Here is a 55,906-nt window from a genome sequence, read left to right as displayed (position 1 = left end):
TCCCATCGCACCGCCGATCACGGCGATCAACAGGCCGATCAGCAGCGGCGCCAGCGGGCCGCTGGGCAGGCCGTTACCGTCATCGGTGATAGCCATGATCATCGCCAGCAGGATTGCAGTGATCACCACTTCCACCAGGAACGCCTGGCCGAACGACAGCGACGCGTGCGGGTAGGTGGAGAACACCGAGGCCAGCTGCAGGCTTTCGACGCTGCCACGGACCATGTGGTTCGCCTGCTCGAAATCGATGAACAGGCTGCTGTACAGCCCATACACCAGCGCGGCGGCACAGAAGGCGCCGGCGACCTGGGCAAGGATGTACGCCGGTACGCGATGCCGCTCGAAGGTGCCGAACAGCCACAGCGCGATGGTGACGGCCGGGTTCAGGTGCGCACCGGATACGCCGGCGGCCAGATAGACCGCCATCGACACACCGATGCCCCAGATGATGCTGATTTCCCATAACCCGAGATTGGCGCCGCCCAGCTTGAGCGCGGCGACGCAGCCGGTGCCGAAGAAGATCAGAAGGGCGGTGCCGAGGAACTCGGCGATGCATTGTCCCTTGAGCGTCGGGACGGTTGGAGTACTCATGCGCGGGAGCCTCATGCGGATTGTTATTGTTCGAGCCGACTGCGGAATGGTTCGTAAATGTTCGGAATCGAAAGCTATGAGCAAAAAGTCACGCTGTCAAAGTAAATAATTGAACATTCGGACGAAGGGTAGGCGAACGTTTTTAACGCCGAATTGTCGCGTGGCAGCGGCGCACGAACCTGCGCAGCATGTAAAGGCGAAGGCGTAGATGCAGGACGCGCGAGGACGCGCGCAAGAAAGGCGGGGGTGACGGAAGCGCGCTCAGCGTTTGCGTCGCCAGAGCGTCCAGCTCAGATGCAGGTCGTCCCACATCGGCACCAGCGCGAAGAACAGCAGCGCGCCGGCCAGCGGTACGGTGGCGAGAAAGCCGAAATACTTGAAGCCGAAGGCGCCACTCACGCCGCCGATGAAGAAGCAGCAGACCAGCAGGCTGTTGATCAGCAGACGCTCGCGATTGGCGCGCACCGGCTTCTCTCCCGGCCGTTGCAGGCGGTTGATGTAGATCAGCTTGCCCAGCTCGATACCGATATCGGTCACCGTTCCGGTGACGTGCGTGGTGCGCACCTCGGAGTTCGAGAGCTTGGTCACCATGGCGTTCTGCAGGCCCATGATGAAGCACAGCAGCATCACCGTGAGCGGCACGAATAGCCCGGGAACGGCCATCATCTGCGCGCCCAGCACGCCGAAGCACAGCAACAGCACAGCCTCCAGCGCCAGCGGCAGCGCGTACTGGCTGTGCATGTGCCGGCGCCGCGAGATGTTGATCATGATGGTCGAGCACATCGCCCCGAAGAGGAACGACAGCAGCGCGCCGAGCCCGCCGAGGGCGAGGTCGGTGGCGCCCAGTACCAGGTTGTCGGCCATCGAGGAGACGATGCCGGTCATGTGCGAGGTGTATTGCTGCACCGCGAGGAAGCCGCCGGCATTCGCCGCGCCGGCATTGAATGCAAGCCACAGGCCCAGTTGGCGATTGCCATGGCGGGTACGCCGGCGACCGGTCAGATTGCGTGCATATTCGAAAGGCATGACGCCGGCAAACTCCCGTGCGGGGCGCGTGACAGGGGGCGATTATAGGGCGCGGCGGGCAGCCTGCGGGCGATCACCACGCAATCGTGACGACAGATTGCCGTCATGCCCTGCGCGTCGGCTCCGGTGCGGCGGTCATCGACGTATCGGCGTCAGCTGCGTTCGCGCGCTCGTCGAGCCGGCCTCGTTGCAGTTCGGCGCGCAGGCTCTGCACCTCCTGGCTGAGGCTGTCCACCTGCGCCAGCAGCCGGTGCATCAGCTCGCGGTCGTCGGCGTCGCGCTTTTCTTCTTCCTCGTTCTGGTCGGCGACGAACAGCGAGCCGATATAGGCCGCGAAGCTACCGAACAGGCCCACGCCCGACACCATCAGCAACACCGCGACGACGCGCCCGGCGGTGGTCACCGGATAGAAATCGCCATAACCGACCGTGGTGACAGTGACGAAGGCCCACCACAGCGCCTCTTCCGGCGTGTTGATCGAACTCTGCGGATTCGGCGCCTCCACCAGCAACATGGTGATCGCGCCGAAGGCCACCAGCAGCAGGGTTGCCGTTGCTGCCGAGACGACGATGCCTTCCGCGCGGTTGCGAAACAGCACGCGCCAGATCAGTTGCAGCGATTTCAGCGCGCGCAGGATGCGCAGGATCTGGAACGCACGCACCAGCTTGGCTGCCTGCAGGCCGCTGGCCGGCACGCTGGCGAGCAGATCGATCCAGCCCCAGCGCATGAAGCGCCACTTGTTCTCGGCCTGCTGAAAACGCATGCAGAAGTCGAGGAAGAAAAAGAAGCAGACGATGGTGTCCAGATAGCCCAGCAGGGTCGAGATATCGGGCGGCAGCTTGAAGAACAGATCGGCTACCAGCGCACCCAGCACGTAGAACGACAGCACGAGGATGAAGATCTGAAAGGGCGTTACGGCGCGTTGCTTCATGGAAAGTCCGGGCAGCGAGGGGATTCGCCGGGTAGTGCAGAAGAAGGGCGCAAGTTTAAAGCATGCGATGGCACAGGCGTTCGCCAATCCGCTTATCGCACTGAGCCTGATCCGGCAGAGCATCGGCGCCGGATAGCCTAAGCTCAGCGTCCGCTGCTTGACCGGTGTGTTTGTCGAATGGAGGAACAAGGTGAAGGTACTGACACGGCGACAGTTTTCCTTGCTGGGTGGTGCGCTACTGCTCGGCGGCGCGCTGGTGCGGGGCGACCGGGCGTGGGCCGGCGAGCGGCGCGGCGAAGGCCTGACGCAGCGCTTCGCCGAGCTGGAAAAACAGCTGGATGCGCGTCTGGGCGTGGCGATCATCGACAGCCAGTCCGGCCGGCAATGGCTGCACCGTGCCGATGAACGCTTTCCATTGTGCAGCACCTTCAAGCTGCTGGCGGGCGCGGCGGTATTGCGGCGGGTCGATGCCGGCGCGGATTCGCTGCAGACACGCATCCGCTATAGCGCGGATGATCTGGTGACCTACTCGCCCGTCACCGAGCGGCATGTGAACGATGGCATGACGCTCGCCGCGCTCTGCGAAGCGGCCATCACCCTCAGCGACAACACGGCGGGCAACCTGCTGCTGCGTCACCTCGGCGGCCCGGGCGCGATCGGCGATTTCACACGCACGCTCGGTGATCGTCATACCCGTTTGGATCGCTGGGAAACCGAGCTGAACGAGGCAAGTCCCGGCGATCCGCGCGATACCACCACGCCGGCGGCGATGGCGGCGAATCTGCAGCGTCTGGTGTTGGGGGACAGCCTGTCGGCGGCCTCGCGTGATCAACTCATCGGCTGGATGCTCGCCAGCCAGACCGGTGCGGCCAAGCTGCGTGCCGGTCTGCCACAAGGCTGGCGCATCGGCGACAAGACCGGCTCGGGCGAGCGCGGCACGACCAACGAGATCGCGGTGATCTGGCCGCCGCAGCGCAAACCGCTGATTGCCTGCGTCTACCTCACGCAGACGCAGGCCAGCGCCGACGCGCGCAACGCCGCGCTGGCGGCGATCGGTCGGGCGCTGGCCGAGGCGCTGACGGCCTGAGGTCGCGCGTCAGGCCTGCGGCTTGGCTTTGATGGTCTTGAGCAGGTCTTCCGGGCTGATCTGTCCGACGATGCTCGCCGCGCTGCCCGGCAACGGCAGGTCGAGGATGTGGCCCTTCATCTTGCCGATCACGTGCATTTCGCAAGGCTTGCAGTCGAACTTCAGCGTCAGCACCTCGTCGCCGTGCACCAGCTGCATCGGCGCGACCTTAGTGCGCACCCCGGTGACGCCCTTGGCCTGCTTCGGGCAGAGGTTGAAGGAGAAGCGCAGGCAGTGCTTGGTGATCATCACCGGCACTTCGCCGGTTTCCTCATGGGCCTCGTAGGCCGCATCGATCAGCTGCACGCCGTAGCGGTGGTAGAAGGCGCGCGCCTTCTCGTTGTAGACGTTGTAGAGGAACGACAGGTGCGACTCCGGATAGACCGGCGGCGGCACGCTGACCGGCTTGCGGCTGCCATGCGGACGGATCGCTTCGCGGGCTTCGCTCAGCGCTTCGATGGCTTCGCGGCGTAGCGCCTTGAGCTGCGAGTTGGGGATGAAGAACGCCTGCGGCGCAACCACGTCGACCTCTTCGGCGTGGTAAATCGTGGTGCCTAGCTGACTCAGCAGATCGGCAATCTGCCCGGGCACCTGCTCGGGCTTCTTCGCTTCGCCGAAGGGGCCGGGCAGGGTGGCCGTGGCATAGGCGCCTTCCTCGCTGGTGACGTGCAGCTCCAGCGAGTCGGCACGCAGCTTGGCCAGCCAGCGCACACCGACGCGGCGCTCGGCAGAGGTTTTCAGCAGCGCGTTCTGCCAGTTGTGGTCCAGATTGCGATTGAGCGGATGGTTCGGTCGTACTTGACGCAGCGCGGCGGGCATTTCGTTGGGTTCGACGCGGTATTCGTAGCGCGACTGACCGTCTTCGTCGAACTGCTTCAGCGGCTCGACCACGCTGGCGCGGAAGCCCACTACCTCGCGTTTGATCAGCACATTGAGGCCGTCGCCGTTGGACAGTGGCTCACGGGTCCGCACGGTCAGATCATGCTTGCCCACCTTGAGCACTTCGCCGACCGCAAGGCCGGTGAAGGTCGGCGAATCGAAGGCGCCGATGTCGATCTTGCGGTCGGTGACGAAGTAGTCGGTGCTGCCGCGGTGGAAGGTCTTGTCCGGGTCCGGCACGAAGAAGTGATCGGTGCGGCCGCTGGAGGCACGGGCCAGATCCGGGCGTTCGGCGAGGATGCCGTCGAGGCGCTGGCGGTAGTAAGCGGTGATGTTCTTCACGTAGCTCACATCCTTGTAGCGCCCCTCGATCTTGAACGAGCGCACGCCGGCGTCGACCAGCGCGCTCAGGTTCGCGCTCTGGTTGTTGTCCTTCATCGACAACAGGTGCTTCTCGAAGGCCACCACGCGGCCCTGATCGTCCTTCAGCGTGTAGGGCAGGCGGCAGGCCTGCGAGCAGTCGCCGCGGTTGGCGCTGCGTCCGGTCTGCGCGTGACTGATGTTGCACTGGCCGGAAAATGCCACGCACAGCGCACCGTGGATGAAGAATTCCAGGGTCGAATCCACTTCATCGTAAATCGCACGGATTTCCTGCAGGTTCAGCTCGCGCGCGAGGACCAGCTGCGAGAAACCGGCCTTGTCGAGGAACTTGGCCCGTTCCAGTGTGCGGATGTCGGTCTGGGTGCTGGCATGGATCTCGATGGGCGGAATATCCAGCTCCATGATGCCCATGTCCTGCACGATCAACGCATCGACGCCGATCTCGTAGAGCTGATGGATCAGCGTGCGCGCGGCTTCCAGCTCGTCGTCGTGCAGGATGGTGTTGAGGGTGACGAACACCCGCGCATGAAACAGGTGGGCGAATTTCACCAGCTCAGCAATGTCCGCCACGCTGTTCTCGGCATTGTGCCGCGCACCGAAACTGGGGCCGCCGATGTACACGGCGTCGGCGCCATGCAGGATGGCCTCGCGGGCGATGGTGACGTCGCGCGCGGGGGCGAGCAGTTCGAGGTGGTGTTTGGGAAGCGACATGAGCACGGACCGGCAATGAAACGAAGGCGCGCATTGTAATGGCTTGCCGGCAGTTTGGGTTTGGCCGCTGGGCGAGTGGGCGTCAATGGAATACTGGCGTACCCGCCGGCCGTTTCTACGCTGCGAGTTTAGAGGCCACCCAACAGATCGTGCGCATCGAGCAGGCGCCAGGCAATTTCCGGGCGCTGTTGCAGGGCGCGGCGAATGGCAGCGGCGATGGCCGGGCGGGTCTTGCGGCACAGGCCGGGTTGGTCGGCGAAGTCGATGGCGATGCCGCGCATGCTGCGCACCTCGTTGTGCCCGGGGGCGATATCCATGCGGATACCCAGCTGCTCGAACATGCGTTGCTGCAGATGCTCAAGGTCGTCCAGGCTCTGCACCTTCTCCAAGCGCTCGAGCAGGCGACGCTCCTCATGCAGGGTCAGGCGCAGGATGCGCGTATCGGCGCGCGGGGTTTGCAGCAACGCATCGCGGCTGCAGGTGCAGGTACCGGGCGGGCAGGGCTGGCGGAGTGGCGGCGGGCTGTTCATGGCTTTCGATCATAGCCAAGCCGGCGTAACCCGCACACCCGGCGAGCTGCGGGATGACAAGCGCGGCGACGTCGCGCACCATGACGTTCGCTTGCGCCATGGGCGTACCGTTTCGTCAGGGTTTTGCCGGAGAGCTGCCATGCGTGTCCTTTCAACTGTTCTGCTGTTCGCCACGCTGCTGTTCACCGGCTGGGCGGCTGCCGAGGAAGCGCAGCTGGTCGAGGCGATCAATGCCTACCGCAGCGAGGTGCAGCGCTGCGGCAGCAAGGCCAGCGAGGAACTGCCGCCACTCACCGCCGACGCGCGCCTGAATCTGCCAGCCATCGGCGCGGGCGATCTGCAGCAGGAACTGGCGCGTGCGGCCTACCCGATGATGACGGTGCAAGCCATCAGCCTGTCCGGACCGCGTGATGCGCCGGCGGCGATGCAGGCGCTGCACGAGAGCTTCTGCCAGGTGCTGCTCGATCCGCAGTTCGTCGATATCGGCGTCAGCCGCGAGGGCCGCGACTGGCGCATCGTGCTGGCGCGGCCGTTGCTCGACGGGCGTCTGGGCGACTGGCAGGCCGAAGGCCAGAAGCTGCTGGAACTGATCAATACCGCGCGTGCGCAGCCACGCCAGTGCGGCTCGCAGTCCTTTGCCGCGGCAGCCCCGCTTGGCTGGAACGCGACCCTCGGCGGTACGGCCGAGGCCCATAGCCGGGCGATGGCCAATCGCAATTTCTTCAGCCACCTGAGCGAGGACGGCCGCACGCCGGGCGACCGCGCCGAGCTGGCGGGTTATACCGGCGGCGTGGTGGGCGAGAACATCGCCGCCGCACTGCCGACTCCGCGCCGGGTGCTCGACGGCTGGCTGGCCAGCCCCGGTCATTGCGCAAATCTGATGAACCCGCAGTACAGCGAATTCGGCGCGGCCTATGCGGTCGATCCGCAGAGCGACGCGACGATCTACTGGACGGCGCTGTTCGGCGCGCCGTAAGCCCCGACACCTAGCTGCTTGGCGCGTAATTCGGCACGGACGCGGCGCGTGATCTGCACTACCGCGCAGATGGCCGGTATCGTCGCGACCGCCGGTGCCAGTTGGCTGCAGCGAATCGCCAGTCGAGAGGGCCGCATCATCGAAACTCTGACGGCACCGGGCGAATCGGGGTGGCTGACATGACGCTGCCGCAACCATCGTGCCGCTCGCTGGACAATTCGCGCCGTGCGGCTTAAAAGGGCGCGCGGCGGCGTTTGGCGTCAGCCGTATCTTTATTCAGAGTCAGGTGAACCGTGAGAAAGAAAAAGCCCGTGGACCCCGTGCGGCAAGCCGAAAAGAACCGTGCACACCGGATTGGCTGGCTGATCGCCCTTGCCGGCATCGTAGTGGGTTTCATTCTGGTGGCGCTGAAGCAGGCGTGATCGTGCGTCGTAGCCAGTAATTCTTCACCGCTCGGCCAAGTCCGGCGCGATAGCCGTACGACATTGAACTGGCCGTTTTGCGGAGTGCTCAGGGCAAGGGCCCGGCACTGCGTGGCCTTGGCTTACGTCCGCGCGGCCATCACACCGACTCGGCGATCTGCCGGCGCAGCCATTCATGGGCGGGATCCCGGTGGGAGCGTTCGTGCCAGAGCATGGACATCTCGAAGCCCGGCACCTCCACCGGCGCATCGACCACCTGCAGGGCGTCCTGATCGCGCACCAGTCGCTGCGGCAGCATCGCCACCAGATCAGTACTTTCCAGCACCGCACGCAGAAACAGAAAGTGCGGCACGGACAACACCACGCGACGCTGCGCGTCGTGCATTGCCAGCACCTCATCGGTGGCGCCGTGAAAGCCGCCGCCATCCGGCGAAACGATGACCTGATCGAGCGCGCAGAATTGCGCCAGTGTCGGGCGCTCCTTCAGCCGAGGATGACCCGCGCGGCCCGCCAGCACGTAACGTTCGGTGAACAGCGTCCGCCGTCGCAGGTTGACGGGCGAGCCTTCGCTGGTATGCAGGGCCAGATCGATAGCCCCCTGTTCCGCTTGCCTGGCAATACGCGACGGCGCCATCTCGACCACGGCCAGGCGGCTGGCGGGTGATGCGGCGCGCAGTGCCGGCAGTGCCGGGAGCACGATCGCGGACTCGCCATAGTCGGTCGCGGCGATGCGCCAGGTATGTGCAGCCGCTGCCGGATCGAACGGTGCGGCGGGCGCGACGGCACGTTCCAGCGCGGCCAGCGCCAGGCGCAGCGGTTCGCGCAGCTCCTCCGCTCGGGCGGTAGGACGCATGCCGCGCGGCCCCGGGAGCAGCAGCGGATCGGCGAATATCTCCCGCAACTTGGCCAGGTGAACGCTCACCGAGGGTTGAGAGAGGTTCAGACGCTCGGCGGTGCGGGTCACGTTGTGTTCGGCGAGCAGCGTATCGAGGGTGACCAGGAGGTTGAGATCCAGACGTCTGAGATTATTCATGCCTATACCTGGAATTCCGAACATTCATTTCAACTATACAGTCGAGCGCCGCATTCTGCGTCCGTGTTCAACGGAGGTGCCCAATATGAATGTCTTGCTCGTCTATGCCCATCCAGAACAACGCTCGCTGAACGGCGCGCTGCGTGATTTCGTCGTCCAGCGCCTGGACGAAGCCGGCCACCATGTCCGGGTTTCCGATCTGTATGCGATGGGGTGGAAGGCGACCGTCGATGCCGACGACAATCTCGATCACGAGCCTGGGGCGCGGTTCGATCCGTCGCAGGATTCGAAATGGGCTTTCGCCAATGGTCGGCAACTTGCCGATATCGCCCAGGAGCAGGAAAAACTGCTGTGGGCGGATGCCTTGATCATGCAGTTTCCCCTGTGGTGGTTCAGCATGCCGGCGATCCTCAAGGGTTGGGTCGACCGCGTCTACGCCTATGGTTTTGCCTACGGCGTGGGGGAGCACTCCGATGCACGGTGGGGCAATCGCTACGGCGAAGGTGCGATGGCGGGCAAGCGCGCCATGCTGATCGTCACGACCGGCGGCTGGGCCTCGCATTACAGCCCGCGGGGTATCAATGGCCCCATCGACGACCTGCTGTTCCCCATCCAGCACGGCATGCTGTTTTACCCGGGTTTCGACGTGTTGCCGCCGTATCTCGTGCATCGCACCAGCCGTGTCGATCAGGCTCGATTCGAGACGATTCGCGACGAGTTGGGACAGCGCCTCGACGACCTCTGGCAGACGACGCCGATTGCCTATCGCCGACAGAATGCCGGGGATTACGAGATACCGGCGCTGACGCTACGACCGGAGCTGGCGCCGGGGCAGGCAGGCCTGGGGGTTCATGTGGTGGACTGCGATGGCTGAGCTTGGAACCAGAGGCCGTTCGCCCTGTCTCGAAAACGACAGGCGTGACGGCCTGCGGTAGAAGGTGCCCCACGCCGATGCGTGGGGCAATCGGATCAGATCAGATCCTTCTTCGCCGCCGCTTCGAGATTGCTCTTGGCCAGCTCGGTGAGGATTACGTCACTTGAGCCGTTGAAGGGCAGGGCGAAGACGAGGAACAAGTGCATCCAAGTCGTCAGTGTTTCTTGCTTCTGTACCCGACCCAGCTTCTTGCCTTCGCCATCGCGGAACATCATGTCCATGATCAGCGTGTTGTCGAAGGTGCCGGGAACGAGGAAGAACGTCGCGCCAGTAATCACCGCCAGCCCGAGATTGCCGGTTTCCTGGTTGCGCAGCGTTACGGTGACGTAGAGGTCAGATGCTTCCTGCTCGGTGCTCACGCGGGCAAAGCGTCCGCTATCGACGAACTCTTTCTTGATCAGCTCTTCCAGCTTGGCAATGTTCGGGTTACTCGCCGTCGGTGTGCCGTTCACCGAATACTCGGTTTGCACCTTGATGTATGCGGTTGGTTTCGTCTGTGTCGACTCAACGAGCGGCCACTGCCCTATCTCTGGTAACGATTTGTGTGAGTAGGTCATGCATCCCGGCAGGCTCACCGACACCAGTACGGCGAATGCAGCGATCAGCTTTTTCATGGTTAACGTCCTTGTCAGTGAGCGAGTTGCTGAGTGCCATCGGTCAGCAGCTGTTCGACCAGTTGGGTGAGCTGCCTTGAGCCCAGTGAGGTGTTGAAATAATCCACATCCCATAAGCCGGTGTTCTGATCCAGCACCAGGGTTTTCCGGGTATGCGCCAGCTGCTTGCCGTCGGCGTCGGCTATGGTCAACTCGGCGCCGAGATCGTATTTGTCCACGTAGATCGGACCGTTTACCCAGATCCACATGGTCAGCGTCAGCAGCGCACCCGGGAAGTAGCCGGGGTGCGTTGTGCGTTTGCCCTTGAGCGAGGTGAAGTTGAAACGCAGCTCGACGTCCCGTTCGTCCAGCTTGGTAGGGAAACTGATCATGCGCTCGAAGTACTCGCCGCGATCGATGTGCTGCTCAATCTGCGTAGTCAGAACGTTGCTGATGTTGCGCCGTTGGGTGTCATTCAGCCGCGGATCGCTAACCTCGACGTCCTTGAGCATCGCCCCAGCCGGGACGGATTGCTCGACAACCTGGGAAGGCAGGCCAATGGGACCGGTGGGAGTGAACGAGACACAGCCGGTCAGCGCCAGGCTAAGCAAGCCGGCTGCCAGATACTTGAAGGGGCTCATGGATACTTCCTTGGTGTTCTATAGATAAGCGTGGCTGCCGTGGACAGCAGAGACGCTCTCACAGAGCACTGATTTCGCCGTCCTTGGGCGTCGCGGATATTAGCGGCAAATTGCCATTATTCGTACAGGCGTTGTATTTTTTTCGATACTGGTTCTCGTTGGCCAGCATGGATAGAAGAAGCACAGTACGTACTTGCTCGTACAATCGCGCCGTGCGCCGCTCGTTCAGCATGCGGGCGCTTACGACTCCGCCGTAGCGCAACCCAGGGAGGAATAACCATGCCGACTTATGACTATCGCTGCGAAGCCAATGGCCAGGTTTACGAGGTTCGCCATGCGATGGCGCTGCGCCCCAAGACCTAGGGTGAATTGCGAGAGGCCTGTGCGCTGGCCGAAGATGCGTCGATTCCGGACGATGCGCCGGTGACCAAGCTGATGAGTGCCGCCGGGGTGGTGAATAGCCAGGTGTTGAAGAACCCCGAGGCACCGGCCTGCGCACGCGGGGGCTGCGCCGGCAACTGCCGTTGAGGTCGGCGTTCAGAGCACGGCGTGCGTCGAGCGCGCTGTCGCGTGGAAAGCGGCGAGGCCTTTACATTTGCCGTCCGGCTGCCGAGCCGCGACTCGCCACCTCGTGAATCAGAACTGCGGTCCCGAGCGGGTATTGTTGCCTTTGGCCAGACGGTCGTAGAGCACCACATTGACCGTGGCCGCGAGGTTCATGCAGCCATTGGTCGGGATGTAGACCACGTCTTCGCACCAGTCGCGGATCTCCTTGCTCAGTGAACCGTCCTCGGCGCCGAAGATGTACAGCGCGCGATCCGGATGGGTGTATTGGGGGAGGGCACGGGCGCCGTCGACCAGCTCCACGGCCACTGGCACGCAGCCGAGCGGGAGGATCTTGCGCAGGTCGTCGATGTTGATCAGCGGAATGTCCTGATGGACTTTCTTGGTGTCGGTGACGAAGTCCTTGGCCCGGTCGTAACGGGTGCCGGTGTAGAACACCGAGGCCGCGCCATAGCAGCCCGCCGCACGCATGATTGCGCCCACGTTGGACGGTGATTTCGGGTTGCTCAGGCCGATGCAGGCATAGCGTTTGTTGCTCACAGAAGGGACTCGCGCGAAAAACCGCGAGTATACGGGGCGTCTGGCGTAGGCCGGTTGAAAAACGCCAGCTCGTTAGCGCGTGATTGCCGGGTGATTTCCCTGTCGCCGGGATATGATGCGCGCCCCTCACGCTCCCGCAAAACTCATCAGGTCACCATGCCCGGCGATGCTCTCTATACCGACTTGTCGGGTTACTACGATCTCATGTGCGCGGATATCGACTACGGCGCACAAAGCCACTGCGTCCATCGTCTGCAGCAGCTGTTCGGCAATGCCGGCAACCGGCATCTGGATCTGGCCTGCGGAACCGGGCCGCACGTGCGCCATTTCATCGATGCGGGCTATGAAAGCAGCGGCCTCGACATCAACCAGCCCATGCTCGACAGAGCGGCCATTCGCTGCCCGGAAGCCCGGTTTTCGTTGCAGGACATGTGCGGCTTTGCAGTCGAGAAGCCTGCCGACCTGATCACCTGCTTCCTGTATTCCATCCACTACAGCGGCACAATCGAGCGGCTGAAGAGCTGTATCGCCAGCGCGCATGGCGCCCTTGCGGCAGGCGGGCTGTTCTGCTTCAACGCGGTGGACAAGCGTCGGATCGACAACGCTTCATTCGTCTCCCACAGCGCTAGCCACGCGAACGGCCTGTTCAGCTTCAGCTCGGGCTGGAACTACCCGGGTGCCGGCGCGCACCAAGCGCTGCGGCTGCGCATCGAGAGAACCGTCGAAGGAAAAAGCCAGGTCTGGCACGACGAGCATGCGATGGTGGCCGTGAGCTTCGCCGAGCTGATCGAACTGCTGCAGCCGTACTTTGAAGTGCATGTGCTCGAGCATGACTACGAGAAGATCGTTCCCTGGGACCAGGCATCCGGGAACGCGATATTTGTCTGCGTGAAGATTTGAGTCAGGCTGGCGCCGCCGTCGATGTGCCGTGTTGCCGGGCAGCGATGGCGATCAGTGCAGACGCCGGGCTGAGGTGAACGTCTCGATCAGGTGGTTGGCCTGCTCGGCCAGCTGATCCAGCAGTCGATCCCGCTGCTTCTCCGCGTTACTCATGGCTTTTTCACCGTGCTGTTTCACCAGATAGCTGTGAATCTGCCGCACTTCCTTGGACTGAAAGATCGGTGCCAGGTCCTGCACCGCCACCACGCCGTGGGATGCCGGGCTGCGGGTGTTCATCACCACCTGCGGGCCACGCGCCGCCAACGGCAGGAAGCCCAGCGCCTCGAAGTACGGCACCTTGCCGGCCACGCAGGCCACCTCGGCGTGGGGATAGCGCGTCATCATCGCTGCGACCATGGCCTGGCCGATGCCCTGCCGACGATGCTCGGCCTGCACGGCCAGATAAACCAGCGCACAGGCCTCGGGATCGTCCATATACGGCAGGTACAGCGCGAAACCGAGCAGGGTTGCCGGGTCGTCGGCATCCAGCGCCATGATCAGCTCGGGCTTGCCCGCCTGGGCGCCGTCCATGCTGTCCAGATACCGATGCACCTCGAAACCCACCACGTATTGATACAGCTGATACAGCGGGTTGCTCGGCGTGAGCGAGACGGGGCTGATGTCGCCGAGGTAGTCCACCACCATCTGCAGCAGCTGGCTTTTCAGCGATTCCGGCGGCGGAGTGTCGAGATGGGCGAGGGTGAACATGGCGGTGCTCCGGGCGGTACGGAAAATGGCGGCATTGTACCGGGCGGTGTACCACGGGCGAGGGCAGGGGAGATGAAGAGCCTGCCCTGTTGGAAACTCATGTCGCCGCGTCTGACTTCTTCTTCCTCGGTTTGCGCGGCGCCGGCACCGGCATGAGCCGCGCCGTTTCGATCACCAGACGGCGTAGTTCGTCGGCATCGTCCAGCAGTTCGTCGGCCACCGGATAATTCTTGGCGCCGGGATACGGCGGGGCTTGCGGCAGATCCGGCGCAAGCGTCGCGGCCGCCGGCGAAGGCTTGATGAACAGGCTGTTGTCGCAGACGAAGGCAACGACCTTTTCATCCAGATAAAGGGCGTACTCGCCGAACATCTTCCGGTACGTCAGCCGGCTTCCCAGGCCTATCTGCTCCGCCACGTACAGCATGAAGTCTCTATCGGTGGCCATGCTCGCTCCGCTGTCTCGCCCGGGTATCAGGTCATGGAGGGTAGCGTGGAAAACCCGGCGTTTTCCACGCCAGGCCTGCATCACACCGGATCGGGCTCGGCCTGCCTCCGCTGCGTGCGGGGAGTGGGTGCCGCCACAGTCGCCTGCAGCCGCGCCACCAGCGCATCCACCTGACGCAGCGCTTCGGCCACCGAATTGGCCAGCAGCTCGCCACCGATTTCCTGGCCTTCGATGGCGATTTGATGGAGGCGGGTGATCCCAATAAAACCGAGCGCCGTGGCCAGGTTCGGCTCCAGGTGGTTCATGTGCGCCATCGCCTCGCCCGGGTTGAAACCGATGCCGCCACGGGCGGTAAGGATGACCGCGTGCCGCTCCCGATCCGCCAGCATGGGCACGTAGGGATCGAGCGGGTTGCTCTCGTCCATGCCGACCGTGCGGTTCAGGCGCACCACCTGATCGACCCAGGCCTTGAGCGCCGCCGGCATGCCGAAGTTGTAGAGCGGCGTGCCGATGACCAGCACATCGGCGGCCAGCAGTTCGTCCACCAGCCTGTCGCTTTCGGCCAGGGCACCCTTCATCCAGGGTTGTTGACGCTCCTCTGGCGTGAAGGCCGACGCGATCCAGTCGTGGCTGACGAAAGAGGGCGGATTCTGGCCGATGTCCCGGTAGGTCACGCCATCCTGCGGGCGACGCTCCAACCATTGACTGATGAAGCGCTGGCTGAGGTTGCGGCTGTGAGAACCGTGTTCGTCCTTGCCGGCAAGGCCGGGGCGGGCGCTGGCGTCGAGGTGCAGAAGGTGGGTCATGGCGAATCTCCTCTGTGAAAGAATTCATCTGTCATTCGCGGCAGAGTCAGCCTAGGGGCAGGCTCTACAGGCGACAAACGACGATTTCTTTCGAATACAGATGAGGAAAACTCAGCCATGGCGCACCGTTGGTTGCCCTCGCTCTCCGCCTTGCGTGCCTTCGAAGCGGCCGCCCGCCACGAAAGTGCCAAGCAGGCCGCGGAAGAGCTGTCCGTCACCGCCACGGCGATCAGCCACCAGATTCGTTCGCTGGAGGAATCCCTTGGCGTGGCTCTGTTTCTCCGCAAACCCCGCAAGCTGGAACTGACCGCGCAAGGGCGGGAGCTGCAACAGACGTTGGAAACGGCATTCGACAGCATCAGCGCTACGGTCGAACGCCTGAGCGCGAAGCCCTGCCGCCAGGCGATCACTCTCAGCACCACACCGGCCATCGCGGTGCGCTGGCTGGTGCCCTGGGTCTGCCTGCTACGCGATTCGCATCCAGATATTGATCTGCGCTTCCACACCTCCCACGAGCCGGTCGCGCTGGATGGTGTCACGGCAGATATCGCTATCCGCTACGGCGACGGACGCTGGCCGGGGCTGGTGGCGGAGAAGCTGTTCGACAACACCTTCGTCCCGGTCTGCAGTCCGCTGCTTGGTTTGCATTCTGCGGCGGACCTGCCCAAGCACTCGTTGATTCACTTTCGCGCGCAAGGCGCCGTTTCGTCTCCGCGCGATTGGGCGGCGTGGCAGAAGCTCGCCAACGTGCCGGGACTGGACGTCAGCGCCGGGCTGGTCTTCTCCGACGAGACCCACGCTATCTCCGCGGCCATCGGCGCGCAGGGTGTGGCGCTGATGAGCCGCCAGCTGATCGAGGACGAGCTGAGGGAAGGGCGGCTGGTACAGCCATTCGGGCCGGAGATGGAGGGCAAGCCGTTTCATCTCGTGTACCCGGAGAGCCGTCGGGATGACCCGACGGTTCGGGCGGTGAGGGAGTGGGTGATAGCTGTGCCGGGTGGGTTGTGTGAGTTGTAGCTTCGCGGATGCTTTTTGCGTCCGTGCCGCTGCTGTTTTACGGGCTGCTTGATGCATTGGTTCCGCCCTGCCGGGCGGGTCACTTTTGTCAGTCGCGACAAAAGTAACCAAAAACGCTTGCCCCTACATCCGGCCCTGCGCTTCGCTCCGGGTTCGTTTGCTCCATCGCCATTCCAGGGGCACGCCGCGAAGGGCCATCCCTGGCCCATCGCGGCTCTCGCGGCATCCATGCCGCTCAACCCCTTCCACGGCGATTCCGCTCACCCTCCTGAAAGGGGCGGTTGGTGTCGCCTGCCGGTTTATACAGAAGAAATAAATAATCCAAAGGACTCTCGGGCGACTCGGACTCCGTTCCCCGTCAGGAGGCCGAGTGGAGGTGTTGCGTAGGGGACGAGCCGCATGGATGCGGCGAGAGGCTTAAAGGGCCAAGGATGGCCCTTGTAAGCCGACCCCGGAGCAGCGCCGGAGCGAGGGAAGTCTGGCCACAGGCCAGACCCGGATGCCGGGGTGGCCTTCTCTTTGGTTACTTTCTCTTGGCCAGACAAGAGAAAGTGACTCGCCGTGCAAGGCGAAACCTGTCGGTGGGACCAAGGAACGCGTGGCGGGGGCGCGGAACGGCGAGCCAGCGGCAGAAAATAAATCTGTCCCCCTTTTTTCATGTCCCCTTTTTCATTTTTCCGGTTACTCGCTGCAGGTATTTCGGAAGATCAAGCCTTTGCTTTTATCAGGACAACGACAGAATTGGTGAAAGTTTCAGTATGTATTTGATCTCTGTCTAGGCCGCCTGGGGTAAGTTCGTCGATAGCTTTGCAAGCTTTGTTTAGGTTTTCTGTGAATATTTTATCGTCCCACAGGCTGTCAATGAACTTTTCTGTAACCTTAAGCATTTCCTTTGAGTTCATTTGAGAGGGGAAGCTGCCTACCATAAATAGTCTGGTTGCCATCAGAAGAAGAAATCTAGCTGGTTTGTACTTGGCATCAATTATTTGATTTCTAAAAGCGTAATCAATCTTGTAGTGCGCATATGCGCTTGCGTAGTAAGGTTCAAGTATATGATCCTTCCCGAAAATTTCTTTGCCTATGGATGATATTAATGTTGCATATCCTCTTTGGGTTCGGTGCGGCTTTTCTAGGTAAGTTGATGAGAATGCTCTAATAAGTGCTGTTTTGTTTATTATTCTGACTTTTTCGATGTCATCTACATGGTTGTATTGGCGAGTTCTTCTCTCGTAGAAGAGTTTTTTCTTTCCGTCGTAAGAAGAAAAAAGTGTCTCCAGTTTTTTCTGAAAGTCAGACACTGCGAGGAGTTCTTCTTCGGTAACTTGGGTTTGGCGATTTGTTGCCTTTGTTATAGCTGCGCTGATTTCATCATTTGTAGTTGAGACTAGTCGTAACGGGATGTAAGTTTTTTCTGTGATTTTATCTTTGAACAGATGGAGTACATGGCTTGTCTGGCAGCCGTTAACTATTTGATAGTCTTCGATGTGAAATTTATCACCTATGCGCTGAAGATATTTTGCAATTACGGTGACGCCGTTGTTCAAGATTGCAAATCTGGCATTTGGGTCAGGGTTTTCCAAGGTTTTACCAATTTCTTCATTGACAATATTAAGGTCTTGCCAGTCGCGTACATTATCGTTGAATACAGACTTTATTATCCCGCCGTTTTCATCTTCGATTAGCTTTAAGAATTCGTTTGCAGGAAGTGCCCCGATATATGCTTCGGTTACTCCAGGCATTTCAGGCATTGTAGCGTAGCGCTCGAATAAGATTTCCCTTTTTATAGTATTTTTTGTGCTGTTATAAAGGGAGTGGAGTTTGTCAGCATCTATGCACTCTATCTCAACTTTTCTAAATACGCCTAGCTTTGAGAGTTCTGTTTCAATTTTTTTTATTTTGATTTCGAAGGGTTTTTCGTTCTGATATTTTCCGGTGGTGGCGTAGTAGAGAAAACACTGCGGTTTTCCTCTTTTGAAAGATGAGCTTAGCTCAAATATTTTCTCAACAATTGCATGGGTCTTTTTTACGGATCCGCTATTCTCTTGGAATTCCGCATCGTTAAAGAAATCACGTGCACAGTCACCAAAGTGGCCTAATTTCTTTAAGTCGAATCCTTGAGATGTTTCCGATTGAACTAGTATGAAGGAGGCGTCAAGATACCCATTTATTTTCCTTAGCTCATCTATTTCTTCATGTGAGTTTACAAGTGATCCGTTAACTATTATGGCAATACCGTCTATGCCAATTTCACCTGATCCCCCTACTACGATATCTTGAGTGTCAATATTTTCATCGTAATGTTGTGATGTTAGGATGTAGGAGCAAAAATGCTCAAATGCTTTACTTTGATCAAGCTTTTGAAGGGAGTTGGCTTCTGTGAATTCTTTTAGTAGTGCCTTGGTGATTCTGTCCAATTGTGGTTCCTTGTTTTAAAAATAAAAGCCCCGCAATGCGGGGCTTTTTTAGTTTATTTGCTACCCCAACATCCATGTAAGGCACAGCTTTAAGTAGTAGCGTTCCCAGGATTCAATCCCAACTCAAAGCCCCACCCGTCTGATACTCAATAACCCGCGTCTCGAAGAAGTTCTTCTCCTTCTTCAGATCCATGATTTCGCTCATCCACGGGAACGGGTTAGTGGTGCCCGGATACTCTTCCTTCAACCCAATCTGCGTCAGACGACGGTTGGCGATGAACTTGAGGTAGTCCTCCATCATCGCGGCGTTCATACCGAGGACGCCACGGGGCATGGTGTCGCGGGCGTATTCGATTTCCAGTTGGGTGCCCTGGAGGATCATCTGGGTCGCTTCGTCCTTCATCTCGGCGTCCCACAGGTGCGGGTTCTCGATCTTGATCTGGTTGATCATGTCGATGCCGAAGTTCAGGTGCATGGACTCGTCACGCAGAATGTACTGGAACTGCTCGGCGGTGCCGGTCATCTTGTTGCGGCGGCCCATGGAGAGGATCTGGGTGAAGCCGCAGTAGAAGAAGATGCCTTCGAGTACGCAGTAGTAGGCGATGAGGTTGCGCAGGAACTGCTTGTCGGTCTCCGGGGTGCCGGTCTGGAAGGTCGGGTCGGAGATGGAACGGGTGTACTTGAGACCCCAGCTGGCCTTTTTCGCGACGCTCGGGATCTCGTGGTACATGTTGAAGATCTCGCCTTCATCCATGCCCAGCGATTCGATGCAGTACTGGTAGGCGTGGGTGTGGATCGCCTCTTCGAAGGCCTGGCGCAGGATGTATTGGCGGCACTCGGGGTTGGTGATCAGGCGGTAGGTGGCCAGCACGAGGTTGTTGGCGACCAGGCTGTCGGCGGTGGAGAAGAAGCCGAGGTTGCGCTTGACGATGCGGCGCTCGTCTTCGGAAAGGCCGTCCTTGCTCTTCCACAGGGCAATGTCGGCATTCATGTTCACTTCCTGCGGCATCCAGTGGTTGGCGCAACCATCCAGATACTTCTGCCAGGCCCAGTCGTACTTGAAGGGGACGAGCTGGTTGAGGTCGGCGCGGGCGTTGATCATGCGCTTTTCGTCGACGCGCACGCGGGCCGATTCGCCTTCCAGTTCGTTGAGGCCTTCGCGCACGTCCAGTTCGTCTAGCGCGCGCTTGGCGCGGGCCACGGCGTCGGAGTCATCAGCGGCAACGGCGCGGGCTTCTTCCACGGAACCGACGGCTTCGTTGTCCAGCTTGGCGGCGGTCTGGCTTGCAGGCTGCGCGGCAGCGGTGGCCGGCGCGGCGGTGGTGGTTTCTTCTTCGTCGAATTCGTCCCAGCTCAGCATGTGCGATTGCTCCTGATCGGGGACCGGGGCTTGGCCGGTCGGATGTATGGGTGGCTTTTGGTTTGCACGCAAAAGCGCGGAATCTGGTTTGGTGTTGCGCGCCATCGAGTGGGTAACGGTGGATGTGGAAAGCGACATCCACCCTACGAATCAGGCCACAACTCCCACTCGGTGTAAGGGCGGAGCTGGGCGAGTGAGCGCAAGGCGCCTGTCGAGTCGGAACCCCTGAGCGTACAGCTGTACGTGATGGGGTCCGGCTCGGCAGGCAACGCGGCGATCGCCGTCCAGATGCGTCCGCCTCCCTTTTGTTACTGGCAGGCTTCGCAGTCGGGGTTATCGATCGAACACGCCTGCGGCACCGGTGCCGGCTTCGGCTCAGCGCTGAGGCTCTCGTCGATCACCGAACTCACGGCATTCAGCTTGCCGGTGTTGATGGTGGACTTCTCGGTGCTGGTCGCGGCCAGGGCACGGAGGTAGTAGGTGGTCTTCAGACCGCGGTACCAGGCCATGCGGTAGGTCACGTCGAGCTTCTTGCCCGAGGCGCCGGCGATGTAGAGGTTCAGCGACTGGGCCTGGTCGATCCACTTCTGGCGGCGGCTGGCGGCGTCGACGATCCAGCGGGTTTCCACTTCGAAGGCGGTGGCGTACAGGTCTTTCAGATCCTGCGGGATGCGCTCGATCTGCTGCACGGAGCCGTCGTAGTACTTGAGGTCGTTGACCATCACCGGGTCCCACAGGCCGCGGGCCTTGAGGTCGTGGACCAGGTACGGGTTGATCACGGTGAATTCGCCGGACAGGTTCGATTTGACGTACAGGTTCTGGTACGTCGGCTCGATGGACTGCGACACGCCAACGATGTTGGAGATGGTCGCGGTCGGCGCGATGGCCATGATGTTGGAGTTGCGGATGCCTTTCTTCACGCGCTCGCGGATCGGTGCCCAGTCGAGGGATTCGGTCAGGTCGACGTCGATGTACTTCTGGCCACGGGCCTCGATGAGGATCTGCTGCGAATCCAGCGGCAGGATGCCCTTGGACCACAGCGAGCCGTCGAAGCTGGAGTAGGCGCCGCGCTCGTCGGCCAGGTCACAGGAGGCCTGGATGGCGAAGTAGCTGATGGCTTCCATGGACTTGTCGGCGAAGTCGATGGCGGCGTCGGAGCCGTAGGCGATGTGCTGCAGGTACAGCGCGTCCTGGAAGCCCATGATGCCCAGGCCCACCGGGCGGTGCTTGAAGTTGGCGTTCTGCGCCTGCGGCACGCTGTAGTAGTTGATGTCGATGACGTTATCGAGCATGCGCACGGCGGTGCGCACGGTGCGCTCCAGCTTGGCCGAATCCAGCTTGCCGTCGACGATGTGGTTGACCAGGTTGATCGAGCCCAGGTTGCAGACGGCGATCTCGTCCTTGTTGGTGTTCAGGGTGATCTCGGTGCACAGGTTCGAGCTGTGCACCACGCCGACGTGCTGCTGCGGGCTGCGCAGGTTGCACGGGTCCTTGAAGGTCAGCCACGGGTGGCCGGTCTCGAACAGCATCGAGAGCATTTTGCGCCACAGGTCCTTGGCCGGCAGGGTCTTGAACAGCTTGATCTTGCCGTACTTGGTCAGCTCCTCGTAGTACTCGTAACGCTCCTCGAAGGCGCGGCCGGTGAGGTCGTGCAGGTCCGGTACGTCGGAGGGGGAGAACAGGGTCCACTGGCCGTCGTCGAAGACGCGCTTCATGAACAGGTCCGGAATCCAGTTGGCGGTGTTCATGTCGTGGGTACGGCGACGGTCGTCACCGGTGTTCTTGCGCAGCTCGAGGAATTCCTCGATGTCCAGGTGCCAGGTTTCCAGGTAGGCGCAGACCGCGCCCTTGCGCTTGCCGCCCTGGTTGACCGCCACCGCGGTGTCGTTCACCACTTTCAGGAAGGGCACGACGCCCTGGGATTTGCCGTTGGTGCCCTTGATGTAGGCACCCAACGCGCGCACCGGGGTCCAGTCGTTGCCCAGGCCGCCGGCGAACTTGGAGAGCAGGGCGTTATCGCGGATGGCGTCGTAGATGCCGCCCAGGTCGTCCGGCACGGTGGTCAGGTAGCAGGAGGACAGCTGCGGACGCAGGGTGCCGGCGTTGAACAGGGTCGGCGTCGAGGCCATGTAGTCGAAGGACGACAGCAGGTTGTAGAACTCGATGGCGCGGGCTTCTTTCTGCTCTTCCTCGATGGCCAGGCCCATGGCCACGCGCATGAAGAAGATCTGCGGCAGTTCGAAGCGAATGTCGTTCTTGTGGATGAAGTAGCGGTCGTACAGGGTCTGCAGACCCAGGTAGGTGAACTGCTGGTCGCGCTCGTGGTTCAGTGCCGCGCCCAGCTTGGCCAGGTCGTAGCTCTTCAGCTTGGAATCGAGCAGTTCGAACTCGACGCCTTTCTCGATGTAGGCCGGCAGGGCCTTGGCGTAGAGGTCGGCCATCTCGTGATGGGTGGCGCTTTCGGCAACGCCGAGGAAGCCCAGGGCTTCGGCACGCAGGGTGTCCATCAGCAGGCGTGCGGTGACCTGGCTGTAGTTCGGCTCGCGCTCGACCAGGGTGCGGGCGGTCATCACCAGGGCGGTGTTGACGTCTTTCTCGGCCACGCCGTCGTAGAGGTTCTTCAGCGTCTCGCGCTCGATCAGTGCGCCATCGACTTCGGCCAGGCCTTCGCAGGCTTCGGCGATGATGGTTTGCAGGCGGCCCATGTCCAGCGGCTGCTGGCTGCCATCGGTACGGGTGACACGAATGCTTGGATGCGGCTGGGCGATGTCGCTGCCGGCGGCGGCGCTGGCGCTCTTGCGCTCCTGGGCGCGGGCTTCGCGGTAGATCACGTAGTCGCGGGCGACTTTCTGCTCGCCGGCGCGCATCAGGGCCAGTTCGACCTGGTCCTGGATTTCTTCGATATGGATGGTGCCGCCGGAGGGCATGCGGCGCTTGAAAGTGGCTGTGACTTGTTCGGTCAGGCGTGCGACGGTGTCATGGATGCGCGAGGAAGCGGAGGCGGAGCTGCCTTCCACGGCGAGAAAGGCCTTGGTGATGGCGACGGTGATCTTGTCGTCGGTGTAGGGCACGACGGTACCGTTGCGCTTGATCACGCGCAGCTGGCCCGGGGCGGTGGCCGCCAGATCCGGTGCATCGGCTGACAGCGGGTTCTCGCGAGTGGATGGGTTCTGCATGGGGGCTCCGGGTCTCTCTTGGTCGCGGTAATGGGGCTGGTTGGGCTTGTGCCCGCAAGGTTGGTTCGGGTCGAGCGTTGCTGTTCGGTTGGCGCCAATGACGTCGGTCAAGGGCGCAAGAATGTCGGGAAGAATAGCGTCGTGAAAAACACTGTCAACACAATATCTAGTGTCTGTTGATCTGGTCGGTACTATCGGTGCGAGCGGTCGGGGATGGCAGGCTGTCGCGCAGAGCCTGGCATCTCAGCGGCGCATGCGGCTCTGCTCAAGCGCCCGTTGGCGAGTTGCAGGCCGAAGGAAGGTGACAAGTGGCGTCGCCAAGCGATTTGTGTCTCTGGTTGAGTTAAACCCCAAGATATGGGGTTCTGGCTGCGAGGGGGCGACACCTTAATGCCGCTGGCGCGCCTTTGCAACCGGCCTTCTCTGAACAAGCTGTGGATAAGATGTGGGTGTTTTGTGGGTTAAAAAGCACTCCGCCAGGCAAACCCCCGTGCCATCGAAGCTAGCCCCGGAGGCGGAAAAAAGACGGGTCGACCGCGCCACTCGTCGTGCCGACGCGAAAAGCGGCCATCACTATATGTTGTGTTTGTGACAGGCGGGTTCTGCAGGCTCTTTCCCCGACGCGGTTGGGTACAATGCGCCGGCGTTCGGATCGGTCTGGCAGTGTCGGCGGAGGCATCAATGGAGCAGGAAACGTGGCGAATCCTCATCGTCGAGGATGATCGGCGGCTGGCGGAGTTGACTCAGGAATACCTGCAGGGCGATGGCGCGTTCGAGGTGTCCATCGAGGCCGATGGCGCGCGCGCGGTCGAGCGCATCGTCAGCGAGCGTCCCGATCTGGTGGTGCTCGACCTGATGCTGCCCGGCGAGGACGGCATGTCCATCTGCCGGCGCGCGCGTGAACAGTATGACGGGCCGATTCTCATGCTCACCGCACGGGCCGATGACCTGGACCAGGTGCTGGGCCTGGAAACCGGCGCCGACGACTATGTCTGCAAGCCGGTGCGCCCGCGCCTGTTGCTGGCGCGCATCCGCGCGTTGCTGCGGCGGCGCGAAACGCCGGAAGCGGCGGGCAGCGCCAAGCGCCTGCAGTTCGGCCCGCTGGTGGTCGACAGCGCGTTGCGCGAGGCCTGGCTGCGTGAAAAGCAGATCGAGCTGACCGGAGCCGAATTCGACCTGCTCTGGCTGCTGACCTCCAACGCCGGCCGCATCCTCTCGCGCGAGGAAATCTTCGCCCAGCTGCGCGGCATCGAATACGACGGCCAGGACCGCTCCATCGACGTGCGCATCTCCCGCATCCGGCCGAAGATCGGTGACGACCCGGAGCATCCGCGTCTGATCAAGACCGTGCGCGGCAAGGGCTATCTGTTCGTCTCCGAAGCCGCCGAGGCGCTGGCCTGACGTGCGGCGCCCGCAGAGCGCTGTCTGAATGAATTCGATCTTCCTGCGCATCTATGGCGGCGTGCTGGCGGTGCTGGTGCTGGTGGCGCTGCTTGGCGCCGGCGGCCTGCAGCTGCTCAACGAGGTGCGTGCCGATGCGCACCGCGAGCGTCTGGCCGGCGGCACTTTCCGTTTGATGGCGCACAACATGAGCAGCATGACCCCGGTTGAGCGGCGCCAGGCGGCCAACCTCTGGGGGCGCCTGCTGGGCATTCCGTTGCGGGTGCGCACGCTGGATGACGTCGATCTCGAAGACCGTCTGGAAGCCCGCCTGCTGCGTGGCCAAGTGCTGGTCGAACAGCTGCGCCCGCAGAGCACCACGGTGTTCAGCCTGGTCAGCGCCCGCGACGGGCTGGTACTCACCGGCGAGGTCGAGCAGGTCAGCGAACAGCTGGCACGGGCGACCATCTACCTGCTGATCGACGAGCTGATCCGCTTTCCCGAGAACGAGCAGCCGCGGCATCTGGCCGAACTCAAGGAAGCGCGCGGCTTCGGCTATCCGCTGCAACTGCTAACGCGCGACAGTGCCAACCTCGACGACGATCAGCGCCGGCGCCTCGACGAGGGCGACACGGTGATGGCGCTGGATCAGGGCGGCGGCGCCATCCGCGTGTTCGCCGCCGTCGCCGGTACGTCGTGGATCATGCAGCTCGGCCCGCTGTATCCGCTGGATGCCTATCCGCCGCATCTGCTGCTGCTGATCGGCCTGCTCGGCCTGTCGCTGATCGGTCTGACCGTCTACCTGCTGGTGCGCCAGCTGGAGCAGCGCCTCAGCGTGCTGGAGGCGGCGGCCACGCGCATCGCCAGCGGCAACCTGAGCGCGCACGTGCCCGATGCCGGCAGCGACTCGGTGGGGCGTCTGGCAACCGCGTTCAACCTCATGGCCAGGCAGCTGCAGCGCCTGCTGGCGGTGCAGCGCGAGATGGTCAGCGCGGTCGCGCATGAACTGCGCACGCCGGTGGCGCGCCTGCGCTTCGGCCTGGAAATGAGCGCCGACGCGCAGAGCGACGAGGCGCGGCGCAAGCATCTGGCCGGCATGGATGCCGATATCGACGATCTCGACCGGCTGGTGGACGAGATGCTGGTGTACACCCGCCTGGAGCAGGGACTGCCGACGCTGAAGTTCGCGCCGGTGGACCTGGAGGCGCTGGTCGATCAGGTCATCGGCGAGCTGGCGCCGCTGCGTCCGGCGATTCGCATCGAGCGTGGCCGTTGCGTGCCGGCGGCGGACGGCAGCAGCCGCGCCGACGCCGAGCTGCAATACCTGCGCCGGGCGCTGAGCAACCTGATCAGCAACGCGGCCCGCCATGCCGAAACCCAGGTGCGGGTGAGCTACGCCTTCGACGCCGGGCAGGTCTGGCTGCGCGTCGAGGACGACGGCCCCGGCGTGCCGGAGGCGGACTGGGAGCGCGTGTTCACTCCCTTCCTGCGCCTGGACGACAGCCGTACGCGGGCTTCCGGCGGGCACGGGCTGGGGCTTTCCATCGTGCGGCGGATCATCTACTGGCACGGCGGCCGCGCGCTGATCGGCCGCAGCGAACTGGGTGGCGCCTGTTTCAGCCTGCGCTGGCCCAGTCGCCACCCGCCGCGGGTGGGCGAGGCCTGAGCGCGTCGGTCAGGCGGGAATGCTCACCAGCGTCAGCAGATGGTCGTCGAATGCACTGAACTGGCCTTCCAGCTCGGCGCCGTGGCGCCATTGCGCCGACAGTTCGGTGAGCAGGCGCAGGCGCGCGAAGCCGCTGGCGTCGCAGGCGACCAGCTCGGCGTCGTGGAAATAGAAGCGCCGCTTGACCAGCGGGTAGAGCGCCTTGAACAGGCTTTCCTTCAGCGAGAACGTCAGCGTCACCCGTTGCGCGCGCTGCGCGGCGGGTAGCGCGGCGTAGCCCTGCAATTCGTCTGCGGTGAGGATCTCGCTGGCCAGCCGGTCGGCCCGTTCGGGCTCCAGTTGATGTTCGACATCCAGCCCCAGGCCGCGCCAGGTCTGCTGGTGCGCGACCACCACGCCGGCCCAGCCGGCACCGTGGGTGATCGAGCCGACCACACCGGCTGGCCAGCATGGCGAGCGATCCGCCGCGACCGCCGGCACCGCTGGCGCGCCGGTCAGTCGTTGCAGCGCCTGGCGGGCGCACAGCCGACCGGCGAGGAATTCCGCCTGGCGCTTGCTCACGCCTCGCGGTGTCGGGATGTCCCAGCGCGGAAAGTCTTTGGGATCGAGCAACGCCGGATCGAAGCGCGTGCTCAGCAGATGCACGCCGGCCAACGCGCGGGGCAGCGGCCAGCGGTCATCCAGGGCAGTGCAGCAGCGGGGCAGGGGTGGGTGCGCGTTCATGCCGCGCATTGTGCCTCAAGCACGCCGCTCGCGCGCGCGGCTGCCGGCCTGCTAGGGTGAACGGCATTGCCAGACAGGGAGAAAGCGATGTTCGAATCCGCCGAGATTGGCCACGCGGTCGACAAGGCCACCTACGACGCCGAAGTACCGGTGCTGCGCGAAGCGCTGCTGCAGGCGCAGTACCGGCTGCGCGAGCAGGCGCGCTTTCCGGTGCTGATTCTGATCAACGGTATCGAAGGCGCCGGTAAGGGCGAGACGGTCAAGCTGCTCAACGAGTGGATGGACCCGCGGCTGATCACCGTCGAGAGCTTCGAGGTGCCCAGCGACGAAGAGCTGTCGCATCCGCCAGCCTGGCGTTACTGGCGGCGCCTGCCGCCGAAGGGGCACACCGGCATCTTCTTCGGCGACTGGTACAGCAAGATGCTCGAAGACCGCGTGCACGGGCGCCTCGACAAGGCCGAGCTGGAGCTGGCCATCGCCCGCGCGCAACGGCTGGAGCGCCTGCTCTGCGACGAAGGCACGCTGATCTTCAAGTTCTGGTTCCACCTGTCCAAGACGCAGATGAAGGCGCGCCTGGATTCGCTCAAGGACGACCCGCTGCACAGCTGGCGCATCAGCCCGCTGGACTGGCAGCAATCGAAGACCTACGACAAGTTCGTGCGTTACGGCGAGCAGGTGCTGCGCCGCAGCAGCCGCGACTTCGCGCCCTGGTACGTGATCGAGGGCGTCGACGAGCGTTACCGCAGCCTGGCGGTCGGTCGCCTGCTGCTCGAGGGTTTGCAGGCCGCGCTGGCAGCGGCGGAGCAGCCCGTTAATGGCATCTCGCATCCCCATTCAGCGCCGCTCGCGCTGGACCTCGACCGCCTGACGCTGCTCGGCAGCCTCGACCTCAGCCAGAAGCTCGACAAGGAGAGCTATCAGCTGCAGCTCGCCGAGGAACAGGCGCGCCTGTCGCGGCTGCTGCGCGATCGACGCATACGCAAGCGTGGCGTGCTGGCGCTGTTCGAGGGCCACGATGCGGCCGGCAAGGGTAGCGCCATCCGCCGCGTCACCGGGGCGCTCGATCCGCGTCTGTACCGTACCGTGCAGATCGCCGCGCCGAGCGAGGACGAGCGCGCCCAGCCGTGGCTGTGGCGCTTCTGGCGCAGCGTGCCGGAACGCGGCAAGTTCACCATCTTCGACCGCTCCTGGTATGGCCGCGTGCTGGTCGAGCGCGTCGAGGACTTCTGCACGCCGGACGAGTGGTTGCGCGCCTACAGCGAGATCAACGACTTCGAGGAACAGCTGGTGGACGCCGGCGTGGTGCTGGTGAAGTTCTGGCTGTCGATCGATCAGGACACCCAGCTCGAACGCTTCAAGGAGCGCGAAGAAACGCCCTTCAAGCGCTTCAAGATCACCGAGGAAGACTGGCGCAACCGCGAGAAGTGGGACGCCTACGCCGGCGCCGTGGCCGACATGGTCGACCGTACCAGCACCGAGATCGCGCCCTGGACGCTGGTCGAGGCCAACGACAAGCGCTTCGCCCGGGTCAAGGTGCTGCGCACACTCAACGAGGCGCTGGAGGCCGCCATCGCCCGGTAACGGCAGCGCACGATGGTCATGCATAGGCGGGCTGAATGGTCATCGTCAGCGCCGCGCGGCCACCTCTATGCTCGGCTCAACGCCAACAACAAGATCACCGAGGTGAGCCATGCGTGAAGTGGTAATCGTCGACAGCGTGCGGACCGGCCTGGCCAAGTCCTTCCGCGGCAAATTCAACATGACCCGTCCCGACGACATGGCGGCGCATTGTGTCGATGCGCTGCTTGCGCGCAACGGCCTCGATCCGCGGCTGGTCGAGGACTGCATCGTCGGCGCCGGCTCCAACGAGGGCGCGCAGGGCTACAACATCGGCCGCAACGTCGCGGTGCTGTCGGGGTTGGGCATCGACTGCCCAGGCATGACGCTCAACCGTTACTGCTCGTCGGGCCTGCAGGCCATCGCCATCGCCGCCAACCAGATCGCCTCCGGCTGCAGCGACGTGATCGTCGCCGGCGGGGTTGAGTCGATCACCCTCACGGCCAAGAGCCGCAACACCGACCACCTCTACAACCCTGTCATTCAGGAGCGGGTGCCGGGCATCTACCACAGCATGGGGCAGACCGCCGAACTGGTCGCCCGTCGCTACAACGTCACCCGTGAGCAGCAGGACCGCTACGCACTGCAGAGCCAGCAGCGCACGGCGCGTGCGCAGGCCGAGGGCCTGTTCGTTGACGAGATCGTGCCGATGCAGGTGCGCTATTTCACCGAGGACAAGGCCACCGGCGAGCGGACCGAGCACGACGGCGTGGTCGATCGCGACGACTGCAACCGCCCGGATACCAGCTACGAGAGCCTGGCGGGACTCAAGCCGGCATTCGCCGACGATGGTTCAGTGACCGCCGGCAACGCCTCGCAGCTCTCCGATGGCGCCTCGATGACCCTGGTGATGAGCCTGCAGAAGGCCATCGAACTGGGCCTCAAGCCGCGTGCGTTCTTCCGTGGTTTCACCGTCGCTGGCTGCGAGCCGGAGGAGATGGGCATCGGTCCGGTGTATTCGGTGCCGCGTCTGCTCAAGGCCAATGGGCTGAAGATCGACGATATCGACCTCTGGGAACTCAACGAAGCCTTCGCCTCGCAGTGCCTGTATTGCCGCGACAAGCTGGAAATCGACAACGAGAAGTTCAACGTCAACGGCGGTTCGATTTCCATCGGCCACCCGTTCGGCATGACCGGCTCGCGTACCGCCGGCCACCTGATCCGCGAACTGCAACGACGCAACCTGCGTTACGGCGTGGTGACCATGTGCGTCGGCGGCGGCATGGGCGCTTCCGGGCTGTTCGAAGCGGTGCGCTGAGGGAGAGGCGTTCTGGCAAATCGGTGGATGGCTGCGGCCATCCACCCTACGCGCCGACCGGATTCCGTAGGGTGGATAACCGCGCAGCGTTATCCACCGGCGGAGACGCCGGCCGCATCAGGCAAGCCTGCTCAGCCCTGCTTGCCGGCTTCCAGCATGCTCTCCGGGCGCACCCACTGGTCGAACTCCTCGTCGGTCAGGTAGCGCAGCTCCAGCGCCGCCTCGCGCAGCGTCTTGTTCTCGGCGTAGGCCTTCTTGGCGATTTCCGCGGCCTTGTCGTAGCCGATGTGTGGGTTCAGCGCGGTGACCAGCATCAGCCCGCGCTCCAGGTGCTCGGCCATGCGCGTCGCGTCCGGCTCCAGCCCCACCACGCAGTGCGTGTTGAAGTTGCGGCAGCCATCGGCCAGCAGGCGGATCGATTGCAGCAGGTTGTGGATGATCACTGGCTTGAACACGTTGAGTTGCAGATGGCCCTGGCTGGCGGCGAAACCGATGGTCACGTCGTTGCCCATGACCTGGCAGGCGAGCATCGACAGCGCCTCGCACTGGGTCGGGTTGACCTTGCCGGGCATGATCGAACTGCCAGGCTCGTTGGCCGGTAGCCGCACTTCGGCGAAGCCGCCACGCGGGCCGGAGCCGAGCAGGCGCAGGTCGTTGGCGATTTTCATCAACGCCACGGCGAGGGTTTTCAGCGCGCCGGACAGCGCCACCAGCGGTTCGTGGCCCGCCAGTGCGGCGAACTTGTTCGGCGCCGAGACGAAGGGTAGCCCCGACAGCGCCGCCAGTTCCGCCGCAATGGCCTCGGCGAAGCCGTGCGGCGCATTCAGCCCGGTACCCACTGCGGTGCCGCCCTGGGCCAGCTCGTAGACCGCCGGCAAGGTTTGGCGAATCGCGCGCTCGGCGATATCCAACTGGGCGACGAAGGCCGACAGCTCCTGGCCGAACGTAATCGGCGTGGCGTCCATCATGTGCGTGCGACCGGTCTTGACCAGCTTGCCGTAGCGCGCGGCCTGCTCGGCGAGTCCGCCGGACAGCTCGGCGATGGCCGGCAGCAGCTGGTCATGGATCGCCTTCGCGGTGGCGATGTGCATCGCCGTGGGGAAGCAGTCGTTGGAACTCTGCGCACGGTTGACGTGATCGTTGGGGTGCACCGGGCTCTTGCCGCCGCGAGTGCCGCCGGCCAACTCGTTGGCGCGCCCGGCGATCACCTCGTTGACGTTCATGTTGCTCTGCGTGCCGCTGCCGGTCTGCCAGACCACCAGCGGGAACTGGTCATCATGCTGGCCGTGCAGCACTTCGTCGGCAGCCTGCTCGATCAGTCGGGCGACGTCAGGCGGCAGGTCGCCGATGCGGTTATTGACGCGCGCGGCGGCCTTCTTGATCAGCGCCAGCGCGTGCAGCACGGCCAACGGCATGCGCTGGTCGCCAATGGCGAAGTTGATCAGCGAGCGCTGCGTCTGCGCCCCCCAGTAGGCCTGCTCGGGTACCTCGATCGGGCCCAGACTGTCGGTTTCAGTGCGTGTCATGCCGTGCTCCTGATAAGTGATCGAAGGTTAGGCTGCCGGGCGGCACGACGGGTTCCGTGCGGCGGGGCCGGTTCTTGAGGCATTGGAACTCCCGGCGCAGAATGTGTCCATTGAGGGCTACCTATCGCCCACTCAGGAAAAATCCAATGTCCATGTTGCGTATTTTCAGCGTCTGCACTGCCCTCATGCTTTCCCTTGCCAGCGTCGCGGTTAACGCCGATCAGGCCAGCCATGCGCGCAATGCCGAGCGCTTCCTGCAGCTGGCCAACGCCGATCGGCTCGCCGTGCCGGTGTATGCCCAGGTGCAGCAGATGTTTGCCCAGCGCTTCGCCGAAACCCAGGCGCCGGAGAACAAGAAGGCGTTGCTCGAGCGCTATCAGGCCAAAGCCGATACGGCGCTGGACAAGGCCATCGGCTGGAAGAAGCTCGAACCCGAGCTGGTCAACCTCTACACCTCGCAGTTCACCGAGCAGGAGCTGGTCGGGCTGATCGAATTCTACGAATCGCCGCTGGGCAAGAAGATGCTCGACAAGCTGCCGGAGCTCAACGCGCGTTCGGCCCAGCTGACGCAGAAGAAGCTCGAAGCCGCCGTGCCGGAAGTGAACAAGCTGTTGGCCGAGATGACGGCCGAACTCGATACCCAGAAGCCCTGATGGAGCCAGAATGTCCAAGCTCGAACTGATCCAGAACGCCCTGCAGGCGCTCGAACCGCAGCACCTCGAAGTGTTCGACGAGAGCCACATGCACAGCCGCGGTCGTGAAACCCACTACAAGGCGGTGATCGTCAGCCCGCAGTTCGCCGGGCTGAATTCGGTCAAGCGTCATCAGAAGGCCTACGCCGCCATGGGCGAGCTGATGCCGCAGGTGCACGCGCTAGCGCTGCACACCTATACCCCCGAGGAGTGGGCACAGCAGAACGCCGTGCCGGCCTCGCCGGTGTGCGCCGGCGGGCACAAGTAACCTCGCCGAGGTCGTTCGGCGCCTGCGAGCGCGCCAGCGGCGACTTGTTTGCTAGAATCCGCACCCCGCGCCGGCTCACGCCGGCGCTTTCGTTTCGCTGTCCCGTCCGCCCTTTGCGAGGGCGACCACCGGAGGAAATCGGCATGACTGCGAAGATCGTCGTCGCGGCGCTGTACAAATTCGTCGCCCTGCCGGACTACGTCGCGCTGCGCCAGCCGCTGCTCGACACGCTCACCGCCCACGGCATTCGCGGCACGCTGCTGCTGGCCGAGGAGGGTATCAATGGCACCGTTTCCGGCAGCCGCGCGGCGATCGATGCGCTGCTCGCCTGGTTCGCCCGCGACCCACGGCTGGCCGATATCGACCACAAGGAGTCGTACTGCGACGAGCAGCCGTTCTACCGCACCAAGGTCAAGCTGAAGAAGGAAATCGTCACCCTCGGCGTGCCCGGGGTCGATCCCAACCAGCGCGTCGGCACCTACGTCGAACCGAAAGACTGGAACGCGCTGGTCGACGATCCCGAGGTGCTGCTGATCGACACGCGCAACGACTACGAAGTCGCCATCGGTACCTTCGCGGGTGCGGTCGATCCCAAGACCGCCTCCTTCCGCGAGTTTCCCGAGTACATCAAGGCGCATTACGACCCGGCCCGGCACAAGAAGGTGGCGATGTTCTGCACCGGCGGCATCCGCTGCGAGAAGGCGTCGAGCTACATGCTCGGCGAGGGCTTCGAGGAGGTCTATCACCTCAAGGGCGGCATCCTCAAATACCTGGAAGAGGTGCCCGAAGCCGAGAGCCGCTGGCGTGGCGACTGCTTCGTGTTCGACAACCGCGTGACCGTGCGGCATGACCTGTCGGCCGGCGATTTCGACCTGTGCCACGCCTGCCGTCAGCCGATCTCCGTGGAAGACCGCCAGTCCCCGCACTACGCTGCCGGTATCAGCTGCCCGCACTGCTGGGACAGCCTGAGCGAGAAGACCCGCGCCAGCGCCCGCGAACGGCAGAAGCAGATCGAACTGGCGCGTCAGCGCAACCAGCCGTCGCCCATCGGCCGCGACCCGCGGCAACCGGACGCATGACCACCGCGGCGATGGCGGCCTAGTCTGCGCGCCGCCATCCGACCGACATCGACCACCATCCCGGAGAAACCATGAGCGCTCGACTGATCTACGTGATGGACCCGATGTGTTCCTGGTGCTGGGGCTTCGCGCCGGTGCTGCAGGGACTGGCCGAACAGGCGCAGGCGTGCGACGTGCCGCTGACGCTGGTGGTCGGCGGCCTGCGACGCGAGCGCGCGGCGATGGATCAGGCCGGTCGGACACGCACCTTGTCGTACTGGCAGGCGGTGCACGACGCCACCGGCCAGCCGTTCAATTTCGACGCCGGCCTGCCCGAAGGGCTGGTCTACGACACCGAGCCGGCCTGTCGCGCGCTGGTGGCGGCGCGCAGCCTGGAACCGGAGCGCGTCTGGCCGCTGGCGCAACTGATCCAGCAGGCCTTCTACGCCGAGGGCCGCGATGTGACCCTGCCGGCGCAGTTGGTCGAACTGGCCGAAGCTGCCGGCATCCCGCGCATCGAGTTCGCCGAGCGCTTCGATTCGCCGGACAGCCGTGCCGCCACCGAAGGCGACTTCAGTTGGGCACAGAACCTCGGCATCGCCGGCTTCCCGACCCTGCTCGCCGAGCGCTACGGCCAGCTGGCGTTGCTGACCAACGGCTATCAACCGCTGGAACAGCTCGCGCCGCTGCTGGCGCGCTGGCTGGAGCGCAACGCCCATGCCTGACCGGCTCAGCTGGGCGGAAATTCGCCGCCTCGCCCTGCGTCACCGCAAGGCGCTGATCTTCGCCAACCTGGTCGCCGTGCTGGCGACGCTGTGCAGCGTGCCGATCCCGCTGCTATTGCCGCTGCTGGTCGATGAAGTGCTGCTGGGGCAGGGCGACAGCGCGTTGCGGGTCATGGACCGGCTGCTGCCGGCGGACTGGCAGACGGCAGCCGGCTACATCGGCCTGATGCTGGGCGTGACCTTGCTGCTGCGCAGTTCGGCGCTGGTGTTCAACGTTCTGCAGGCGCGATTGTTCGCGCGACTGTCGAAGGACATCGTCTACCGCATTCGCGTGCGGCTGATCGAACGGCTCAAGCGCATCGCCCTGGCCGAGTACGAAAGCCTCGGCGGTGGCACCGTGGCGGCGCATCTGGTCACCGATCTGGAGACCATCGACAAATTCATCGGTGAGACCCTCAGCCGCCTGCTGGTGGCGCTGTTGTCGATCGTCGGCACCGCGGCCATTCTGGTGTGGATGCACTGGCAGCTGGCACTGCTGATCCTGCTGTTCAACCCGTTGGTGATCTACGCCACGGTGCAGCTGGGCAAGCGCGTCAAGCACCTGAAGAAGCTGGAGAACGACAGCACCGCCGGCTTCACCCAGGCGCTGACCGAAACCCTCGACGCGATCCAGGAAGTGCGCGCCGGTAATCGACAGGGTTTCTTCCTCGGTCGGTTGGGGCTGAAGGCGCGCGAGGTGCGCGATTACGCGGTCGCCTCGCAATGGAAGACCGACGCCTCCAACCGCGCCAGCGGCCTGCTGTTCCAGTTCGGCATCGACGTGTTCCGCGCCGCGGCGATGCTCACCGTGCTGTTCTCCGACCTGTCCATCGGCCAGATGCTCGCGGTGTTCAGCTACCTGTGGTTCATGATCGGGCCGGTCGAGCAGCTGCTCAGCCTGCAATACGCCTACTACGCCGCCGGCGGCGCGCTGACGCGCATCAACCAGCTGCTGGCGCGCGCCGACGAGCCGCAATACGCCGGTGGCCAGGACCCGTTCGCCGGGCACGACACGGTGGCCATCGAGGTGCGCGGGCTGCAGTTTTCCTATCAGGACGAGCCGGTGCTGGAAGGGCTGGACCTGACCATCGCCGCCGGCGAGAAGGTGGCTATCGTCGGCGCCAGCGGTGGCGGCAAGAGCACACTGGTGCAGTTGCTGCTGGGGCTGTATCAGCCGCAGGCCGGGGAAATCCGCTTCGGCGGCGTGCCGCTGCAGGACATCGGCCTGAACACGGTGCGCGACAACGTCGCGGTGGTGCTGCAGCACCCGGCGCTGTTCAACGACAGCGTGCGCGCCAACCTGTGCATGGGCCGCGAGCGTGACGACGCCAGTTGCTGGCGCGCGCTGGAAATCGCCCAGCTGGCCGAGACCGTGCGCCAGCTGCCGCAGGGGCTGGATAGCATCGTCGGACGCTCCGGCGTGCGCCTGTCCGGCGGGCAACGTCAGCGCCTGGCGGTAGCACGGATGGTGCTGGCCGAGCCCAAGGTGGTGATCCTCGACGAAGCCACCTCGGCGCTGGATGCGGCCACCGAATATGCGCTGCATCAGCAACTGGCGCGTTTCCTCGAAGGCCGCACCACGCTGATCATCGCTCACCGCCTGTCGGCGGTTAAGCAAGCCGACCGCGTGCTGGTGTTCGATGGTGGACGCATCGCCGAACAGGGCGAGCATCGTCAGCTGATCGCCGAGGGCGGGCTCTACGCCAGGCTCTACGGCGATCTGCAGCACTGACGGGTACGCCCGCAGCGGCTGCCTTGGCCGCCAGTCGCCCGGCGCCAAAAAAATCTAACTATTTACTCAACTATTAGTAATCTCGGCCGACTTGCACTCCGTGCCTGACCAAACGGAAGTTCTCTGATGCGATCGCTTACCCAACTCTTCACTCATCTGTCCGTCGGTAAGAAGCTGGCTCTTGGTTTCGGCATGGTGCTGCTGCTGACCCTCGCCGTGGCCGCCACCGGCTTCGTCGCGGTAGACGCCACCGTGGCGCGCTCGCAGCAGATCAGCCAGGTGGCGCAGATCAACGCTGATATCCTCGACGCCCGCGGACTGGAGCGCGATTACGCGCTGACCCGCCAGGAGCAGTCCGCCACCGCGCTCGGCGAGGTGCTGGCAAAACTGACTGGCGAGCTGGATGCCCTGGCGGCGAACGCCAGCGCGGCCGAGCAGGCCAACCTGCAGCAGATTCGCCAGGCCGCGCAGGAGTACGGCCGACTGTTCGGTCAGTATCGCCAGCTCATCACCCGTGGTGCCGAGCTGCGCGTGCGCATGGGCACAGCGGCACAGACCAGCCGCGAAGAGTTCGAATTCATCGAGCTGGACATGTACGACGCCGTGCGCGCGCTGCGGCTGGAAGGCGATCGCCTGAAGGGCAGCGACCCGCTGACCATCGCCGAGGCCACCTCGGGGCTGACCAAGAACATCCTCGACCTGCGTACCCAGGAAAACGCCTACGTCGCCACCAGCGCCGAGGAGAATGCCAGCAACTGGCAATCGCTCCACACCGATGTCGTCACCATCGGCAGCAACCTGAAGATCTGGCTGAACGACGAGCAGAAAACCTCGATGGACACCGCGCTGGCCGAGCTGGAGGCCTATCGCCAGGCGTTCGACGAGTTCCGCGCGAATCGCGGCAAGCGCCTCGACGTGGAGCAGCAGATGGCCGAGCAGTCGCGCGTGGTGATCGCCGCCGCCGAGCAGACATTGACCGCTGCCACCGAGCAGATGCACGCGCAGCGCTCGAGCACCTACCTGCTGCTGGCGGTGATCGGAGCGCTGGCGATTCTCATCGGCCTGCTCGCCGCGGCTGGCATCTCGCGGATGATCGTCGTGCCGCTGCGCCACACCGTGCAGCAGGCGCAGCGGGTGGCTTCTGGCGACCTCACCCAATCGCAGGCCAGCCAGCGCGGCGACGAGCTGGGCCAGCTGCAGAACGCCATGCACGACATGACCGACAGCCTGCGTACGCTGATCGGCCGCATCGGCGGCGGCGTCAGCCAGATCGCGGCGGCTGCCGAACAGCTGTCGGCCGTCACCGCGCAGACCAGCGCCGGGGTGGAGCGCCAGCGCGAGGAAACCGATCAGGTCGCCACCGCCATGAACGAAATGGCCGCCACCGTGCAGGAAGTGGCGCAGAACGCCGAGCAGGCCTCGTTCGCCGCGCAGCAGGCCGACCAGCAGTCGCGCCAGGGCGACCAGGTGGTGCGCAGCGCCATCGACGGCATCGGCAACCTGTCTACCGAGGTCGAGCAGTCGGCGCGTGCCATCGAGGAGCTGAACAGCGAGAGCGGGCGCATCGGCAGCGTGCTGGAGGTGATCCGCGCGGTAGCCGAGCAGACCAACCTGCTGGCGCTCAACGCTGCCATCGAGGCTGCGCGTGCCGGCGAGCAGGGGCGCGGCTTCGCCGTGGTCGCCGACGAGGTGCGCGCGCTGGCGCGGCGCACGCATGATTCCACCGAGGAGATCGAGGGGCTGATCGGTAACCTGCAGCGCGTCGCGCGCCAGGCGGTCGAGCAGATGGAAACCAGCCGCGGCCTGACCCAGAGCACCGTCGAGCTGGCCAACGAGGCGGGCGCGGCGCTGGGCCGGATTACCGAGTCGGTGTCGACCATCGAGCAGATGAATCAGCAGATCGCCGCCGCCGCCGAGCAGCAAAGCGCGGTCGCGGAGAACATTTCCGAGAGCGTTACCCGTGTGCGCGACATCGGCGAGCAGAGCGCCAGCGCCAGCGAACAGACCGCCGCCGCCAGCGCCGAGCTGGCGCGCCTGGGGGGCGAGTTGCAGGCGCTGGTCCGGCAGTTCCGTATCTGACACCTGGCCGCCCAGCCACAACGACCCCGGCCTCGCGCCGGGGTTTTTATTCCGGGTCGCTCAGCGCTGGCCGAGGTCGGCCGCCCAGGCCTGCAGCGGTACTTCCGGATGCTGCTGCCAGATCCGTCGCCAGAGCACTTCCAGCCGCGCCAGGTCGCCACGCTCGGCAGGTAGCCGCGCGGCCTCATGCAGCAGCGTCCAGCCGCTGCCGTTGCGTTCGGCCAGGGGGAAGCGGAAGGGGTGGTAGCCGGTCATGCCCAGGCGCAGGTCGGTGACCAGCAACTGACCGTCTTCCTCGTCGTAGCGCAGAAAACCGCCGCTGAACCATTGCAGGCGCGCGTGCTGCGGCGAATCGGCCAGCACCTGCGCGAGCGCCGCGCCGCGCGGCAGGCTCACGAACTGCGGCGGCGCGTCATCGAACCAGCCGACCAGCGCCTCGTGGTACTGCGCGCCGTCAATCAGGATCACCCGCCAGAGCAGACTGTTGAACGGCGTGGGCGTGCTGAACAGCCGTTCGGCCTGGATGCCCGCGTGTGCCATCGCAGCCTCGACCCGTTGCTCGGCCATCTGCTTGCCGGCGACGGTGAAGCCCAGGTACAGCGACGACAGCAGCAGCGCCGCCGCCGGCCAGCGCGCGGTACGCCCGCGCAGACCGAACAGGCCACCGACCAGCACCGCCAGCAGCAGTGGCACGCTGTACAGCGGATCGATGATGAACACGCTCGACCAGGCGATCGGCGGCGTCGGCAACGGCCACAGCAGTTGCGTGCCATAGCTGGTGAACGCGTCGAGCAGCACATGGGTGAGCAGCACCAGCCACAGCGTGAGCAGCAGGCGCGTGCCGGAGTAGCCGGCATCCGGTCGCCAGCGGCGGATCAGTGCCGTCAGCAGCAGGGCGACGGCGCTGACCACGAACAGCGAATGGCTGAAGCCGCGGTGATAGGTCATGTTCGCCACCGCATCGCCGTAGTCGATGACCACGTCGAGATCCGGCAGCGTGCCGAGCGCGGCGCCGTACAGCAGCGCCTTGCGGCCCTGCCAGCGACCGAGCAGGGCGGCCTGCACGCTGGCGCCGAGTACCGCCTGGGTGATGGAATCCATGGAAAGTCCCTGTACGCGAGGTGGATTACGTTAGCCGAAAGCCCGGCGCGTTTTGCCGGCCAATTGTGTTCAAACCTGTCCGTGGCGGCGTGCGCGTAGGACAATCGCCGCGAATCCCGAGTGCGCGAAGGTCCCATGCTGGAAATTTCCAACGCCGTGCAGCTGCCGGATGCTGAGATCGAGTTCACCGCCATTCGCGCCCAGGGCGCTGGCGGGCAGAACGTCAACAAGGTGTCCAGTGCGCTGCATCTGCGCTTCGACATCAGGGCGTCGTCGCTGCCGGCGTTCTATCAGGAACGCCTGCTGGCGCTGCGCGACAGCCGCATCACCGCCGACGGTGTGATCGTCATCAAGGCCCAGCGCTACCGCACGCAGGAGCAGAACCGTGCCGATGCGCTCGAACGCCTCGTCGAGCTGATTCGTAGCGTCGCCAAGGTCGAGAAGGCGCGCCGGCCGACGCGGCCCACGCTGGGCTCGAAGACGCGCCGGCTGGAGGGCAAGAGCAAGCGCGGGGTGATCAAGGCCGGGCGCGGCAAGGTGGATTACTGAGGCGCCATCAGGTGCCGGTGCGTTGCTCCAGCGGCGGCTCTTCGGGCGGCAGATCGTCCAGGTGCTCCTCGTTGAGCGGTTCGGCAGGCACGGTTTCCGGCGCATCGGGCATCAGCTCCATCACCGTGGGGCTGGTGCGCAGCATCGGCGTGAAGTGGCCGTGCGGCTCGGTGACCAGATCGATGACCTTGCGCGGGCGATAGAAGGCGTAGAACGCCAGCACACCCAGCGACACCGTGTAGAACAGCGGCAGCGCCACCGGGCCGGCCAGGTGCATCAGGCCGCCGGCGATCACCGGGCCGAGCGCCGCGCCGAAGCCGTTGACCAGCAGCAGGCCGCTGGAACCGGAGAGAATCTCGTCGGGGTTGAGGTGGTCGACCATCTGCGCGACGGCGATGGAATAGATCGAGAACGCCAGCCCGCCCCAGACGAACATCACCCCCAGCAACACCGGGCCGGCTTCAAGCAGCGCCAGGCCGAGCGGCAGCGCTGCGGCCAGCGTGACTACCCAGAGCAGCACGCTGCGTCGCTCGAAGCGGTCGGACAGCAGTCCTATCGGCCATTGCAGCAGCGCGCCGCCGAGAATGGTCACGCTCATCATCAGGCCGATGCCGGCGTCATCGAAGCCCACTTGCCCGGCGTAGACCGGCGCCAGACCCCAGAACCCGCCCAGACAGAAGCCCGAGATGCCGGCCGCCATCAGCGGCAGCGGGGCGATGCGCGCCAGTTGCAGCAGGTCGGTCGGCGGTACGTCCGGCAGCGCCGGTTGCGGCTGACGGGTGAGGGTGATCGGCATCATCGCCGCGCCGATGAGGATGGTCGCCACGGCGAACAGGGTGAATTCCATCGGGCTGTCGAGCCCCAGCAGCTGCTGCGCCGCCGCCAGCGAACCGAGGTTGACTGCCATGTACACCGCGAACACCTGGCCGCGCTTTTCGCCGCTGACCTGTGCGTTCAGCCAGCTCTCGATGACCATGTACAGCGTCACCAGCGCGACCCCGTACATCACCCGCAGCACCAGCCATACCCAGGGATTGACGATCAGCACGTGCAGCAACACGGCGGTCGCCGCCAGCGCGGCGTAGAAGGAAAACGTGCGGATGTGGCCGATACGCCGGATCAGCGAAGGCGCGAGCCAGGTGCCGATCAGGAAACCGCCGAAATAGCCGGACATCAGCAGGCCGACCATGCCGGTCGAATAGCCCTCGGCGATGCCGCGCAGGGTCAGCAGGGTGTTGAGCAGACCGTGGCCGAGCAGCAGCAGCGCGACTCCGGCGAGCAGTGAACTGATGGGGGCGATTAAAGACTTCATGGGCACACCCTAGGCAGCGAAACAGGCGAAGGCAAGTTTCGGTACGCCGGCCCAGGGCCTGCGAAACCTCGTAACCTGCTGATTGGAAAGTAGAAAATCGATTGGGGTGGGGTGGCTCATCGCAACACACCGCTCCCCTGTGTTGCTGTTGGGCAGCAGCAAACGCTCAGGATTCCCGCAGCAGCGCGCGCGACAGCGGCTCGGCATGACGTACCGCCTGGTTCAGTGACTGCACCGCCTCGGCCATCGCCTGGCGATCCAGCGCGCCGGACAGGGTGATCGATGCCTGTTCGACGACCGCTTCGGCGTGGCGCAGCAGGACACGCTCGGTGGCGCTGTTGCCGGCGGCGTACAGCAGATTCTTGCAGGCCTGCAGCAGCGTCATCAGTACCTGCAGGTCGTTGCTGCCGTAGCGGCGCAGGGGGCCGAACGCCAGCTGCAGCATGGCGTCCAGCTCCAGCTCGCGGATGAACAGGCGCGGCTGGCCCTCGATCGGGGCGACTTCGTGGTTGGGCAGGCGCATGCGCTCGGCCAAGAGCACACCAAGCATGTCGATCGCCTTGATCGCCGTGCCCGGGTCGTTGATGCCCGGGCTCAAGGCGCGGATGGCGATCTCGACGATCTGCTTGAAGCCGAAGAAGAAGTGTCGGTGGGCGTACTCTTCGACATAGAAGTCGAAGCAGTCCAGCAGCCGGCTCACGCAGTCTTCGTCCAGCTCGCGGTCCAGGCGGATCAGCGGGTGGCCCGGCATGACGAAAAAGCCGTAATGCACCTGGATCGTCATGTGCGCGTTCTGCTCTTCCAGCAGCGCCTGCGCCGCAGAGACGTTCAGCGCCTTGAAGTAGCCCGAACGTCGCGCGCGGATCGTCGTCCAGTGGCTGTCGTCGGGCCAGGGAATCACGTCGCGGTCGTCAAGCTGGCGGCGTCTGGCGTGGAGCTGGCCGAGGGTCTGCTTGTAGACCCGGTTGAGGATGTAGTCGACCTGGATTGACAGCGAAATCGAGCGGATGAAGTAGATGAACAGGCACAGGCAGATCACGCCCAGAAAGAGCGCCAGAAAGACGCCCAGACTCGGCACGTTGATGTCGTCGCCTTCCTGAATGGTGGAAATGAGCATCAGCGAACCGATGATCGTGCCGAGATAGACGCCGAGCACCAGCTGATGACTGCGGCTGCTGATCAGCCCGGGAATGACCCGCGGCGACAGTGAGGAGGCGGCCGAATTGAGCACCACCATGACCATGGAGAAGCTGAACACCATCAGCGAGATGATCCCGCCGACCAGGGTGCCGAGTATCAGCCGGGCGTTCTCGGCGTTCTTCACCACGCCAAGTTCGAGCTGTTCCTTGTAGGGCTGCAGCCAGGTCAGTTCCAGCACGATGGTGATCAGGCACAGGCAGGCCAGGCCCAGGGCGATAAGCGTCGGGTAGAAGGCGATGCTGCCGATGACTCGGTGATACAGGCGAAACAGCCTGTTGGTCAGTGCGGACATGTCAGCTCCCTGCAGAGGTTCGGCGATGCGTGCCTAACCGCCGTTCGGCAGCAAAGGCCGGGCAACGTTCGTTTCGGCGGCTACATTGGGCGCCAGGGTAGCGATCAGGGCCCGTACCGAACCGGGCAGGGCGTCCAGCTCGCGCACCAGGATGCTGCGTTCGCGCACCGCCCAAGGCTCGTCGAGCTGCACCAGCGCCAGCTGCATGGTGCGGCTGTGCCGACGCGCGGCGGACTCGGGAATGATGCCGATGCCGACACCGGCCTCGATCATCCGACACACCGCCTCGAAGCTCGACACCTGGATGCGCAACGACAGCTGACCGCCGAGCTTTTCCACCTGATCGCGCAGGAAGGTCAGCAGCGTGCTGCCTTCGTGCAGGCCGATGTGCTGGTAGGCCAGGGTCTGGCGCAGAGTCAGGTTCGACTCGCCGGCCAGCGGGTGGCCGACCGGCACCGCCAGCAGCAGGCGGTCGGTGCTGAAATGCAGCACCTGCAAGCCTTCGGCGCGTACCGGGCCGGCGATGATGCCCATGTCGGTGCTGCCATCGAGCACGCCGCGGACGATGTCGCGGCTCAGGCGCTCCTGCAGATCGACCGTCACCCCCGGACGTTGCGCGAGGAAACCCGCCAGCACCTCGGGGAGGAATTCGGTCACCGCCGTGGTGTTGGCGAAGATACGGATGTGGCCGGCCGAATCGGTGCCGTATTCGGTGAACTCGCTTTTCAGGTAATCCACCTGGCGCATGATCAGCCGCGCGTGCTGCAGCAGCTTCTGCCCGGCGGGCGTCAGCTCCACACCACGGCTGTCGCGATACAGCAGGCGGCTGTCGAGCTGGCTTTCCAACGCCTTGATCCGCGCGCTGGCCGCCGCCGGCGAGAGGTGGGCGCGGCGGGCGCCCTGAGTCAGGCTGGGCGATTCGGCGATATGGATGAACAGGCGCAGATCGGCCAGATCGAAATGCATGGACGAGCCTCGTACGGTGATTGGCGTTCAGCTTAGCCGAACGCGGGTGTCGAAAAATACAAATTCCCGGAACGCCGGCTCCGTTGCATCCTCGATTCAAACAAGACAACAACCGGTAACCGCAATGACCGATATTTCTGCCTGGATTGGCCGCACCGAAGAAGTCCACGACCAGCTCAGCCGCAACCTGCTGATGCGCATTGCCGCCACGCTCGGCGACAAGACGCCGGCGCACGGCGAGCCACTGCCACCGCTGTGGCAATGGTGTTTCTTCCAGGAGCCGGTGTTCGAGAACGGTCTCGGCGAAGACGGCCATCCGGCGCGCGGCGGCTTCCTGCCACCAGCCGACAACCGCAACCGCATGTGGGCCGGCGGCCGTGTCGAATTCTTCCGGCCGCTGGAGGCCGGCGGCGAGGCACGGCGGGTTTCCACCATCAAGCACATCGAGGAAAAGCACGGCCGCACGGGTGCGCTGCTGTTCGTCACCGTGCAGCACGACTATCTGCAGGACGGCCGCTTGGCGATCCGCGAGGAGCAGGACATCGTCTACCGTGAACCCACTCCGCCCAAGGCCAGCAACGGCGAGCCGATGGTCGCCGGTGACTGGCGCGAAGCGGTGACGCCGACGCCGACGCTGCTGTTCCGCTATTCGGCGGTCACCTTCAACGGCCACCGCATCCATTACGACTGGCCCTACGTTACCGAGACCGAAGGCTATGCCGGGCTGGTGGTGCACGGCCCGCTGATCGCCACCCTCAACCTGCGCGCGTTCTGCCGCGCCAACCCCGAGGTCCGTCTGCGGCGCTTCGCCTATCGCGGCGTGCGGCCGCTTATCGCGCCGCAGCCGTTCGAGGTGGGCGGGCGCATCGTCGCGCCGGGCCAGGCCGAACTCTGGGCCGGGGACCACAACGGCCTGGCGCAGAAAGCCGAAGTGGAATTCGACTGAACCCCGAATCGTAGAGTGGATAGCGGCGCAGCCTTATCCACCGAAAGCCCGGCGGTGGGACGCCACCCGGTGGATCGCCACCCGGTGGAACGCCACCCGGTGGATCGATGAAGCGCGATCCACCCTACGCCTGCCGCGACAACCAGAAGTGGTGAGAACCGAGATGACCCCGAACAAGACCGAAGAACTGAACTTCATCCGCGAAGGCGTGCGCGCCCTGTGTGCCGACTTCCCCGCCGAATACTGGCGCAAGCTCGACGAGGAAAAGGGCTTCCCCGAGGCCTTCGTCGCCGCCATGACCGAAGCCGGCTGGCTGTCGGCGATGATTCCCGAGGAATACGGCGGCTCGGGCCTGGGCCTGGCTGAAGCCTCGGTGATTCTTGAGGAGGTGAACCATTGCGGTGGCAACTCCGGGACCATCCACGGCCAGATGTACAACATGTTCACCCTGCTCAGAAACGGCAGCGAGGAACAGAAACGCTACTACCTGCCCAAACTCGCCAGCGGCGAGCTGCGCCTGCAGTCGATGGGCGTGACCGAGCCGACCACCGGCACCGACACCACCAAGATCAAGACCACGGCGGTAAAGAAGGGCGACAAGTACGTCATCAACGGGCAGAAGGTGTGGATCTCGCGCATCCAGCACTCGGACCTGATGATCCTGCTGGCGCGCACCACGCCGCTGGCCGAGGTGCAGCGCAAGGCCGACGGCATGTCGATCTTCCTCGTCGATCTGCGCGAAGCCATCGGCAACGGCCTGACCGTGCAGCCGATCGCCAACATGGTCAACCACGAGACCAACGAGCTGTTCTTCGACAATCTGGAAATCCCGGCCAGCAGCCTGATCGGCGAGGAGGGCAAGGGTTTCCGCTACATCCTCGACGGCCTCAATGCCGAGCGCACGCTGATCGCCGCCGAGTGCATCGGTGATGGCCGTTGGTTCGTCGAGAAGTCCGCGCAGTACGCCCGCGACCGCGTGGTGTTCGGCCGGCCCATCGGGCAGAACCAGGGCGTGCAGTTCCCCATCGCCGAGGCGCACATCGAGCTGGAAGCGGCCGACCTGATGCGCTGGCGCGCCTGCGAGGAATACGACGCCGGGCGTAACGCCGGTGCCGCGGCGAACATGGCCAAGTACCTGGCGGCCAAGGCCAGCTGGGAGGCGGCCAACGCCTGCCTGCAGACCCACGGCGGCTTCGGCTTCGCCAACGAATACGACGTCGAGCGCAAGTTCCGCGAGACGCGGCTGTACCAGGTCGCGCCGATCTCCACCAACCTGATCCTGTCCTATGTGGCCGAACACCTGCTCGAGCTGCCGCGCAGTTTCTGACGGTAGGGTGGAAAACGACCGCAGGTCTTTTCCACGCGCCTCCAGCAGGCGATGCAACTGAGCGGATTCGGACAGACGCGTGGAAAAGGCTTCGCCGTTTTCCACCCTACGACGGCGGGTTTGTAGGGTGGATGTCGCGAAGCACATCCACGCGGGCATTGATCAAGGAGGCAACCATGCAAATCGACCACCTCGACCACCTGGTCCTCACCGTCGCCGACATCGAGACGACGGTGGACTTCTACACCCGCGTGCTCGGCATGCAGGCGGTGACCTTCGGCGAAGGGCGCAAGGCGCTCGTGTTCGGCCAGCAGAAGATCAACCTGCACCAGGCCGGCCGCGAGTTCGAGCCCAAGGCCGAACGGCCCACGCCCGGTTCGGCGGACCTGTGCTTCATCGTCGCCACACCGCTTGCCGAGGTGATCGCGCACCTGCAGGCGCAGGGCGTGGCCATCGTCGAAGGCCCGGTGCAGCGCACCGGCGCCACCGGGCCGATCCGCTCGGTGTACGTCCGCGATCCCGATTTCAATCTGATTGAACTATCCAACCCCCTGGAGCCGAGCGCATGAGCCAGCACACCCGCGCCCTGACCGAATTTCTCGCCGGACTCGCTTACGAGCAGATTCCCGACGCGGTGCTCGCCCGCACCGAAGACCTGTTTCTCGACTGGCTCGGCTCCGCGCTGGCCAGCGCGGGTTCGCACCCGATTCCGCTGTTCGAGCGCTACGCGCAGAAGATGGGCCCGGCCGATGGTCCGGCGCGCATCCTGGTCAACGGCCAGAGCAGCAGCGCCTATTTCGCCGCGCTGGTGAACGCCGCCAGCTCGCATCTGGTGGAACAGGACGATCTACACAACAGCTCCGTGCTGCACCCGGCCACCGTGGTCTTCCCGGCCGCGCTGGCGGCGGCGCAGGATCTGGGCAAGTCCGGCCGTGAGTTGCTGGTGGCCTCCGTGGCCGGCTACGAGGCGGGCATTCGTATCGGCGAATTCCTCGGCCGCTCGCATTACCGCATCTTCCATACCACCGCGACGGTCGGCACGCTGGCCGCAGCGGTGGCAGTCGGCAAGCTGATGAATTTCGACCAGCAGCAGTTCACCCATCTGCTCGGCAGCGCCGGTACGCAAGCGGCGGGGCTGTGGGAATTCCTCCGCGATGCGGCGGATTCCAAGCAGCTGCACACCGCCAAGGCGGCGGCTGATGGCCTGCTCGGGGCGTACCTCACGGCCGATGGCCTGACCGGCGCGCAGAACATCCTCGAAGGCGAGCAGGGCATGGCCGCGGGCATGTCGAAGGACGCCAATCCGAGCGCGCTGTCGGATCGCCTCGGCAGCCGCTGGGCGCTGGCGGAAACCTCGTTCAAGTTCCACGCCTCCTGCCGCCACACCCACCCGGCCGCCGATGCACTGCTGGCGCTGATGCAGCGCGAGGGGTTGCAGGCGGATGACATCGCCAGCGTGACCACCCGCGTGCACCAGGGCGCCATCGATGTGCTCGGCCGCGTGACGGTGCCGCAGACTGTGCATCAGGCCAAGTTCAGCATGGGTACCGTGCTCGGGCTGATCGCCCTGTACGGCAAGGCCGGGCTGACCGAATTCCATACGCATGCACTCAGCGATCCGCGCGTCGGGCAGTTCCGCGAGAAGGTTTCGATGACCCTCGATTCCGAGGTGGACGGTGCCTACCCGGCGCGCTGGCTCGGCCGCGTCGAAGTGATCACCACCGACGGCCGCACGCTGCGCGGCGCCATCGACGAGCCGAAGGGCGACCCAGGCAATACCCTCAGCCGCGCCGAGCTGGAGGACAAGTTCCGCCGCTTGCTGCAGTTCTCCGGCGCACGCAGTGAAGGCGAGGCGAGCGCGCTGATCGACACGGTCTGGCGGCTGCGCGAGCTACAGCGGCTGGACGCGCTGGCCTGAACGTAGGGTGGAAAACGACCGCAGGTCTTTTCCACCGATGGGCACGCTGCCCGGCGCAGATGCCGCAAGGACTTGAACAAACGCGTGGAAATGGCTTCGCCGATTTCCACCCTACGCCGAACTTGCAGGAACCGAACATGAACGACACCACTGCCAAACCCCGCCCGCTCGACGGCATCACCGTGGTCAGTCTCGAGCACGCCATTGCCGCGCCGTTCTGCACGCGCCAGCTGGCGGACCTCGGTGCGCGGGTGATCAAGGTCGAGCGGCCCGGTGCTGGCGATTTCGCCCGCGGCTACGACGAGCGTGTCGACGGCCTGGCTTCGCATTTCGTCTGGACCAACCGCTCCAAGGAAAGCCTGACCCTCGACGTGAAACAGGACGCCGCCACGCAGGTGCTCGACCAGCTCTTGGCCAAGGCCGACGTGCTGGTGCAGAACCTCGCGCCCGGTGCCGCGGCGCGCATGGGACTGTCGTTCGAAGCGCTGCACGAACGCTTCCCGCGGCTGATCGTCTGCGACATCTCCGGCTACGGTGAAGGCGGCCCGTACGAACAGAAGAAGGCCTATGACCTGCTGATCCAGGGCGAGGGCGGCTTCCTCTCCGTCACCGGCGGGCCGGGCGAAACCGAGATGGTCAAGGCCGGCTGTTCCATCGCCGATATTGCCGCCGGCATGTACGCCTACACCGGCGTGCTCTCGGCGCTGATGCTGCGCGACAAGACGGGCGAGGGCAGCCGCGTCGACGTTTCCATGCTCGAAAGTCTGGTGGAGTGGATGGGCTACCCGCTGTACTACGCCTACAACGGCGCGACGCCGCCGCCGCGTGCTGGCGCCGCGCACGCCACCATCTATCCGTATGGACCGTTCCCGACGGGGGATGGCGGCACGGTGATGCTCGGCTTGCAGAACGAGCGGGAGTGGCTGCTGTTCTGTGACAAGGTCCTGCTGCAGCCCGCACTCGCCGGCGATGAGCGCTTCTCCAGCAACTCGCTGCGTTCGGACAATCGCGAGGCACTGCGCGCGATCATCGTCGACGCGTTCGGCAAGCTGACTGCCGACGAAGTGATCGCCCGGCTGGATGCCGCGCCCATCGCCAATGCCCACGTAAACGACATGGCTGGTGTCTGGGCGCATCCGCAGCTGGAGGCGCGCCAGCGCTGGAGCGAGGTGGACAGCCCGGCCGGGCGCCTGCCTGCGCTGCTGCCGCCGGGACGCAACAGCGCCTTTTCCCCGCGCATGGATCCGATTCCCGCGCTGGGCCAGCACACCGACGCGCTGCTGAGCGAACTCGGCTACGCGCCGGGCGATATCCAGCGCCTGCACGAGCAGGGTGCGGTCTGACCGCGCCAAGGAGCCAGCCATGAATCCATCCATCATCCGCAGTGCGCTGTTCGTTCCGGCAACCCGTCCGGAGCGCATCCCCAAGGCGCTGGCGAGCGGCGCCGACGCGGTCATCGTCGACCTCGAGGACGCCGTTGCGGAAAGTCTCAAGGCCGAAGCGCGCGACAATCTCGAAAACTTCCTCGCCACCACTCCGGACGCCCGCGTGCTGGTGCGCATCAACGCGCCGACGCATCCCGAGCAGGCCGCCGACCTGGTGCTGTGCGCCCGCCATCCCGGCGTCGTCGGCGTATTGCTGCCGAAGGTGGAAAGCGCGGTGCAAGTGGCGCTGGCGGCCGGTTGCGGCAAGCCAGTGTGGCCGATCATCGAGAGCGCCCGCGGGCTGGCGCATCTGGCGGAAATCGCCCAGGCCCACGGGGTCGAGCGGCTGTCGTTCGGCTCGCTGGACCTCGGGCTGGACCTCGGCCTGGCCAGCGGCAGCGCGGCGGCCGAGCGCATTCTCGATCAGGCGCGCTACGCGTTGCTGCTGCAGTCGCGTCTGGCCGGGCTGGCCGCACCGCTGGACAGCGTCTTCCCCGATATCAAGAACCTGCACGGTCTCGCCCAGGCGGTAGCCGATGCCCGCGACATGGGCTTCGGCGGGCTGCTGTGCATCCACCCCGGCCAGGTCGCCGTGGTGCATGAAACGCTGATGCCCAGCGCCGCCGAACTCGACTGGGCACAACGCATCCTCGCCGCCGGTGCCAGTGGTGACGGGGTCTTCGTAGTGGACGGACAGATGGTCGATGCGCCCGTCATCGGCCGCGCCCGTCGCTTGCTGCAACGTGCCGGGCAAGCGGTTCCCTGACCGCGCCCATCAAGGCAAACGTACCAACCGACAAAAACAAAAGGGGTACCACCATGCTGAAAACCACCCTCAAGGCGCTTGCGTGCGCTTTGTCCCTGAGCGCTGCTGGCCTCGTGCAGGCTGCCGAGACGGCGTCCGCTCCCGTAACCATCAAGTTCGCCCATGTGGTGGCGGACAACACACCGAAGGGGCAGGGCGCCCTGTTGTTCAAGAAGCTCGCCGAGGAACGCCTGCCGGGCAAGGTGAAGGTCGAGGTCTACCCGAACTCCTCACTGTTCGGCGACGGCAAGGAAATGGAGGCCCTGCTGCTCGGTGACGTGCACATGCTGGCGCCGTCGCTGGCCAAGTTCGAGCATTACGCCAAGGCCATCCAGATCTATGACCTGCCGTTCCTGTTCGATGACCTGGCGGCTGCCGATCGTTTCCAGAGCGGCCCGCAGGGCAAGGCGCTGTTGCGCGCGATGGAAGACAAGAACATCACCGGCCTGGCCTATTGGCACAACGGCATGAAGCAGCTTTCGGCGAACAAGCCGCTGCGCGAGCCGAAGGATGCCCGCGGGCTGAAGTTCCGCGTGCAGGCTTCCGCCGTGCTCGACGAGCAGTTCAAGGCCGTACGCGCTAACCCGCGCAAAATGAGCTTCGCCGAGGTCTATCAGGGCCTGCAGACCGGCGTGGTCAACGGTACCGAGAACACCTGGTCGAACTACGAAAGCCAGAAGGTGCACGAGGTACAGCCCTACATGACCGCCTCCGACCACGGCCTGATCGACTACATGGTGATCACCAACACCCAGTTCTGGAACGGTCTGCCGGAAGACGTGCGCGGCGAGCTGGAAACGATCATGGAAGAGGTCACCGCCGAGGTGAACCGCCAGGCCGACGACCTCAACCAGCAGGCGCGCCAGGCCATCGTCGCCTCCGGCAAGACCGAGATCATCGAACTGTCCCCCGAGCAGCGCGCCAAATGGCGCGAGGCGATGAAGCCGGTGTGGAAGAAGTTCGAGGGTGATATCGGTGCCGAGCTGATCGAAGCGGCGCAGTCAGCCAACCGCTCCTGAGCCATGGGTGGCGCCAAAGCGCCGGAAAACAAACGGGCCTGTCGAATTCGACCGGCCCGTTTTTCATGTCTGGCTGGCTTATGCTGGCCGGCAAACGCGCAAGGAGACGCCTGCATGAGTCGTTACGCCATGGTCAGCACACCAGTGCTGGATATCGCTTATCTCGAATGGAATCCTCGTGGCCAGCAGGTCGCGGTGCTGGTACATGGCTGGCCGGATTGCCCGGAAGGCTGGACGCCCGTGGCCGAGCGCCTGGCCGCGGCCGGCTACCGCGTGCTGTGCCCGACCCTGCGCGGTTTCGGGCAGACGCGTTTCATCGATCCGCTGGCGCCGCGCAGCGGTCAGCTGGCGGCGCTCGGCCGCGATCTGCTCGATTTCATCGATGCGCTGTGCCTCGATCAGCCAGTGCTGGTCGGCCACGACTGGGGCGCCCGCGCCGTGGCCAACGCCTGCGGGCTGCGCCATCACGCCGCCGCACGGCTGGTAATGCTCGCGGTGGGCTACGGCACCAACGACCCGAACCAGCAGATCTCGCTGAGCCAGGCGCGTAACTACTGGTACCACTGGTACATGGCGACATCGCGCGGCGAGCGCACGGTAGTCGAGGATCGCGCGGCCTTCGCCCGCCTGCTGTGGGACACCTGGTCACCGGCCGGCTGGTACAGCGAGGCGGATTTCATCCAGGCCCTGGAGGCTTTTGACAACCCAGACTGGGCTGCCGTGGTACTGCATTCCTACCGCCACCGCTGGGGCTTCGTCGACGGTGATCCGGCCTATGCGTCGGACGAGGCGCTGCTGCAACCGACCCCGGTACTCGCTGTGCCGACGTTGGTCCTGCACGGCGAGGCCGATACCTGCAATGCACCGGAAACTTCGGCCGGGCGCGAGGCCATGTTCAGCGGCCGTTACCACCGTCAGCTGTTGCCAAGCGTTGGCCACTTCCCCCAGCGCGAGGCGCCGCAGGCGGTGGCGGAGGCGATTCTGCGGTTCTGTCAGGGAAATTGAGTCCGTTGCTAAATGCTGCGGACTAAGAGACTTGAGCTTCTCTTTCAGGCAGCAATAGCTGTCGTCGGCTTTGCTTGGGCTGCCGCTTGCGCATATCAGTTTTATCTCTGTGGTAAACGGTCAGGGAGCCCGGCAATTATCTACGCGGCAATGGTAGAAAGTGCGCGGAAGGTCGCAGGCGGGGCAATATTGGTGGCACCAATTTCATGCCTCGTTGGGCTGGTGTATAAACACGCTTCGATCCTAAGAGGCCCGAGTTAGAGGCTCGGAGAGAAAGGCGAACGGAATTTTATAAACCCAGCCCGCTGGGCGTCTTATGCATCACTTGGTGTCTAATTATAGGTAGGCTAAAAGGAATACGCATGACAGAGCAGTTGCTTCTAGCCAAAAGGTTATTTTTAATTGGTTCAGGGTATGCTGAGAAAGATGATCCAGTCTCGGCAGGGGTTTCAATCTCGCTATTTCAGGACTCGATAGAGATATTCATCTGGTCACTATTGAAAACCCTTGATGCCGAGGCAAATGACAAAACCCCGTTCACTGCTTTTTTTGATCTTGTAAAGCACGCTAAAGGAAATGCAAATAACTCATCGCTTCCTTTCAAAGCTAAAATACTAGAACTAAACAAGGCGCGAGTTAACTTCAAGCATTACGGAAATTTACCCGATATTTCTGAAGCAAAAAAATTTAAAGCATACACCGAAGAGTTTCTAGCTATCAGCTTTTATGAGTTTTACTCAATAGAATTTTCATCGCTATCACTCGCTGAGTTAATTCCGTACCCACATATTCGCGCTCAGATAAAAAGCGCAGAAACAATGCTAGAAAGCAAAAAGTACGAGCAAGCCATAGGTGAGCTATCAATCGCAAAAGCTATGCTATTCGAAAAAGTCTCTGACTACTTACCAAAACCAGACAGAATACTTACCGATGGTGATAACTTTTTGAGAAAGATATCCGGCATACAAAGTGTAAGATTGTTTGGGCCGCTCACGCAGTACCTAGAAAAATCAAATGAAATTAATATTATCGCATTGCTTGGAATTCAGATAAGCGACTATTTCGTACTGCAAAGATATTTCCCTGCAGCACTAAAAATGGCTGATGGGAATTGGGTGTTGCAATACCACAATAGGCTTAATCCTGATGAAAAAATCACAAAAAATGCAATTAACATAATTACATCCGCAGCAATTCGCGCTAAAGAAGTAATCGGAGTGTAGTTGACTACCAAATTGCCGCACCAACAAGTGCTTCAATCCCTTCGCTACGCTCACTGGGACGGGCAGTGTAGAGTAAAGAATAAATGAACTGAATGGTTATACAGCATATTAGCCTTAACTACTTGTATGAGTTCTCTCCGCAATTAGTGAGGAATAGTTTTCGAAGACGCTCCGCACACGTTTAAACGCCGGCTTCCTGCATCCACTTCGGTCTCGGATAACGGCGATCGGCCTTGCCGGCCTTGAGTACCGCGCCCGGCACGTCGTGGCCGACCAGTTGGGGCAGGTCGGCGGCGCACTGCAGCAGACCGTCGAGATCGACGCCGGTGTTCAGGCCCATGCGCTGGAACATGTGCACCAGGTCTTCGGTGCAGATATTGCCGCTGGCACCCGGCGCGTAAGGGCAACCGCCGAGTCCGCCGAGAGAGGCGTCGAAGCGGTCGATGCCGGCGTTAAGCGCTGCCAGCGCGTTGGCCAGGCCCATGCCGCGGGTGTTGTGGAAATGCGCGGTGAATACGGCTTCCGGCCAGCTGTGCAGCGCTTCACGGCAGATGCGCTCGACCTGCGCCGGATCGGCCATGCCGGTGGTGTCGCAGAGGGTGATGCCCTGCACGCCGATCTCCAGCAGGCGTTGCACCAGCTCATGGACGCGCCGCTCGGACACTTCGCCCTCGAAGGGGCAGCCGAAGGTGGTCGACAGCGAGGCGTTGATGAACACGCCGTTGCCGCGGGTGACTTCGATGATCTCGCGGAACTGCGCCAGCGACTGTTCGGGCGTCATGCGCAGGTTGGCCAGGCCGTGGGTGTCGCTGGCTGACATCACCAGGTTGATCTCGTCCACCTCGCAGGCCAGCGCGCGCTCGCAGCCCTTCACGTTGGGTACCAGCACGGTGTACTCGACGCCCTCCACGCGACGGATGCCGCGCATCACGTCCTCGGCGTCGCGCAGGTTGGGGATGGCCTTGGGCGAGGTGAAGGAGGTGACTTCGATCTTTGCCAGCCCGGTTTGCGAGAGACGGTCGATCAGGGCGATCTTGGCGTCGGTCGGCACGAAGTTCGCTTCGATCTGGAAGCCGTCGCGGGTGGCGACTTCCTGGATGTACAGGCGCTTTTTCATAAGTGAATCCTGGGTTTCGTAGGGTGGATGACGCTTCATCCATCCACCGTTTCGGCTGGCTCGGAGGTGGACAAGCTTCGCGTTGTCCACCCTACGTATGGGCGTAGGGTGGATAACGCTCCACCCATCCACCGTTGCGGAGGTGGCGGATGAAAACAGCGTCATCCATCCAACGGGCAGTGTCAGATGATCCCGCGTTCGCGCAGGCCCTGGCGTTGTTCATCGGTGAGGCCAAGGCCGGCCAGCACGTCGTCGGTGTGCTCGCCCAGTTGCGGGCCGCCTTCGCCGATGCGTCCCGGCGTGCGTGACAGCTTGGGCAGCACGCCCGGCACCTTGAGTGGGCCGGCGAAGGTCTGCACCTGCTCGATCATCTGCCGCGCCAGGTAGTGCGGGTCCTTGACGATATCGGCGGCGGTGTAGGGATAGCCGGCCGGCACGCGGGCGCCCTTGAGTGCTTCGATCACCTCGTCGCGGCTGTGCTGGAGGGTCCATTCGCCGATGGCGGCATCGATCAGCTCGGCGTGCTGGGCGCGGCCGTCGTTGTGGGCGAAGCGCGGGTCATCGGCAAGGTCCTGGCGGCCCATCAGGGTCATCAGGCGCTTGTAGATGCTATCGCCGTTGCCGGCGATCAGCACGTAGGCGCCGTCGTTACACAGGTAGGAATTGGACGGGGTGATGCCGGGCAGGGCGCTGCCAGCCGGCTCGCGTATGTAGCCGAAGGCGTCGTATTCGGGCACGAGGCTTTCCATCATGGCGAACACCGACTCGTACAGCGCGACGTCGATTTCCTGGCCTTGGCCGCTGCGGTTGCGCTCCTGCAGGGCGAGCAATACGCCGATCACGCCATACAGCGAGGACAGCGAATCGCCGATGCTGACGCCGACCCGTACCGGCGGCTGACCGGGATAGCCGGAGAGGTGACGCAGGCCGCCCATGGCTTCGCCGATCACGCCGAAGCCCGGCAGGTCACGGTAGGGCCCGGTCTGGCCGTAGCCGGAAATGCGCAGCATGATCAGGCGAGGGTTCAGCTTCGACAGCTCATTCCATCCCAGGCCCCATTCTTCCAGCGTGCCGGGGCGGAAGTTCTCCACCAGAATGTCGGCTTCGGCGACCAGCTGGCGGACGATCGCCTGGCCTTCGGCGGCCTTGAGATCGAGCGTCACCGAGCGCTTGTTGCGCGACTGCACATGCCACCAGAGCGAGGTGCCGTCCTTGAGCTTGCGCCACTTGCGCAACGGGTCGCCGACCTTGGGCGGCTCGATCTTGATGACATCGGCGCCGAATTCGCCGAGCAGTTTGCTGGCGAAAGGGCCGGCGATCAGCTGGCCCATCTCGATCACCTTGAGGCCCTGCAGCGGCAGGTTCTTGTCTGTCTGTTCGCTCATCACGACACCTGTGCCGGTTGATTCATGGTGCCGAGCATGACCGAGGACCCATCGGCGGACAATTGGCCGTTGGCCAAGCATGGCTTCGTGTTTCACGAAACCTAAGACGAAAGGAGCTTTGAACGGCTGGGTTGCGCGATGCATGCTTCGTCTACCGCGAATACGGGAATCCAATATGCGCCGCATCGATTTCGTCACCCTGCGCCTGTTCGTCGCCATCGCCGAGACCCGCAGCCTGACCCGTGCCGCCGAGCGTGAGCATCTGGCGCTGGCCGCGGTGAGCAAGCGCGTCAGCGATCTGGAAGGGCAGCTTGGTGTCAGCCTGCTCTATCGTCAGCCCAAGGGCGTCGAGCTGACCCCGGCGGGACACGCGCTGCTGCACCACGCGCGCAACCTGCTGGACAACCTGCAACAGCTGGACGCCGACCTCAGCGAGTTCAGCCAAGGCGTGAAGGGCCATGTGCGCATCCACGCCAACACCTCGGCGGTGATCGAGTTCCTGCCCGAAGACCTGAGCGCCTTCGCCCGCCAGCATCCGGAAGTAAAGATCGACCTGGAGGAGCGCGTCAGCAGTGATACCCTGCGCGCGCTGAGCGAGGGGCTGACCGATATCGGCATCTTCGCCGGGCACCTGCCGGCCGATGACCTGCAGGTGTTTCCCTACCGCGAGGATCGGCTGGTGCTGGTCACGCCACGCGAGCATGTGCTGGCCGAACGTGCAGAAATCGCCCTGCGCGATGCCGCCGGCTTCGACTTCATCGGCCTGCAGCAGGACGCCTCGCTGCACGCGCTGCTGCAGCAATCGGCACAG

At 63.8% G+C, this 55,906-nt stretch carries 51 protein-coding genes and 1 pseudogene (2 of these 52 cut by a window edge); 29 read left to right on the top strand and 23 right to left on the bottom strand.

Features of this window, described 5'->3' with window-relative positions:
- From AC0ZJQ_RS12275 to AC0ZJQ_RS12265, 3 genes are all read right to left on the bottom strand, one after another.
- Positions 1-591: the 5' portion of an MIP/aquaporin family protein gene (locus AC0ZJQ_RS12275; RefSeq protein ID WP_213663714.1), read on the bottom strand. The gene continues 291 nt to the left of window position 1, outside the view; 591 of the gene's 882 nt are visible here — the first part of the coding sequence; the start codon lies at positions 589-591; its stop codon lies beyond the left edge, outside the window.
- 261 nt (positions 592-852) lie between these two features.
- The gene (locus AC0ZJQ_RS12270) at positions 853-1,617 is read right to left on the bottom strand and encodes a YoaK family protein (protein WP_167134835.1); all 765 of its coding nucleotides are present in this window, start codon (positions 1,615-1,617) and stop codon (positions 853-855) included.
- 103 nt (positions 1,618-1,720) lie between these two features.
- Positions 1,721-2,548 carry an ion transporter gene (locus AC0ZJQ_RS12265; RefSeq protein WP_167134837.1) on the bottom strand — a complete coding sequence of 276 codons (828 nt, stop codon included), beginning with the start codon at positions 2,546-2,548 and terminating at the stop codon, positions 1,721-1,723.
- Positions 2,549-2,738: 190 nt separating this feature from the next.
- On the opposite strand from AC0ZJQ_RS12265, the gene bla reads away from it, so the two are divergent.
- Positions 2,739-3,635 (top strand): class A beta-lactamase, encoded by an 897-nt coding sequence (gene bla, locus AC0ZJQ_RS12260; protein WP_008570314.1) that lies wholly within the window; start codon positions 2,739-2,741, stop codon positions 3,633-3,635.
- A 9-nt stretch (positions 3,636-3,644) separates the two neighbouring features.
- On the opposite strand, the gene AC0ZJQ_RS12255 is transcribed toward bla, so the two are convergent.
- Positions 3,645-5,645: a peptidase U32 family protein gene (locus AC0ZJQ_RS12255; protein ID WP_476476742.1), complete on the bottom strand. Its 2,001-nt coding sequence runs from the start codon at positions 5,643-5,645 to the stop codon at positions 3,645-3,647.
- 128 nt (positions 5,646-5,773) lie between these two features.
- Positions 5,774-6,175, bottom strand: a complete 402-nt coding sequence (locus tag AC0ZJQ_RS12250; protein WP_476476741.1) for a hypothetical protein — start codon at positions 6,173-6,175, stop codon at positions 5,774-5,776.
- A 139-nt stretch (positions 6,176-6,314) separates the two neighbouring features.
- Between AC0ZJQ_RS12250 and AC0ZJQ_RS12245 the strand changes: the two genes are divergently transcribed.
- The 3 genes from AC0ZJQ_RS12245 (at position 6,315) to AC0ZJQ_RS12235 (ending at position 7,573) form a co-directional block, all read left to right on the top strand.
- Positions 6,315-7,151, top strand: a complete 837-nt coding sequence (locus AC0ZJQ_RS12245; protein ID WP_301618325.1) for a CAP domain-containing protein — start codon at positions 6,315-6,317, stop codon at positions 7,149-7,151.
- Between the two features lie 48 nt (positions 7,152-7,199).
- Complete coding sequence (locus AC0ZJQ_RS12240) at positions 7,200-7,334, top strand: hypothetical protein (RefSeq protein WP_314019152.1); 135 nt, start codon at positions 7,200-7,202, stop codon at positions 7,332-7,334.
- A gap of 110 nt (positions 7,335-7,444) precedes the next feature.
- Positions 7,445-7,573 carry a hypothetical protein gene (locus AC0ZJQ_RS12235; RefSeq protein ID WP_314019150.1) on the top strand — a complete coding sequence of 43 codons (129 nt, stop codon included), beginning with the start codon at positions 7,445-7,447 and terminating at the stop codon, positions 7,571-7,573.
- A gap of 139 nt (positions 7,574-7,712) precedes the next feature.
- Here the strand turns inward: AC0ZJQ_RS12235 and AC0ZJQ_RS12230 are convergent, their stop codons facing one another.
- Complete coding sequence (locus AC0ZJQ_RS12230; RefSeq protein ID WP_476476740.1) at positions 7,713-8,606, bottom strand: LysR family transcriptional regulator; 894 nt, start codon at positions 8,604-8,606, stop codon at positions 7,713-7,715.
- An 85-nt stretch (positions 8,607-8,691) separates the two neighbouring features.
- On the opposite strand from AC0ZJQ_RS12230, the gene AC0ZJQ_RS12225 reads away from it, so the two are divergent.
- The gene (locus tag AC0ZJQ_RS12225) at positions 8,692-9,480 is read left to right on the top strand and encodes an NAD(P)H-dependent oxidoreductase (protein ID WP_237263623.1); all 789 of its coding nucleotides are present in this window, start codon (positions 8,692-8,694) and stop codon (positions 9,478-9,480) included.
- 95 nt (positions 9,481-9,575) lie between these two features.
- Here AC0ZJQ_RS12225 and AC0ZJQ_RS12220 read toward each other — a convergent pair whose 3' ends face one another.
- Positions 9,576-10,154: a hypothetical protein gene (locus AC0ZJQ_RS12220; protein ID WP_237263289.1), complete on the bottom strand. Its 579-nt coding sequence runs from the start codon at positions 10,152-10,154 to the stop codon at positions 9,576-9,578.
- Positions 10,155-10,168: 14 nt separating this feature from the next.
- Positions 10,169-10,774, bottom strand: a complete 606-nt coding sequence (locus AC0ZJQ_RS12215; RefSeq protein WP_237263290.1) for a hypothetical protein — start codon at positions 10,772-10,774, stop codon at positions 10,169-10,171.
- Between the two features lie 279 nt (positions 10,775-11,053).
- Between AC0ZJQ_RS12215 and AC0ZJQ_RS12210 the strand changes: the two are divergent.
- Positions 11,054-11,302: pseudogene (locus AC0ZJQ_RS12210) on the top strand (FmdB family zinc ribbon protein).
- 108 nt (positions 11,303-11,410) lie between these two features.
- Here AC0ZJQ_RS12210 and AC0ZJQ_RS12205 read toward each other — a convergent pair.
- Complete coding sequence (locus AC0ZJQ_RS12205) at positions 11,411-11,878, bottom strand: RNA methyltransferase (RefSeq protein ID WP_008570307.1); 468 nt, start codon at positions 11,876-11,878, stop codon at positions 11,411-11,413.
- A gap of 156 nt (positions 11,879-12,034) precedes the next feature.
- On the opposite strand from AC0ZJQ_RS12205, the gene AC0ZJQ_RS12200 reads away from it, so the two are divergent.
- Entirely contained in the window at positions 12,035-12,778 is a 744-nt protein-coding gene (locus tag AC0ZJQ_RS12200) for a class I SAM-dependent DNA methyltransferase (RefSeq protein WP_476477777.1), read from the top strand.
- A gap of 51 nt (positions 12,779-12,829) precedes the next feature.
- On the opposite strand, the gene AC0ZJQ_RS12195 is transcribed toward AC0ZJQ_RS12200, so the two are convergent.
- From AC0ZJQ_RS12195 to AC0ZJQ_RS12185, 3 genes are all read right to left on the bottom strand, one after another.
- Entirely contained in the window at positions 12,830-13,525 is a 696-nt protein-coding gene (locus tag AC0ZJQ_RS12195; RefSeq protein WP_476476739.1) for a GNAT family N-acetyltransferase, read from the bottom strand.
- Positions 13,526-13,622: 97 nt separating this feature from the next.
- Positions 13,623-13,970 carry a TfoX/Sxy family protein gene (locus tag AC0ZJQ_RS12190; protein WP_476476738.1) on the bottom strand — a complete coding sequence of 116 codons (348 nt, stop codon included), beginning with the start codon at positions 13,968-13,970 and terminating at the stop codon, positions 13,623-13,625.
- 80 nt (positions 13,971-14,050) lie between these two features.
- Positions 14,051-14,776, bottom strand: a complete 726-nt coding sequence (locus tag AC0ZJQ_RS12185) for an FMN-dependent NADH-azoreductase (RefSeq protein WP_476476737.1) — start codon at positions 14,774-14,776, stop codon at positions 14,051-14,053.
- A 117-nt stretch (positions 14,777-14,893) separates the two neighbouring features.
- On the opposite strand from AC0ZJQ_RS12185, the gene gcvA reads away from it, so the two are divergent.
- Positions 14,894-15,793 (top strand): transcriptional regulator GcvA, encoded by a 900-nt coding sequence (gene gcvA / locus AC0ZJQ_RS12180; RefSeq protein ID WP_476476736.1) that lies wholly within the window; start codon positions 14,894-14,896, stop codon positions 15,791-15,793.
- A gap of 707 nt (positions 15,794-16,500) precedes the next feature.
- On the opposite strand, the gene AC0ZJQ_RS12175 is transcribed toward gcvA, so the two are convergent.
- From AC0ZJQ_RS12175 to AC0ZJQ_RS12165, 3 genes are all read right to left on the bottom strand, one after another.
- On the bottom strand, positions 16,501-18,207 hold the full coding sequence (locus AC0ZJQ_RS12175; RefSeq protein ID WP_476476735.1) for an AIPR family protein: 1,707 nt from the start codon (positions 18,205-18,207) through the stop codon (positions 16,501-16,503).
- A gap of 112 nt (positions 18,208-18,319) precedes the next feature.
- On the bottom strand, positions 18,320-19,567 hold the full coding sequence (locus AC0ZJQ_RS12170; RefSeq protein WP_476476734.1) for a ribonucleotide-diphosphate reductase subunit beta: 1,248 nt from the start codon (positions 19,565-19,567) through the stop codon (positions 18,320-18,322).
- A 308-nt stretch (positions 19,568-19,875) separates the two neighbouring features.
- A complete protein-coding gene (locus AC0ZJQ_RS12165; protein ID WP_476476733.1) occupies positions 19,876-22,743 on the bottom strand; it encodes a ribonucleoside-diphosphate reductase subunit alpha in 2,868 nt (955 codons plus the stop codon).
- 681 nt (positions 22,744-23,424) lie between these two features.
- Between AC0ZJQ_RS12165 and AC0ZJQ_RS12160 the strand changes: the two genes are divergently transcribed.
- Together AC0ZJQ_RS12160 and AC0ZJQ_RS12155 are read left to right on the top strand one after the other, a co-directional pair.
- Positions 23,425-24,144, top strand: coding sequence for a winged helix-turn-helix domain-containing protein (locus tag AC0ZJQ_RS12160; protein WP_008570295.1), 720 nt, complete (start codon positions 23,425-23,427; stop codon positions 24,142-24,144).
- 28 nt (positions 24,145-24,172) lie between these two features.
- Positions 24,173-25,789, top strand: coding sequence for an ATP-binding protein (locus tag AC0ZJQ_RS12155; protein WP_476476732.1), 1,617 nt, complete (start codon positions 24,173-24,175; stop codon positions 25,787-25,789).
- A 9-nt stretch (positions 25,790-25,798) separates the two neighbouring features.
- On the opposite strand, the gene AC0ZJQ_RS12150 is transcribed toward AC0ZJQ_RS12155, so the two are convergent.
- Complete coding sequence (locus tag AC0ZJQ_RS12150) at positions 25,799-26,512, bottom strand: 4'-phosphopantetheinyl transferase family protein (RefSeq protein ID WP_476477776.1); 714 nt, start codon at positions 26,510-26,512, stop codon at positions 25,799-25,801.
- A gap of 87 nt (positions 26,513-26,599) precedes the next feature.
- On the opposite strand from AC0ZJQ_RS12150, the gene pap reads away from it, so the two are divergent.
- Positions 26,600-28,093, top strand: coding sequence for a polyphosphate:AMP phosphotransferase (pap, locus tag AC0ZJQ_RS12145; RefSeq protein WP_476476731.1), 1,494 nt, complete (start codon positions 26,600-26,602; stop codon positions 28,091-28,093).
- Positions 28,094-28,202: 109 nt separating this feature from the next.
- The gene (locus tag AC0ZJQ_RS12140; RefSeq protein WP_476476730.1) at positions 28,203-29,387 is read left to right on the top strand and encodes a thiolase family protein; all 1,185 of its coding nucleotides are present in this window, start codon (positions 28,203-28,205) and stop codon (positions 29,385-29,387) included.
- 131 nt (positions 29,388-29,518) lie between these two features.
- On the opposite strand, the gene AC0ZJQ_RS12135 is transcribed toward AC0ZJQ_RS12140, so the two are convergent.
- Positions 29,519-30,913 carry a class II fumarate hydratase gene (locus tag AC0ZJQ_RS12135; RefSeq protein ID WP_476476729.1) on the bottom strand — a complete coding sequence of 465 codons (1,395 nt, stop codon included), beginning with the start codon at positions 30,911-30,913 and terminating at the stop codon, positions 29,519-29,521.
- Positions 30,914-31,098: 185 nt separating this feature from the next.
- Between AC0ZJQ_RS12135 and AC0ZJQ_RS12130 the strand changes: the two genes are divergently transcribed.
- The 6 genes from AC0ZJQ_RS12130 to AC0ZJQ_RS12105 all read left to right on the top strand — a co-directional run bounded on the left by AC0ZJQ_RS12130 (position 31,099) and on the right by AC0ZJQ_RS12105 (position 37,506).
- Positions 31,099-31,566 (top strand): DUF2059 domain-containing protein, encoded by a 468-nt coding sequence (locus AC0ZJQ_RS12130; RefSeq protein ID WP_476477775.1) that lies wholly within the window; start codon positions 31,099-31,101, stop codon positions 31,564-31,566.
- A gap of 10 nt (positions 31,567-31,576) precedes the next feature.
- Entirely contained in the window at positions 31,577-31,873 is a 297-nt protein-coding gene (locus AC0ZJQ_RS12125; protein WP_008570287.1) for a BolA family protein, read from the top strand.
- Between the two features lie 143 nt (positions 31,874-32,016).
- Entirely contained in the window at positions 32,017-32,952 is a 936-nt protein-coding gene (gene trhO / locus AC0ZJQ_RS12120; protein ID WP_476476728.1) for an oxygen-dependent tRNA uridine(34) hydroxylase TrhO, read from the top strand.
- A gap of 71 nt (positions 32,953-33,023) precedes the next feature.
- Complete coding sequence (locus AC0ZJQ_RS12115; protein WP_458988486.1) at positions 33,024-33,656, top strand: DsbA family protein; 633 nt, start codon at positions 33,024-33,026, stop codon at positions 33,654-33,656.
- A complete protein-coding gene (locus AC0ZJQ_RS12110) occupies positions 33,649-35,427 on the top strand; it encodes an ABC transporter ATP-binding protein (RefSeq protein ID WP_213663692.1) in 1,779 nt (592 codons plus the stop codon). Before AC0ZJQ_RS12115 ends, AC0ZJQ_RS12110 begins: the two co-directional genes overlap by 8 nt.
- Before the next feature lie 126 nt (positions 35,428-35,553).
- Positions 35,554-37,506 carry a methyl-accepting chemotaxis protein gene (locus tag AC0ZJQ_RS12105; RefSeq protein WP_476476727.1) on the top strand — a complete coding sequence of 651 codons (1,953 nt, stop codon included), beginning with the start codon at positions 35,554-35,556 and terminating at the stop codon, positions 37,504-37,506.
- A gap of 60 nt (positions 37,507-37,566) precedes the next feature.
- Here AC0ZJQ_RS12105 and AC0ZJQ_RS12100 read toward each other — a convergent pair whose 3' ends face one another.
- A complete protein-coding gene (locus tag AC0ZJQ_RS12100; protein ID WP_476476726.1) occupies positions 37,567-38,607 on the bottom strand; it encodes a metal-dependent hydrolase in 1,041 nt (346 codons plus the stop codon).
- Between the two features lie 135 nt (positions 38,608-38,742).
- Between AC0ZJQ_RS12100 and arfB the strand changes: the two genes are divergently transcribed.
- On the top strand, positions 38,743-39,156 hold the full coding sequence (arfB, locus tag AC0ZJQ_RS12095) for an alternative ribosome rescue aminoacyl-tRNA hydrolase ArfB (protein WP_155550446.1): 414 nt from the start codon (positions 38,743-38,745) through the stop codon (positions 39,154-39,156).
- Between the two features lie 7 nt (positions 39,157-39,163).
- On the opposite strand, the gene AC0ZJQ_RS12090 is transcribed toward arfB, so the two are convergent.
- The 3 genes from AC0ZJQ_RS12090 to AC0ZJQ_RS12080 all read right to left on the bottom strand — a co-directional run bounded on the left by AC0ZJQ_RS12090 (position 39,164) and on the right by AC0ZJQ_RS12080 (position 42,926).
- Entirely contained in the window at positions 39,164-40,468 is a 1,305-nt protein-coding gene (locus AC0ZJQ_RS12090) for an MFS transporter (RefSeq protein WP_476476725.1), read from the bottom strand.
- Between the two features lie 166 nt (positions 40,469-40,634).
- Positions 40,635-41,960: a DUF2254 domain-containing protein gene (locus AC0ZJQ_RS12085; protein ID WP_008570280.1), complete on the bottom strand. Its 1,326-nt coding sequence runs from the start codon at positions 41,958-41,960 to the stop codon at positions 40,635-40,637.
- A gap of 33 nt (positions 41,961-41,993) precedes the next feature.
- Complete coding sequence (locus AC0ZJQ_RS12080) at positions 41,994-42,926, bottom strand: LysR family transcriptional regulator (protein ID WP_008570279.1); 933 nt, start codon at positions 42,924-42,926, stop codon at positions 41,994-41,996.
- A 124-nt stretch (positions 42,927-43,050) separates the two neighbouring features.
- Between AC0ZJQ_RS12080 and AC0ZJQ_RS12075 the strand changes: the two genes are divergently transcribed.
- The 9 genes from AC0ZJQ_RS12075 to AC0ZJQ_RS12035 all read left to right on the top strand — a co-directional run bounded on the left by AC0ZJQ_RS12075 (position 43,051) and on the right by AC0ZJQ_RS12035 (position 52,593).
- Positions 43,051-43,872, top strand: a complete 822-nt coding sequence (locus AC0ZJQ_RS12075; protein WP_165594673.1) for an HTD2 family dehydratase — start codon at positions 43,051-43,053, stop codon at positions 43,870-43,872.
- Positions 43,873-44,035: 163 nt separating this feature from the next.
- Positions 44,036-45,199: an acyl-CoA dehydrogenase family protein gene (locus AC0ZJQ_RS12070; protein ID WP_476476724.1), complete on the top strand. Its 1,164-nt coding sequence runs from the start codon at positions 44,036-44,038 to the stop codon at positions 45,197-45,199.
- Between the two features lie 176 nt (positions 45,200-45,375).
- Entirely contained in the window at positions 45,376-45,768 is a 393-nt protein-coding gene (locus tag AC0ZJQ_RS12065; RefSeq protein WP_155550449.1) for a VOC family protein, read from the top strand.
- Positions 45,765-47,117, top strand: coding sequence for an MmgE/PrpD family protein (locus tag AC0ZJQ_RS12060; protein ID WP_476476723.1), 1,353 nt, complete (start codon positions 45,765-45,767; stop codon positions 47,115-47,117). The genes AC0ZJQ_RS12065 and AC0ZJQ_RS12060 overlap by 4 nt, the downstream gene beginning before the upstream one ends.
- A 137-nt stretch (positions 47,118-47,254) precedes the next feature.
- Complete coding sequence (locus AC0ZJQ_RS12055) at positions 47,255-48,460, top strand: CaiB/BaiF CoA transferase family protein (RefSeq protein ID WP_476476722.1); 1,206 nt, start codon at positions 47,255-47,257, stop codon at positions 48,458-48,460.
- Between the two features lie 19 nt (positions 48,461-48,479).
- Positions 48,480-49,307: an HpcH/HpaI aldolase/citrate lyase family protein gene (locus AC0ZJQ_RS12050; RefSeq protein WP_314019101.1), complete on the top strand. Its 828-nt coding sequence runs from the start codon at positions 48,480-48,482 to the stop codon at positions 49,305-49,307.
- 53 nt (positions 49,308-49,360) lie between these two features.
- Positions 49,361-50,365, top strand: coding sequence for a TRAP transporter substrate-binding protein (locus AC0ZJQ_RS12045; RefSeq protein WP_234302505.1), 1,005 nt, complete (start codon positions 49,361-49,363; stop codon positions 50,363-50,365).
- Positions 50,366-50,479: 114 nt separating this feature from the next.
- Complete coding sequence (locus tag AC0ZJQ_RS12040; protein WP_476476721.1) at positions 50,480-51,370, top strand: alpha/beta fold hydrolase; 891 nt, start codon at positions 50,480-50,482, stop codon at positions 51,368-51,370.
- 362 nt (positions 51,371-51,732) lie between these two features.
- Positions 51,733-52,593 carry a hypothetical protein gene (locus AC0ZJQ_RS12035; protein ID WP_314019095.1) on the top strand — a complete coding sequence of 287 codons (861 nt, stop codon included), beginning with the start codon at positions 51,733-51,735 and terminating at the stop codon, positions 52,591-52,593.
- A gap of 181 nt (positions 52,594-52,774) precedes the next feature.
- On the opposite strand, the gene AC0ZJQ_RS12030 is transcribed toward AC0ZJQ_RS12035, so the two are convergent.
- Entirely contained in the window at positions 52,775-53,710 is a 936-nt protein-coding gene (locus AC0ZJQ_RS12030) for a hydroxymethylglutaryl-CoA lyase (RefSeq protein ID WP_476476720.1), read from the bottom strand.
- A gap of 182 nt (positions 53,711-53,892) precedes the next feature.
- Positions 53,893-55,095 (bottom strand): CaiB/BaiF CoA transferase family protein, encoded by a 1,203-nt coding sequence (locus AC0ZJQ_RS12025; protein ID WP_476476719.1) that lies wholly within the window; start codon positions 55,093-55,095, stop codon positions 53,893-53,895.
- 175 nt (positions 55,096-55,270) lie between these two features.
- Between AC0ZJQ_RS12025 and AC0ZJQ_RS12020 the strand changes: the two genes are divergently transcribed.
- Positions 55,271-55,906, top strand: the 5' portion of a protein-coding gene (locus tag AC0ZJQ_RS12020) for a LysR family transcriptional regulator (RefSeq protein WP_476476718.1). The gene runs 264 nt beyond the window's last position; only the first 636 of its 900 coding nucleotides appear in the window; the start codon lies at positions 55,271-55,273; its stop codon lies beyond the right edge, outside the window.

This window comes from Stutzerimonas sp. 21-1 (genome assembly GCF_056336065.1).
Note: the sequence above shows the minus strand (reverse complement) of the source record. Positions and strands in the feature narration are given on the sequence as shown.

Coding starts and splice junctions, on each gene's coding strand:
- AC0ZJQ_RS12070 (WP_476476724.1), top strand. CDS start 44,036: ATGACCCCGAACAAGACCGAAGAACTGAACTTCATCCGCGAAGGCGTG.
- AC0ZJQ_RS12060 (WP_476476723.1), top strand. CDS start 45,765: ATGAGCCAGCACACCCGCGCCCTGACCGAATTTCTCGCCGGACTCGCT.
- AC0ZJQ_RS12030 (WP_476476720.1), bottom strand. CDS start 53,710: ATGAAAAAGCGCCTGTACATCCAGGAAGTCGCCACCCGCGACGGCTTC.
- trhO (WP_476476728.1), top strand. CDS start 32,017: ATGACTGCGAAGATCGTCGTCGCGGCGCTGTACAAATTCGTCGCCCTG.
- AC0ZJQ_RS12110 (WP_213663692.1), top strand. CDS start 33,649: ATGCCTGACCGGCTCAGCTGGGCGGAAATTCGCCGCCTCGCCCTGCGT.
- AC0ZJQ_RS12225 (WP_237263623.1), top strand. CDS start 8,692: ATGAATGTCTTGCTCGTCTATGCCCATCCAGAACAACGCTCGCTGAAC.
- AC0ZJQ_RS12250 (WP_476476741.1), bottom strand. CDS start 6,175: ATGAACAGCCCGCCGCCACTCCGCCAGCCCTGCCCGCCCGGTACCTGC.
- AC0ZJQ_RS12190 (WP_476476738.1), bottom strand. CDS start 13,970: ATGGCCACCGATAGAGACTTCATGCTGTACGTGGCGGAGCAGATAGGC.
- AC0ZJQ_RS12215 (WP_237263290.1), bottom strand. CDS start 10,774: ATGAGCCCCTTCAAGTATCTGGCAGCCGGCTTGCTTAGCCTGGCGCTG.
- AC0ZJQ_RS12080 (WP_008570279.1), bottom strand. CDS start 42,926: ATGCATTTCGATCTGGCCGATCTGCGCCTGTTCATCCATATCGCCGAA.
- AC0ZJQ_RS12140 (WP_476476730.1), top strand. CDS start 28,203: ATGCGTGAAGTGGTAATCGTCGACAGCGTGCGGACCGGCCTGGCCAAG.
- AC0ZJQ_RS12105 (WP_476476727.1), top strand. CDS start 35,554: ATGCGATCGCTTACCCAACTCTTCACTCATCTGTCCGTCGGTAAGAAG.
- AC0ZJQ_RS12125 (WP_008570287.1), top strand. CDS start 31,577: ATGTCCAAGCTCGAACTGATCCAGAACGCCCTGCAGGCGCTCGAACCG.
- AC0ZJQ_RS12115 (WP_458988486.1), top strand. CDS start 33,024: ATGAGCGCTCGACTGATCTACGTGATGGACCCGATGTGTTCCTGGTGC.
- AC0ZJQ_RS12090 (WP_476476725.1), bottom strand. CDS start 40,468: ATGAAGTCTTTAATCGCCCCCATCAGTTCACTGCTCGCCGGAGTCGCG.
- AC0ZJQ_RS12135 (WP_476476729.1), bottom strand. CDS start 30,913: ATGACACGCACTGAAACCGACAGTCTGGGCCCGATCGAGGTACCCGAG.
- AC0ZJQ_RS12065 (WP_155550449.1), top strand. CDS start 45,376: ATGCAAATCGACCACCTCGACCACCTGGTCCTCACCGTCGCCGACATC.
- AC0ZJQ_RS12075 (WP_165594673.1), top strand. CDS start 43,051: ATGACCGATATTTCTGCCTGGATTGGCCGCACCGAAGAAGTCCACGAC.
- AC0ZJQ_RS12025 (WP_476476719.1), bottom strand. CDS start 55,095: ATGAGCGAACAGACAGACAAGAACCTGCCGCTGCAGGGCCTCAAGGTG.
- AC0ZJQ_RS12130 (WP_476477775.1), top strand. CDS start 31,099: ATGCTTTCCCTTGCCAGCGTCGCGGTTAACGCCGATCAGGCCAGCCAT.
- AC0ZJQ_RS12230 (WP_476476740.1), bottom strand. CDS start 8,606: ATGAATAATCTCAGACGTCTGGATCTCAACCTCCTGGTCACCCTCGAT.
- AC0ZJQ_RS12245 (WP_301618325.1), top strand. CDS start 6,315: ATGCGTGTCCTTTCAACTGTTCTGCTGTTCGCCACGCTGCTGTTCACC.
- AC0ZJQ_RS12155 (WP_476476732.1), top strand. CDS start 24,173: ATGAATTCGATCTTCCTGCGCATCTATGGCGGCGTGCTGGCGGTGCTG.
- AC0ZJQ_RS12270 (WP_167134835.1), bottom strand. CDS start 1,617: ATGCCTTTCGAATATGCACGCAATCTGACCGGTCGCCGGCGTACCCGC.
- pap (WP_476476731.1), top strand. CDS start 26,600: ATGTTCGAATCCGCCGAGATTGGCCACGCGGTCGACAAGGCCACCTAC.
- AC0ZJQ_RS12185 (WP_476476737.1), bottom strand. CDS start 14,776: ATGACCCACCTTCTGCACCTCGACGCCAGCGCCCGCCCCGGCCTTGCC.
- AC0ZJQ_RS12035 (WP_314019095.1), top strand. CDS start 51,733: ATGACAGAGCAGTTGCTTCTAGCCAAAAGGTTATTTTTAATTGGTTCA.
- AC0ZJQ_RS12085 (WP_008570280.1), bottom strand. CDS start 41,960: ATGTCCGCACTGACCAACAGGCTGTTTCGCCTGTATCACCGAGTCATC.
- AC0ZJQ_RS12220 (WP_237263289.1), bottom strand. CDS start 10,154: ATGAAAAAGCTGATCGCTGCATTCGCCGTACTGGTGTCGGTGAGCCTG.
- AC0ZJQ_RS12055 (WP_476476722.1), top strand. CDS start 47,255: ATGAACGACACCACTGCCAAACCCCGCCCGCTCGACGGCATCACCGTG.
- AC0ZJQ_RS12040 (WP_476476721.1), top strand. CDS start 50,480: ATGAGTCGTTACGCCATGGTCAGCACACCAGTGCTGGATATCGCTTAT.
- arfB (WP_155550446.1), top strand. CDS start 38,743: ATGCTGGAAATTTCCAACGCCGTGCAGCTGCCGGATGCTGAGATCGAG.
- AC0ZJQ_RS12255 (WP_476476742.1), bottom strand. CDS start 5,645: ATGTCGCTTCCCAAACACCACCTCGAACTGCTCGCCCCCGCGCGCGAC.
- AC0ZJQ_RS12170 (WP_476476734.1), bottom strand. CDS start 19,567: ATGCTGAGCTGGGACGAATTCGACGAAGAAGAAACCACCACCGCCGCG.
- AC0ZJQ_RS12050 (WP_314019101.1), top strand. CDS start 48,480: ATGAATCCATCCATCATCCGCAGTGCGCTGTTCGTTCCGGCAACCCGT.
- AC0ZJQ_RS12265 (WP_167134837.1), bottom strand. CDS start 2,548: ATGAAGCAACGCGCCGTAACGCCCTTTCAGATCTTCATCCTCGTGCTG.
- AC0ZJQ_RS12045 (WP_234302505.1), top strand. CDS start 49,361: ATGCTGAAAACCACCCTCAAGGCGCTTGCGTGCGCTTTGTCCCTGAGC.
- gcvA (WP_476476736.1), top strand. CDS start 14,894: ATGGCGCACCGTTGGTTGCCCTCGCTCTCCGCCTTGCGTGCCTTCGAA.
- AC0ZJQ_RS12150 (WP_476477776.1), bottom strand. CDS start 26,512: ATGAACGCGCACCCACCCCTGCCCCGCTGCTGCACTGCCCTGGATGAC.
- AC0ZJQ_RS12200 (WP_476477777.1), top strand. CDS start 12,035: ATGCCCGGCGATGCTCTCTATACCGACTTGTCGGGTTACTACGATCTC.
- AC0ZJQ_RS12195 (WP_476476739.1), bottom strand. CDS start 13,525: ATGTTCACCCTCGCCCATCTCGACACTCCGCCGCCGGAATCGCTGAAA.
- AC0ZJQ_RS12100 (WP_476476726.1), bottom strand. CDS start 38,607: ATGGATTCCATCACCCAGGCGGTACTCGGCGCCAGCGTGCAGGCCGCC.
- AC0ZJQ_RS12160 (WP_008570295.1), top strand. CDS start 23,425: ATGGAGCAGGAAACGTGGCGAATCCTCATCGTCGAGGATGATCGGCGG.
- AC0ZJQ_RS12165 (WP_476476733.1), bottom strand. CDS start 22,743: ATGCAGAACCCATCCACTCGCGAGAACCCGCTGTCAGCCGATGCACCG.